Genomic DNA, 57,671 nt, shown 5'->3' on the forward strand with positions numbered 1-57,671 from the left:
TTAATTAATAGACAGTTATTGGAAACCGTCAGGTTTGATGAACACTTAAAAAGATTTCAGGATCACGAGTTTTTTATCCGCTTATTTCGACAAAATTTGAATTTGTGTCTTATTCAAGATAAATTATATTTTCATAGACCAAACAATAATAGTATATCTGCACAGACAATTGCTGCGGATAAAGTAATGATAGATGCACAAGTGGCGATACATAAACAAATGACTTTGTTTTATCAGAATGAACGTCTTGTTATAATGGAGTATCGAAGAAAGGCACGTAAAATGTACAAAGGTCTCGTCAAAAATGGTCATATTAGAAGAGTTCTAGAAAATTTTAAATTTTTTAAAAATAACTTTAACCATACCTACATTGTATTTACTTTATTTTTTTTAGCAAATATTATTTTTAAAAGAGGTTTTGATAGAATGAAATAACATAAGTTAGAATTTGAAATTTTGACATAATTCTGACACTTTTTTTTAATATTTTATCAATATAATGTTAAATGAAAAGAGAACAAATATCCCTTTTCCATCCCTTTACGGCCAAAACAATTGGCCTAGGCGAATTAGATCTTTTCTTTTCGTGCAGCACGTCCCATAAAAAAGCATTGTTAAAATTGCAAGAAAACGGCCAAGATTCCCACCAAGAATATTACTTAGACAAATGGCTTTGGAAAGATGGTAAAATGTTGGAACTTAAAAATAGAGAACCAATAAACGAGGTTATGTATTTGCATTTTATAAACTGGAAACGGACGATGACGTTTAGTGAGGTAAAATATAAGGACAATCCACAGCAGTTTTATATAAGCTACAGTGGAATGCACTACGAACCACATTCTAATTTTGCCCAAATAGTGAATGGAGTTAAGAATGTTTATAGTGGATATTACGTAATATTAAAAAGAAAGGCCATTCTTAAAAGAGTGAAAATATTAAATAAAAAGATTAAAAATTTGTTTAAAGTATAACTCGTGTTTGGAACATTAAGAACTTTATTGGCTATTAACGTAGTATTGCTTCATATTTTTAGCATCCCAACTTTAGGGAATTATTCAGTTTCCTTCTTTTTTCTGCTTTCTGGTTTTTTAATGACCTTGATAATTCACGAAACTTATGGATATTCGTTTATAGGGTTTAGGGTTTTTTGGCTGAATAGGATTTTACGCCTTTATCCTATTTATCTAAGTATTTTGTTTATCACTATTGTATTAGTTTTTATTTTTCCGGAAATAGTATTAAGACATTCTTCCATTAAAATCCCAGATACAATAATTGAATGGTTCGCAAACTTAACCATGATTTTTCCAAATGTTGTGCCCCATAGATTCAACCCAAGATTGGTTCCAACCGCTTGGGCTCTAACCAATGAATTGTTGTTTTATTTATTGATTTCATTTGGGATTTCAAAAACATTAAAAAGAACATTAATATGGTTGGTTTTAAGTATTGCGTATTATATTGGCACTTATATTTTTTATGACATCGCTACTTATAGATACAGTGCTGTATTTGCTTCGTCCTTGCCTTTTGCAATGGGAGCTGTATTATACTGGATTGTAAAATTTAATCCAATAAAAAAAGTTCCCCTTGCAAGCATATTACTAGTGTATTTAATATTTATTCTTAATGCGCATTTCAAATACACATATACAGACCTTTTAAAAGAAATTTCCATCTATATCAACATGCTTGTAGCTTTTATTTTGATTTACTTATTATACCATATTAAAATTTCAAATAAGTGGAAAAAATGGGATCAATATATTGGTATGTATAGTTATCCTATTTATTTATCTCATTATTTGGTGGCAATATTATATGTGGCTTTTATTAACTTCGGGGTACATAAAAATAACTTTAAGATGCATTATGTTGCATTACCATTTTATGGACTCTTTTTATTTATTTTTTGCTTTTTAATAGTTCGTTACATTGATATTAACGTTAACAAATTAAAAACAAAGGTTAAAAAAACCTTATAATAAAATTTATTTTGAACAATTCAGAATACTATATTTCACAAATTAAAGCTGAGATTAAATATTTTCCAAAAACCATCAGCTATTTCTTTTCAAAAAAGAAAAGGGCTATATATATTGGGTGTATCGGGCAGGGAAATCTAGGAGATGAAGCGGTTTATTTGGCTATTCAAAAGCTTTTACAAGAAAAGGTTTACATTTATCCAATTTCCTATACAAAACCAAGTTCAGGTAGATATTTAAGGAATTGGTTATTTAAAAAACCAGACTTGATAATATTGGGAGGGGGGACAATAATTAAAAAGAAAAAGACAGAAAGTTATTTAAGATTGTTTTATGAGTATCATAATAGATTTCCTGATGCTAAATTAGCTGTATATGGGGCTGGAGTAGCTGATCCAGCTCTCGCTGCTGAAATCGGCTTTCCAACAGATGTTTCTAATTGGAGTATTATCTTGAATAAATGCTGTTTTATTGGCGTGCGCGGGAAACTGTCACAATCCATTTTGCAAAACGATTGGAATATTACTTCTGAAATTAATATTTTGCAAGATCCGGCATTGTATTTTAAGAGAAAAAAATTAATATCAAAAAGAAACGAGAAAAGAATAGGTATAAATTTTTGCAACATAATTGGACGTATCTATGGTTTGGATCAAACTGCTGTTGAATTATTTGCGTTAGAATTAGTAAATAAACTTATTGAAGAAGGATGGAATATATTTTTATACCCCACAACACAGAGCGACATGCCTTATATGCAAAAAATTCTTGGACCAAAACTATTATCAAAATTAGAAGTTTATAATGATTTTGAGAATATTGACAAGTCACTTTCATTTTTAGAAAGTTTGGATGTATTTATTGGTCAACGGTTGCATTCTATAATCTTTTCTGCTGTATCTTATACGCCTTTTCATGCAATAGAATACGAATCTAAAACATCAGATTTTTTAGGTAGTTTAGGTATGATGAATGTCTCTACTCGAACTGACAAACTGGACGTTAATGAAGTTATGCTTAAAGTCAATTTCTTATATGGAGATTTGGAAAATAAACAAATGGAACTATTTGAATTAGTGCGAATTGCATACGAAGAACAAATATCAATTTCTAAAAAATTATTGAATAAATTATAGTTTTGAAATCAATCTCACTACTTCATCCCTTCTCCGCCAAAGCAATTGGTCTAAGTGAAAGAGATATTTTCTTTTCGCATAGCAAACCCCATGAAAAGGCATTGCTAAAGTTGCAAAAGGAAGGGTATGAAGTCTCTATAGATTATTTTACAGGCAGTCTTCTTCCTTTTACCAAAAAAATCGGAGATATAAAAAAACGCTTTTGGCCTATAACCAAACCTCTTATAAAAAAAAGACACGGGTGGAGGAAACAACATTCTCTTTTTCATTATTGGAATTCTTTTTTTAACGCTCCAGATTTAACCATCATCAATATGTCTGGCCACGGGAGTCTGTATTGTTTTAAACTTGCAAAAATGTTGTTGAAAAAACAGAAATCCTATATCACTATGATTGGAGGAATTCATGTTTCTGAGGATTTGAGTGGGAAAGAATACTATGAAAATGCTCATCACATTATTGTACATACAGAAGTTCAAAAAAAACAATTGCTGCAAAAAGAGATTTTTAAAAACCTGAATATTCAGGTAATGCCTTTGGGGATTGATACCGCTGTTTTTACGCCCAAGAAGAAAACTTCAAACACGCTTGAACTACTCTTTGTAGGCCGTATTTCGCGATTGAAACAAATAGAGCTTTGCCTTAAAACCTTAGCCTTTCTTATTAAAAACCAAGACAAAGAGGTTTCGCTAACTATTGTTGGTCCTATAAGTGATGAAATTTATTTCGGAGAACTTAAAGCATTGGCAGAACATTTAAAAATAACAGAAAGGATAAAATTTGTAGGATCTATAGAGCAAAAGGAGCTAGTGCCCTATTATCAAAATGCAAATCTTCTATTGTTACCAAGTGCCCATGAATCTTTTGGGATGGTAATGGTAGAAGCGATGGCTTGCGGTACTCCTGTTGCAGCATTATTGGGTTCTGGCGGTCCTGATGAAATTATCGAAAATAGCTTAAATGGAATATTAGTTTCTAAAGAAAATTATGCAGAGAATATTTTGAATTATTTTAAGGATAAGGAAATTGAAGTTCGATTAAGTAAAAATGCAAGAGAAATGGCAGTTCAAAAATGGAGTCTTTCCCAAACAGAAAATGCTCTGCGTAATTCCGTGAACCAAGTTTTTCGTTAATTTGTATGATGAAGCAAATCTGCACTGTCATCATACATACCCCCCAGGAACTCAATCATTCCTCTTACATTCATACAGGCCTTTATGAATTGGAACAGAGGGGGCTTATAGCAGTTAAAGTAAAACTATCCATCAAGAAAAACTTAGGTGTGTTAACAGTTCGTGAAAATGGTGAAATATCAAAATCAATTGGATCCCACCCTAAAACTTCTTTCTATACTTTGGTAGATAATACTACAAATAAAAAAATAAGTTTTGCCACAGATCTATATGATTTTGCGGAGTATTTTTCAGAAGAAGCATTAGAAAATTGCAACTTTTATTTTAAAAGAAATTTTGAAAGTAGGTTTGTAAATCCAATACAATTGAAGACTAAAGCAAAAATCTGCAAGCTGGGTATCACATTTGGTGTTCATTCGGAATATAAACACGACGACTTCAAGTTTTTTTCAGCTCTTTTTTTGGCTAACCTTAGGCTAAATATTAAATGGGATCGAAATTTTTTAAAGCGAATTATTAAGACATTAAAGGCTCAAAAAAGACATTGGGAGTTTATAAATACTTCCAGAAACATAAACCGATTTGAAGATTATAGAAAAGCTATAGTTAACAACATAATGTTCCAAACCCGATGTTTTCTTCACGAAAATGATTTAGATGTAAAGCAAATCCATCAACAGCGTTATCATCTTATAAAACTATTGCAACAAAACTTTCCAGATACATTTCTGGGCGGTTTTGTGCCCTCCAAAATTGCGAATGAAAATTACGGCGATGCCCTAACCAATGTTCCCACCGCCCCTGAGGAATATTTGGATGCCCTGAAAAAGGCAAAAATAGTGATCTATACGCGCGGTTTGGCAAATTCTCCCGCTTGGAAGATGGCGGAGTATCTTTCTCAGGGAAAGGTAATTATAGCAGAACCACTTACCGCTGAACTGCCCTTTTCCCTGATAGAAGGAAAGGAACTGTTGTATTTTAAAAGCGATGCAGAGCTTATTGAAAAAATAAAATTGATTATAGAAGACGAAGCGCTTGCTGCTGCACTTTCAACAAATGCGCGCGCCTATTTTGAAACACATATACATCCTGTTCAAAATACAAAACGTATCTTGGAGCTTATGCTACAAAGACCCTTAGATTAATTATGAATATCTTTTTAATCCATCATCGTTCAAAACACCACGCAGCTAACTCTGGTTACGGCAGATTGGTGGATTATTTGGAAGCCAAAGTGGTATATGGCACTACCAAGTTTCCGTTTCGAATTGCTAAAGTTTTGGCGGGATTTCATTCCCAGAATTTAGGAAATTATAATGTTGGGAGTGTATTAAAGGCAATTGAACTTTATAAACTACTCATAAAACATAAAGCAGAAACAAATGTTGTCCACTTTTTAAATGGTGAACGCGATATTCGGCATTTGGGTTTTTTTAAAAGCAACTTTCCAAACACAAAATTCTGCGCCACTTTTCATAAACCCCCAGAAATATTAAAAAAAACGATTACGGATGTTTCAGCATTGCGAAAACTGGATGCCGCAATAGCTGTTGGTGCAAATCAAGTGGGTTTTTTAAAAGAATGGTTGCAATTGGATAATGTGGTCTATATTCCTCACGGAATTGATACGCTATTCTTTGTGCCAGATACTTCAATTAAAAAAAAGAACACACTGCTATTTGTGGGGCAGCACCTTCGTGATTTTCATACGTTTAACAAAACCGTTCCAAAACTCGCCGCAGAAATAACCGACTTGCAGATTAATGTAGTTGTTCACCCTGCATATAGTAGCAAGATTGAGCCACGTAGTTATATAAATATTTTATCAGAAGTAAATGACGAGCAGCTACGAACACTATATCAACAAGCTAATCTTTTGTATTTGCCTATGCTGGAAAGTACGGCCTGCAATTCTCTTTTGGAAGCAATGGCTTGCGGGCTTCCTGTTATAACGAGCGATGTTGGGGGCAATGCGGAGTATTTTAAAAACACTTCCAATGTTTTGGTTGAAAGTGGAAATATCGATGGCTTTATTGATGAAACAGTAGGTTTATTGCAGGATGAATCTCGCTTGATTAAAATGGGTAAATTATTAAGAGAAAGAGCAATTGTAATGGATTGGATAAAAGTTGCTTCTGAAGTAACTAATTTTTATAAAATGATTATATGAAAAAAGGTTTTTTGTATGTTGCCAATCGACAAAAATTTGTTGATGAGGCTTTAATTTCGTCTCGATCTCTAAGGAGATTTAATAGGGAACCAATTTGTTTGGTTTGCACGAGTGATTTAGTCAGTCCACAAGTTAAAGCTCATTTTGACGAGGTGATCGTTTTTGATGAAATGGAAAAGCATACATATCTTTCAAAAGTTATTGGCTTACAAAACACACCTTTCGATAATACTATTTTTTTAGATTCAGATACGTTTATTACCGATACAATTTCAGAATTGTTTAAGATTTTGGAATTAGTTGATTTTGCAACGACACTTGAACAAAAATTACATACAACAAACATTTCAAATTTACAGTATAAAGAAATTTTTCCTGAGTTTAATAGTGGCGTTATAGTATTTCGAAATAATGAGACAATGAAAAAGGTATTAAAAGATTGGTTTCAGTTTTGTTTAGATAACAAAATGGGTAATGATATGCCAGGGTTACGCGAATCCGTTTTAATAAATTTTGATACTGTTCGATTTTCAATTTTACCAAATCGTTATAATGAACATGGTTTTTCTACAATGCTTATCTTAGATCAAAAGGTTAAAATTATACACGAACGTCTAGGTTATAAAAGAGGTGTTACGACCCCTCATTTTATGGATATGGAATCCATGGATAGATTCGCAAAAAAAATAAATAAAGTAAAATATAAAAGACTCTATATTCCAAAAATCGGGATTATATCTTATAGATGGAGTCCAACAAACTTACTTTTATTTATGAAAAAGAAACTAGGTTATAAACGAGTGTCAAAAAATAGATAATTTGTCTTTAAAAATAATAATCTTCGACGGTAGCTTTAAAACCACGCCATTTATCAATCGTTTGGTAAAAGGCCTAGCAGGAAACCATCAAGTTTATATTCTTGGTTTTAATGAAAAGTTATCGCAACCCATAGCTAGAGTAAATTATGTTTCCTTGGGAAGCAATCAAAACAAGTTGAATTTTGCATTGACCACTTTGAGCACAATTTTGAAATCTAACAAATTCAATTTATTTTTTCCTTCACTTAAAAAATTATTACAAGGCGAGCGCCAAGAATTACAGCAACAAAATTTAGACTTGGTACTTAAAAACATTTCACCAGACGTTATTCATTTACAGTGGCCGTCTGTAATTCCTTGGTTTGAAGAAATCCTGCTGGAACAAAAAATTCCAGTAATATTGAGCCAGCGCGGTTTTCATAACAACGTCCGTCCTTTTGTGGATGATGGGAATTTTGAATATCTAAAGAAATGGTATCCTAAAATAGCTGGGTTTCATTCCGTTTCTAAAGCTATTGCAGTCAAGGGTGACAAGATTTTGAGTTCCCCAAAAAAAGTAGATAGCGTGGTTTATACAGGATTGTCTTTTGATGAAATATCTTTTTCTAAAACCTACAAGATTTCAGATCAATTGAAAATGCTTTCAATAGGTAGGACTCATTGGAAAAAAGGATATGATTATGCCTTGCGTTCTTGTAAATTATTGAAAGAAAGGAATATTGCTTTTAGTTACACCATTATTGGTGGAGCAGGTGATGAGGAGTTGCAATTTTTGATTGATGATCTTGGGTTGCAGGATTGTGTGTTTCTTCAAAAACGCATACCACAGAAAGAAGTTTTTAAGCTAATGCTAGAGACTTCTTTGCTTTTGATGCCAAGTTTGGAAGAAGGGATTCCGAATGTAGTGGTGGAGGCTATGGCTATTGGTCTGCCTGTAATAAGTTCTGATTGTGGAGGTGTTCCTGAATTGATAGAACAGGGAGTAACTGGGTGGATGGTGCCTACTAGAGATGCTGAAGCTATGGCAAACGCAATTATAAATTTTCAGGAATTACCATTAGAAAATATTGAAAGGGTTAGAGTTGAGGCTCGAAGGAAGGTTGAGCGGCAGCATGATGAGAGGCTTATGATTGTTGGGATGGAGGAGTTGTATTATAAAACCCTCCGTCCGCTAGCGGACACCATCCTTTGAAGGAAAGGGAGGAGCCTTTTTTAGCTAAAATCTAGATTTTAACTGAATTATTTTTAAGGTATCCAGCTAAAGCTCCCCTCTTTCCTTCAAAGAGGGGTGTCCCGCTTAGGCGGGACGGGGAGTTTTTTGAACCCCTCATACATCAAATTTCATTTCTTAAAACTCCCTTTAATCTCCGCCAGTACAGAAGGCAATAAATCAAAAACCATTTTGTTTTCAAATCGTATCACTGTGAATCCCAACTCATTTAGTCGTGCAGTTCTAGCTGCGTCATATTCCTGCGCTTCAGGATTGAAATGCACTTGGCCATCCAGTTCAATAATCAACTTTTCTGAAGCACAGTAAAAATCCACAATAAAATTCTCGATGCTGTGCTGGCGAGTGAAGCGTATTCCTTCAAACTGTCGTGCTTTTAATTTGGACCAAAGAAAAGCTTCCGCCGGAGTCATTTTTTCTCTTAATTCCTTACGGAATTGTTTGAGGTATTTTAAGGTGTGGATTTGTTTTTTCATGGTTGGTTACTTATGAAAATGGTTGTTTAAATTTAATGAAATTTGGGATAGGGTGCAAGAAACCCTCTGTCCGCAGGCGGACATCTCCCTTTTTGAAAGGGAGAAGCTTTTGTTTCTTGCTAAAATCAAGATTTTAACGGGATTATATTAATGGTACTAAACAAAAGCTCCCCTCTTGAAAAGAAGAGGGGTGGCAGCTATGCTGACGGGGAGTTTTTTGAACCCCCAGTAAAATTATTTAATTACATTTACGCATCATAAAAAACCTCAATGCCCACAATCAAAACCTCAATAATTCCAACCCATCAACAATTCACAAAGGTCAACGCCCCACACGAACTGGACAGAAAGGCAATCTGCATTTTTGCGGCCACAGGTTTTTTTTTAGAGACTGACACCTATTGGAAAGATAAAAAAGTACTGCCCGCTGCTTCTGAAAATATTATTGATGAAAACGGTTTTTTAGTAGAAAGTAAACCTTGGTTTCAATGGCATTACAGTCCGCGAGATATAAGCTTTGAGACTGCATTGGAGGAATTCACCGCTCTATTTGATCAAATAACATCAGAACAACTTAAAGATTCAAAAGTAATTCTTCCGCTTTCGGGTGGATTGGATAGTCGTACGCAAGCTGTTGTTTTGGCAAAAATGAAAAACCCCGTTATAGCTTATAGTTATTCATTTAAGGGAGGTTTTTCAGAAAGTGGAATCGGTAAGAAAATCGCAAAGGTCTGTGGTTTCGATTTTAAGGAATTTACAATTGACTCTGGGTATCTATGGCCGAAACTGGAGGAGCTTGCAACTATAAATAACTGCTATTCAGATTTTACCCATCCTCGCCAAATGGCGGTGCTGGAAGAATTTAAAAAGATGGAAGGTGTATTTTCGCTGGGGCATTGGGGAGATGTACTTTTTGATAGAGGTGCTCCCGAAGGAGCAAGGGAAGAAGATCTTTTAGAAATTATTATGAAGAAAGTTGTGAAGAAGGGCGGAATGGAGCTCGCCATAGCCCTTTGGCAAGAATGGGATCTTAATGGCGATTTTGAAAGTTACTTACGTGATAGAATAACTGAATTGCTTAATAAGATAACGATTGAGAATCCAAGTGCCAAACTACGCGCCTTTAAAAGCTTGTATTGGGCACCTCGGTGGACGTCGGTAAACCTTTCAGTTTTTGAGGAAGCACACCCAGTCACGTTACCATATTACGACGATAGAATGTGTGCGTTTATTAGTACAGTTCCCGAGGAATATTTAGCGGATAGAAAGCTTCAAATAGCCTATATAAAACAACAAAACCCAGATTTGGCAAAAATAACTTGGCAGGAACATAAACCGTTCAATCTTTACACTTTTGAAAATAACAAATCGCCAAACAATTTGCCTTACAGAATAGGAAATAAGTTGAAAAGGGAAGTAAAGAATAAAATGGGCAAACCTTATATTCAACGGAACTGGGAATTGCAATTTTTAGGAATGGAGAATGATGAAAAATTGCAGGAACATTTGTTTGGAGAAAACATTCATCCTTTTATTTCCAAACCTTTACTAGCAAAATTTTATAACAACTTTAAAACAGTGGATGCTATAAAATATTCGCATCCCTTGAGTATGTTGCTTACTTTGGCGGTGTGGGATAAAAGCAGAAAAAATGCGTAAGCAAATAAAAATTTTATATACTATACCAAATTTTAAAACAGCAGGCAGTCAATATGTGTTGCTTTCCTTATTTAGAAATATTGATAGAACTGTTTTTGATCCCTATATCTGTATAGAGAAATTTCCCGAGACAATACCGAAGGATATTCCAGAAAAAAGACGTCTTCTTTTTAAATGGAAAGGAAGCAAGTTTCAAGATGTTTTAGGCTTTAGAAGATTTTTGAAAGAAAACGAAATCGATATTGTACATTCTTGGGACTATAAATCGAACTATTTGGAAGTCTTGTCTTGTAGGCTCGCTAATGTGAAATATTTGTACACAAAAAAGAACAATGCTTGGTCAAAGCGATGGCAATTGAAAAGTTGGTTGGCAAATTATATTGCATATGACAATCCTGAAATGAAAGATCGTTTTTTTAAAAGCTTACTTTTTCGAAATAAGATTTCTTTTATTCCCCATGGAGTTGATACAAATATTTTTAAACCATTGGGAAAAGTATCCCATCAAAACTTCAATATTGGTTGTATTGGAAATATTGGGGCAAATAAAAATCAACTATTTGTCATTAATGCATTAAAGGGACTTCCAGAAAATATGGAACTGCATTTATATGGGGATGAAGAAGCAAAGTACAGAGAACTTCTAGATGCTTATTTAAAAGATAATGATTTGGCAAATCGTGTGAACTTTCACGGTTTTATTGAAAACAAAAATATTCCGAGTATCTTTCAGAGCTTAGATTTATTTATTCTTCCTTCAATTCAAGAAGGATTACCTGTGTCTATTCTGGAGGCGATGGCCTGTGGTGTTCCTGTTCTCAGTTCAGACTCTGGAGGTGGGGCAAAATATTTGTTAGATGCTAAGAATATTTTCGATTTAAATCGTCCTGCTGAATTAATTCAAAAAATTATGAAAATCTATAAGTTGCAGGAAAGGGAGAGAGCTGTTTTGATAGAAAAAGGTATCCAAAACATAGCTAAGAAACATACTTTGCAGATGGAAGTAGATAATTATGAAAGACTATATAAAACTATAATTTCTATAAACAGTTAAGATGCGCATAGGTCTAGTTCTTTCAAACACTCCCGCCTATTCAGAAACTTTTTTCAATTCCAAGATAAAAGGATTGTTGGAGCACGGAGTGGATGTTCGTCTGTATTGCCAAAGCAAGAAGGAGGACTTTACTATTTGTCCGGTCTTTATAAGTCCAAGAGTAAGTAGAAATCCACTTTTACAGTTTTGGTATTTTATTAAAGAATTTACGTTGTTGTTGCCGCATTTGCCAGCTGTATTTCACTACATAAACTTGGAAAGAAAAGAGAGAACAGGATTTCTACAAATATTAAAAAAGACCTATCTCAACGCCCATCTCTTAAAAGCAAAATTAGACTGGCTTCATTTTGGGTTTGCAACAATGGCTTTGGGCAGTGAAACAGTAGCTAATGCTATCGGCGCAAAAATGGCGGTGAGCTTTCGAGGGTTTGATATTAATGTATATCCCATTAAGCACCCCGATTGCTATAACAATCTTTGGAAACAGATAGTTAAAGTACACAGCATTTCACATTATCTTTATAAAAAAGCCGTTGGATTAGGTCTGTCTTCAGAAATACCATTTACTATTATTACCCCCGCTGTACAGATTGAAACTTTGCCTTCATTTAAAGAAACTGCAAATAATGATACTATAAAAATAGTTACCATCGCCAGACTCTCTTGGATAAAAGGATTGGATGTAGCGATTGCGGCAATGCGAATCTTAAAGGAAAATGATATAAAATTTACCTATAGCATTATTGGGGATGGGGATAAAAACCACACAGAACGTTATAAATTTATGGTTTATGAGCTGGGGTTAAATGATGAAGTTGTTTTCTGCGGAAAATTACCACATAGTGAAACTTTGGAACATTTATCCACTGCCGATATTTATGTGCAACCAAGCCTTAATGAAGGTTTTTGTAATGCTGTACTGGAAGCGCAAGCTATGGGGAAACTTACTATTGCCTCAAATGTGGGAGGTTTGCCGGAAAACATTGTGGATGATAAAACGGGATGGTTGTTTGAAAGTCAATCCTCAGAAGCATTGGCGAAGAAATTAGAAATGGTTATTTCAATGAATGCTGAGGAAAAAAATGAAGTTTCTAAAAATGCAATGGAGAGAGTGAAAAAGGAATTTAATATTGAAAAGCAGATGAAGGAGTTTTTAGAATTTTATAACCTAGAATAGCGTTAACCACAGAGGCACAGAGGACACAGAGAAAAGTTAAACTCTGTGCTCTCTGTGTAAAACTTTGTGACCTCTGTGGTTAAAAAAAGGTTTCTAATAAAAATGAACGAAAGTTGAAACTTTACTACCCAAAACAACATTACAACAAAGCCCATCGCGGCCTGCTCTTTCCTTTATTAAAGCCTTTCATTAAAACTGAAGGTTTTACGGATGTGCAGCGCATGGTTGGTTATGGAGTTTCCGAAAAGGATTTTCAATTTACTGAAGTTTTGGAAGAGGCTGATATGGTAGTTTTGACTATGGCCTGGAATTACTATATAAAAACCAAGCAAGAAGCTTTAGCCATTGCATTCGTAAAAGAATGTGCAGGTTTAAACAAGAAAGTTATAGCCTTTAATGCGGGTGATTTTGGAGTGAAGATTCCCTATTTCAAGAATTTGATAATTCTTCGGCCCAGCGGCTATAAATCGAAATTTACGGATAATGAATATGCTTTTCCTGCGCTTATTTCAGATCCTTTAAAGAAATATTATCAGACCGATAAGATAGTTGAAAGACCTTATAGTCTAAAACCCGTAATTGGTTTCTGCGGACAGGCCAATCCTTCTATTTTTAACGCCGCAAAGGAGGTTTTCAAAACATCCTTGAGAAATTTAAAAAACCGTATTGGACGATCGAAAGATGAAGTTCAGCAAATTTTATCCACATCTTTTTTAAGGGCATCTGTACTTAAAACATTAAAGGAGTCCACAGAAGTTGAAACTAACTTTATACTTCGAAAAAAATATCGCGCTGGAGTAATCAGTAATAAAAATTCCCATAAAACAACCTTGGAGTTTTATAATAATTTACGAGATTCAGATTATGTGGTCTGCATTCGCGGGGCAGGCAATTTCTCGGTTCGTTTTTATGAAGCATTGGCAATGGGTAGGATTCCGATTTTTATAAATACAGATTGTGCGCTGCCTTTCGATAAAGAAATTAACTGGAAAAAACATGTGGTTTGGGTGGAATATAAAGAGCGCAATCAAGTAGCTCAAAAAGTAAAGAAATTTCATGAAGAGTTATCTGGTGAGGATTTTATAGATTTACAGCAGACTAATCGAAATCTCTGGGAAACGAAATTAACTTTATCAGGATTTTTTAATTCGTTTTTATTAAACTAAATGATTTTTCCTTTCCTAAAATTCCTCCAACCTACTTATTATTTTTGACTATTTAGGGATGAAGGAGTTCAGTTTTCAGATATTGGAAAATCTTCCAGATGGGACTGATGTTTAGTTTGGGACAATGTTTAATTTTGAAATGATTTGCATGAATTGTATTTGACTTAGTTTTGGAAGGGTTATAACGCGTGCTACCTAGTGTTCAAAACATTTCGAAGACTCATAAAAGCCGTTTTTAGTTGGAGTTTTATAGATTTACGGCTTGCTATAAGGTGACTTTAAAAAAAAATGTTGACTCTTTGGAGGATTTCTTTTCTACTTCTATGGAAATTTCTGAGAATTAAATATGAACTAATTATATGATGTATTCGAGTATATATTTTAAGCAAGAGGGAAATGATTTTTCTCATAATCTAAAATCTGATTTTGCCTGCTTTGCTTTATGGAAACCTGCTCGACCTTATAGAGATAGAATCCGAAATTTGTTAGCCACAAACTTTGATATATTGTTGGAAACCGAAATAGTTTGGACGGATAAGAATTTAAAACAAAATGCAAAACGATTATATGAAATTCCTATAAGGCTTCACGTTCCAGCAGAAAAATGGCCAGTAGGGCATGAAAAAAAAATTGGAGATAATAAATTTATACTGTTCGTAGTAAAAGACAATAAACCTGATTATACCTATGCTATGTCAGTTTCAAAAAAGATTGAATTATCTAATTTAAATGTTGTAAAAACAAAATATCAGATTAGAGATTGGATTAAAGACGATTTGAAAGTTAATTATGCAGTACATTCTACTAATAATATTTACGAGTTTTTCTTTCAAGCTCCGTTGATATTAGGAGCTGATATTTTTAAAAAACTTATAGGTGGTGAAAAAATCATCAAGGAACTTATAGAAAAGGACTTGGAAGGGGCTGATGGATGGAAAAATTGGCAAGAAGTTTTTGAAATATTAAATCTCACTAATAATTACCTCGTTTTAAGGGGATTCGAAACCCTACCGATTAATAACTCAGAAAAAGATTTAGACATTTTGACTGATAATTATCAGCGCTTTGCTTCGGCATTAGGCGCTGCGCAACTTTCCCACCAACCATATAAAGGTAATTTTAAAGTGAATAATGAAGAAGTGAGTTTGGATATGCGATTTATTGGCGATAAATATTATGATATTGCATGGGCTAAAGAAATACTCCAGACCAAAATGCTACGAAACAATGTTTATATTCCTCGGAAAGATCATTATTTTTATAGTTTACTGTTCCATGCTAAAGTGCAAAAGCCAAAAGTTAAAGCAAAGTATATTGATATTTTAGAAAAGTTAGCTAAAGATTTAAATTTTGAATGGTATAAAACTGAAAAAATTGAGAATGACATCGCAATGGGTCAAATTTTAAATGGTTATTTTAGGTCGCAGGGATATTTTTATGAAAATCCTATTGATCGCGCTGTTTATAAAAATGAAAGCATAATAAAATTTCTTCAAAATAATAAGTTTTCACTTTATAAACTATGGTTAAAGAAAATAGAAACAAGAGTATTGATTTATTTTCCGACAAGAGTTATTTCAAATTTAAAGAGATTAAGAAATAAGTTTTGATGCGAAAAATTAATTTTTTTCGAATTGGAGCGAAATCTTCTTACCTGTTCTAAAATTAAATTTGAAATATAAATTTGCTAACAAAGGTGCAATAAATTATAAAATGAAAGTACGCTTTTATCGAATTTTACAAAAACAGCTTCACCGATTTGGAATATATACGATATATTATCCTTCTGCGAAATCAATCCATTATCACTTAAAAAGTAAACAAATAATTGTTCAAAATTATGGATTAGGTAAGCTAAGTAGTTCTATAAAAGCTTCTAATAATCATTCTTATTATGATTCATTGCTTCAAAAATTTGTGCCCTCATGGAAATTAGACATATCTCGGGCGTTTTTTATCACCGAAAGTGGAGGAGGAGAAAGCAGTCTAAATACTTTTAGAAAGGTTAGAGTTGATAGTCATTGGCTATTTGAAAAAGTATATTTCAATTCTTGCAATGATGTAAAAAGAATTAAATGGTTAGATAAACATTTATCGATAAGGCTTCTAGAATTTGGCATAAAGCTTCCAGAATTACATTGGACTTTTGAAGGAGAAGCTTTCACTATTGCTTATTTTGATTTTTTTGATCTTCATAATCTAACTAGCTTTGAGGTAGAAAATGATTTGCTTGAAATAGTAAAAAGGTTATATCAAGTTTCTGAAGGAACAACTTTAATTAAAAATAAATACGCAGATATAGAATATTTAAATGATTTTATTAATCACTTTGAATATAAGAATAGTATAAAGACTGCGGAAAATAGATTTTTAAAACATGGTATCTTAATAAAAGAGTTTGAGCAAAAAGCTAAAAAATCTAAATTCATAATTACCCATGGTGATTTACACGAAAAGAATGTATATAAAGGTTTCGTAGTTATTGATTGGGATAATGTTGGATTATATCCAATTGGTTTTGAAGTTGCTTTTATTTATTACCGATTATTAAATTCAGGTAGAATAAATAATTTTTCTCCAGAATGGCTTGAAAATAAATTTAAAAATACAATTCAAGTAAATGATTGGTTAGATTTCGAAAGAAATTTTTTTTATTTTCTTTTTATTTTTTATTCAAAAAGTTATAAAATAGATCAATATCAAACAATAGAAGGAATATTGATTAAAAAATTAAAGTCTTATTCTCACCATATAGTTTAATTATCAATTAATGAAAATTCTTTTTTTTTATACGCATAATCAAAGCTTTCTTGCAGCTTTTTTTAAGGAATTGTTACTCACACTTCAAGATAAAGGTTGGGAGGTACAGGTTTTTTCATTTAAAAAAGTAGGTAATACATTTACCGATCCATTACGAATAGATATTAAAAAGAAGCAAAATTATCTAAAAAACACTATTGAAGTCTTCAAAGCAATTAGAAAATACAAACCCGATGTAGTAGTCTCAAATTTTAGTTATGTAAACCAAGCTATTCTAAGTGGAAAATTGTTAGGAGTAAAAAAAAATATAGTGTGGTTTCATACCTTGACGGAACAACTAAGCCCACGGAAAAGTCAAGTTGTAATAAAATCACAGTTCCTAAAATACGCTTCAGAAATAATAGTGAATTCCGACTATCTAAAGACAGATTTAATTGAAAATTATTCTATATCAAAAGATAAGATCTTTTCTATCCCATTTTGGTCTTCTCTTGAAAATTATAATTCGAAAAGAGAGAGAAGTAATAAAGAGCCGCTATTAAAGATTGGTTGTCCAGGAAGAATAGAAGATGTGAAAAATCAGCAATTAATAATAGAAAGTTTGAAGGATTTTAAGTTGCATATTTCTTATGGACTATATATAGCTGGATCCGGTGATAATGAAGAGTTTTTGAAAAGCAAAATTCAAAATTATAATTTGGAGAGTAAAGTTCATTTTTTAGGTGTTCTGAGTATTGAAGAAATGAAGCTTTATTATGAAGAAATGGATATAATTATACTTCCTAGTAAATTCGAAGCTTTTGGGTTGGTGCTAATCGAAGCCCTATCAATGGGTTGTCCCGTTCTTGTGTCTGAAAATTTTGGAGCTTTGACTTATATTAAGGATAGGAAATTCTTAAATAAATATTCTTTTAATCCTAAAAGTTCTAATGATTTGATATCCAAGTTAAATAATATCTTTGCTAATGAAATGGACTCCTCTGATTATTTTATAGATATTTATCTCACCTATTTTCAGAAGAAGGAAATAATAGCACAAGTCGAAAAGGTAATTACTTTATGATATTCCATTTTCTAAAATACCTCCAACCAACTCATTATTTTCAGCTACTTAGAAATGATGGGTCCTCCATTTTCCCATTAGTACTAAAGCTTCCACAAGAAATTATTGTACAATTAGAACCAGAGATTAAGTTTGAAAGTGAAAAAGCTCGCGAATACGATCTTTCGTGGCAGGCTATTCAGAAGGGATACATTGGCAATACAGAAACCTATACTTCTTTTGAAAAACTTCCGATAATTGATGAATACCGTTTTCTTCGGAAATATTTTCACCCAGTTTGGGTTTTTTATGTTTTAATGTTGCGTATTTTTTCTTTTAAAAATCCTTTTCGGGAAATAACTGCTTGGAAAAAAAGTGACGATGCAAAAAGAAACAATTATCTAAAAAATCCTGTACAGCATAATGATTGGGCGTTATTTAAATCTCCATTTGTTGAAGGGAAACCTTTTGTAAGCATTATAATTCCTTCACTTAACCGCTATGAATATTTAAAAGATGTATTGATTGATTTGGAACAGCAGGAGCATAAAAATTTTGAAGTAATTATTGTAGATCAATCCAATCCATTTCGAGAAGATTTTTACAAGAATTTCAATTTGGATATCCAACTTGTCCAGCAAACAGAACGTGCGCTATGGCTTGCGCGAAATCATGCTATTAAAATTTCTAAAGGAGAATATATATTGCTTTTTGATGATGACAGCCGTGTGGAACCCGATTGGATTAGCAATCATTTAAAATGTCTCGACTTTTTTAAAGCTGATATTTCTTCGGGGGTTTCTATTTCAGCTTTGGGAGCAGAGGTGCCACAGAACTATTCCTTTTTCAGAATTTCTGATCAAATAGATACTGGTAATGTAATGCTTAAAAAGCACATATTTAGGGAAATTGGACTATTCGATAGACAGTTTGAAAAACAGCGCATGGGCGATGGAGAATATGGGTTAAGAGCGTATTTAAATGGCTATAAAAACATTTCAAATCCGCAGGCAGGTAGAATCCACCTTAAAGTAGGCTCTGGCGGTCTTCGCGAAATGGGGAGTTGGGATGCGTTCCGACCCAAAAAATTGTTTGCCCCCAGGCCAATACCTAGTGTGCTATATCTTTACAGAAAATATTACGGACGCCACAGAAGCTTACTCGCCATTCTAAAAACTGTTCCCCAATCCATAATCCCATACCGCTACAAGAAAAACAAGCAAATGATGGTCTTGGGTCTATTTATCTCGTTATTTTTGTTTCCGTTTGTGGTGTTGCAGGTCTTTATCTCGTGGCGATTGGCATCAAAGAAGTTAAGAGAAGGGGCGATGATTGGAGAGCTTGATTCTTAAACCACGGAGGCACAGAGGACACAGAGAAAATATTATGCACTCCGTGTCCTCTGTGTCTCTGTGGTGAAAAAATAAATTCATGATTTCTATTATCTAAATTTGACAACCAAAATTCTCATACTAACTTCCGAATTCCCTCCCCAGCCCGGTGGTATTGGCAATCATGCCTATAATCTGGCGAAGGGATTGCAGGGGAATGGTTTTGAAGTGAAGTTGGTCTGCGATACCCGATCAACAAATGGGGATGCTGAGAAGTTGTTTGATAAAAACCTTTCCTTTGAAGTAGTACGGATTCCAAGACAAAAAATCATTTTTATAAGCTATTTAAACCGTATTAAAACCGCTTTTTCCTTGACTTCAAAAAGCGAAATGATAATCTGCTCGGGTAAGTTTTCACTTTGGTTGGGAGCTTTTCTTAGTTTTTTCTTCAAAAGAAAGTTTATCGCTATAATCCACGGTAGTGAGATACAACTTCCCATAACAGTGTTGCGGAAACTCACGGATTTGTCCTTAAAGCGTTTTGATAAAATTATTGCGGTAAGCAATTACACCAAATCTTTAGTTTCCCATCTTAACCTAAATTCTATTGAAGTAATCCCCAATGGTTTTGAGATAAAGCAACCCGAGAGTTTGCCAAGTAAAAGCAATCCTGTCCCGGTTTTGATTACAGTAGGCAATGTTACGCAGCGTAAGGGACAGCACAATGTTATAAACGCGTTACCTATACTGTTGAAAAAATACCCCGATTTAAAATATCATATCGTCGGCATCCCTACGGAAAGGGCGAAGTTAGGACAATTAGCATTACATTTAGGTGTTGAGAAAGCAGTTGTTTTTTTCGGAAAAGTTTCTGAAGAGGAAAAAATGAAATTGCTACAGCAGGCCGATGTTTTTGTGATGCTAAGTGAAACTACAAATACTGGCGACGTTGAAGGTTTTGGAATTGCGATATTAGAGGCGAATGCGTTTGGCGTTCCAGCAATAGGTGCATTAGGTTGCGGAATTGAAGACGCCGTAAATGAAGGAATTTCGGGCAGGTTGATTAATAATAAAGATTCAAAACAGTTTTTAAAATCCTTGGAAGAAATTTTGAATAATTATGAATTTTATTCTAAGAGGGCAAGGGGCTGGTCTGAAGGCTTTACTTGGGAGAAAGTGATGAGTTCTTATTTGAAAGTTTTGAAAGAACCGAGAAACAAGAAAATTTTAACCGCAAAGGACATTAAGAAGGCACAATCTCGATAGCTATTCGGACACACGGAAATTCTTTGTGCCCTTTGTGTAAAACTTTGTGTCCTTTGTGGTTAAACAACAAGTAATAACAATAATAAATAAGCAATAATCAATAAACTTGAAAATAGCAATTATCTCCCATACCGAACATTATAAACAACCCAATGGAACAATCGTAGGTTGGGGGCCTACTGTTAGTGAGCTGAATCATTTGGCACAGGATTTTGAGGAGATATATCATATTGCCTTTTTACATTCTGGACCTCCTCCACCAAGCTCTTTACCTTATACCTCACCAAACATAAAGTTTATTGCCTTGCGGCCTGTTGGGGGGAAAGGAATAGGAGCGAAGCTGAAGGTTATTGCAAACATTCCCAAGATTTTAAACGCCGTGCGAAGAACATTGAAGAAAGTTGATGTATTCCAATTACGAACACCAACGGGGATTGGAGTTTTTTTAATTCCCTATCTAACACTTTTCAGCAATAAAAAAGGTTGGTATAAATATGCTGGCAACTGGAATCAAGAAAACCCACCATTAGGCTATGCTTTACAACGCTTGATGTTAAAGCGTCAAAACCGGAAAGTAACCATCAACGGAAACTGGCCACAGCAACTGAAACAATGTTTAACCTTTGAAAACCCTTGTTTAACTGAAGAAGAACGAGCAGAGGGCTTAGAAATGACAAAAACAAAGTTATTTGAACAGCCTTATACTTTTTGTTTTGTAGGCAGATTGGAAGATGCCAAAGGCGTACAGCGCATTATTGATGCTTTTGGAACTCTTTCTTCTTTAGAAAAGATTGATAAGATTCATTTTATAGGCAATGGTGAAAAAATGAATTTCTATAAAAAACAATGTGAAGTTATGAATATTCCAGCCGTATTTCACGGTTTTTTAGAAAGACGGAAGGTCTTTGAAATTTACAAGGATTCACAGTTCATTTTATTACCAAGTGATTCTGAAGGATTTCCTAAAGTAATAGCTGAAGGGATGAATTATGGCTGTATTCCAATTGTATCGGATGTTTCTAGTATAGGCCAATACATTAATCACAAGAACGGATTTCTTTTAAAGCCTATTACCGTCCCGCGTTTGGCAGAAATATTAAATGAGATTCTTACAGAAACTGCTGTTGAACTAAAAAGAAAAGCTTCGGATTGCTATCTTGTAACTTCAAAATTTACGTTTAAGATTTATAGACAAAGAATTCAACAAGAGATACTAGAAACTTAAAATAATACATATAGTTATCACACCTAAAATATTTCAAAATATAAAGCCATTATATGCCATAATCTTCCATGTGTTGATTGGGTTTTTAGCATCATTTAGTCGATCGTTGATGTTGTTTTATATGCTGATAGTTTTAGGATATTTCTTTTATAATATAATATTTAAGAAAGATAAGCTGAAATATGTTCTTTTAGGCGCCGCATATATTACGGGAGCGGAAGTGTTCTTTAGAATGACGAAAGCATTTATTTTTTATGAGACGGGTAAGTATGCTGTAATTTTGTTCTTTCTTCTGGGAATGCTTTATTATGGTTTTAAGAAGAGCGCGTTTCCCTATTTGCTATATATATTATTTTTATTACCTGGAGTTTTGGTATCCTACGATATGATTAGTTTTGATGCTAATTTTAGGACAACCGTATTGTTTAACTTAAGTGGCCCAATTTGTTTATTCGTTGCTGCTTTATTTTGCTTTGGTAGAACAATTAGCTTTAAAGAATTACTTAAGATACTTGATTACGTATTATATCCAATAATAAGTATGACGGTATATATAACTCTATATAATCCGAATATTCGAGATGTAGTAACTGGAACTGCCTCTAATGCAGAGCTTTCTGGGGGTTATGGACCAAATCAAGTAGCAATAATTTTAGGTTTGGGAGTTTTTATTCTTTTTACCCGTTTTTTGATACCTTATAAGAACGCATTGGTTCATTGGGTAATGATGCTCCTTATGCTATTAATGGCTTATAGAGCTCTACTTACATTTTCTCGAGGTGGAGTTTTGGTTGCCGGTGTTATGTGTTTAGTTTTTTTAATTATGTTCTTTCTTAATACCAACTTAATTTCCAAAACAAAAGTATCTTTCAAAATAATCATAATATTTTTCATTGCGTTATTAGTTTGGTCATACACTATTTTTCAGACAGGGGGGTTAATACAAAACAGATACGCCAATGAAGATGCGTTGGGGCGTGAAAAAGAAGATGTAACCACGGGGCGTGGAGATTTACTTGCTGTTGAATACGAAGCTTTTAGAGATAATCCGTTCATGGGGATTGGAGTCGGCCAAGGTAAATTTCAATTTAAGGAAGAAATAGGAATAACCTCGGCTTCGCACAATGAAATTTCTCGTATGCTTTCGGAACATGGAATGTTTGGAATTTTAGCCTTATTAGTCCTTATTTTAGCACCAATAATTACAAAAATGAATGGTAGAAAAAACATTTATTTCTGGCCGTTTTTGCTATTTTGGGGACTCACTATAGCACATTCATCCATGCGGATTGCCGCGCCTGCCTTTATATATGCTCTTTGTTTATTGAATTTAGATTATGCGCCCAAAGAAAAACCTGCTCTACATAGGAAATAAACTGGCCGTCCACGGAAAATCGCCTGCCGCCATAGATTCCTTATCCATTAAATTGGAAGAGGAAGGTTATTATGTTATAACGGCATCTTCCAAGAAAAACAAGCTGCTTAGAATGTTGGATATGGTTTTTATAACCCTCAGAAACAGAAGAAATGTAGATTTGGTACTCATCGACACTTACAGCACGCAAAACTTCTATTATGCCGTTGTCGTTGCAAGGCTTTGTAGGTTTTTTAAAATTCCTTATATTCCTATTCTTCATGGTGGAAATCTTCCCAGCCGACTTAAAGACAGCAAAAGTCTAAGCAAAAATCTTTTCGGGAAGGCATTGACGAATGTGGCGCCTTCGAAATATATGATGCAACAGTTTAAAGCGGCTGGATTCAATAAGTTAACATATATCCCAAATACGATAGCGATAGTTGATTATCCCTTTCAACCAAGAGAAAGATTAAAACCGAAACTGCTTTGGGTGCGTTCCTTTTCAGAAATATATAATCCATTGCTGGCTTTGGAAATCCTTGAAATTTTAAAGCTGAAAGGAATAGATAGTAGCCTTTGTATGGTTGGCCCAGATAAGGATGGTTCGTTACAACGTTGTAAAAATGTGGCTTCGGAATTAAACTTGCCAGTAACTTTTACTGGAATGTTGCAAAAAAAGAAATGGATTGCACTTTCCAAGGAATATGATATTTTTATAAACACCACTAATTTCGACAATATGCCTGTTAGTGTTATGGAAGCTATGGCGCTTGGATTGCCCGTGATTTCAACCAATGTAGGCGGAATGCCATTTTTAATTGACGATGAAATTGATGGAATATTGCTTCCGCCAAACAACGCGGAGGCTTTTGTGCAAGCAATTGAAGATCTGTGTACTTATCCAATAAAGAGTATAGAAATATCAAAAAAAGCCCGTGAAAAGATCAAGGGTTTTGATTGGGAAAAGATTAAACATAGTTGGATAAAGCTTTTGAACGATTGAAATTTCAGTAAATTTGGGGGGTAGTTCATAGTTCATAGTTCGTAGTTCATAGTTGGTAGTTTGTGGTTCGTAATTTGTTGTGAATTGGTTCGCATTAAATTCTACAAGGCTAATTTAACCACTAAGGACGCTAAGAAGGCACAAACCCTATAGCTATTGGGATTGTGACCTCTGTGGTTAATAGACATAGAAGATAACATCAAAACCAGAAACTTGAAACCAGAAACAACTTTAGCATGTCCAAAAACAATATCCATTTCGATATCTCCGAAAGAAAGATTCTCCTACGAATCTTGGATATTGTCTGTGTATTATTGTTGCTTTATTTGGTTGGAATTGTTTTTAACTTTGATTATTTCAAGATTAATTCTGAACATTGGGTTTGGTCGATTGTTTTAGCTGCCTATTTAACAGTCTTCGCAACTATTTTTGAACTCTACAACCTTCAAAAAGCCAGTAAGTTTGATGTGGTGGTAAAGAACGTAATCATTACTTCTTCGGTAACAGTACTTTTCTATTTATTGACGCCGTTTTACACCCCAATGCTCCCCACAAACCGTTTACAGATTGTCTATTTCTTTGTGGCAATTAACGTGGCAATGCTTGCTTGGCGCTATGCTTATATAGTTCTTGTCTCGGCACCGCGATTTTATAAACGGGTACTATTGGTTGCAAATGCTTGTGATGTGGAAGCTATTATGACTTCGCTTCAAAAATCGGATCCAAATTACCGCGTAATTGGTTATGTAAATACGGGTGTAAATGATGCTTCCATAGTGAATAGCCTTGAAATAGATGCTATAAATATAAATGATATTGCTACATTAACTCAGGAAATGACTATTTCAGAAATTGTAGTAGGCACCCCAATATCTGAAGGAATGACGGTTGAACTTAACAACCAATTGATAAAATTACTCGAAATCGGAATTCCAATTCGCGAATATACGCAGGTGTATGAAGAACTGACCTACCGAATTCCTGTGCAACATGTGGAAAAGGATTTTTATCGCTACTTTCCCTTTAGCCGAAGTAACCAAAACAAGCTATATCTCTTTTTTAATAGGGTTTTAGACTTGATTTTTTCTATTGTTGGTCTTATTGTTGGAATCGTGCTATTTCCTATTTTAATCATCGGAAATGCTTTAGCCAATCGAGGTCCATTTTTCTACAGTCAAACTCGGGTAGGAAAGAATGGGAAACATTTTAAAATATACAAACTGCGAAGCATGATAATAAATGCTGAAAAGGATGGCGCACAATTTGCAAAAACGAAAGATGTACGTGTTACTAAATTTGGCCGTTTCCTAAGAAAATCTCGCTTTGATGAAATACCACAGTTTATAAATGTGATAAAAGGTGAAATGAGCGTGATTGGTCCACGTCCCGAACGCCCAGAATTTGTTGAAGATTTAAAAATAGAAATTCCTTTTTATGAAGTGCGCCACCTAGTAAAACCTGGTGTTACCGGTTGGGCGCAAGTAAACGCCAAATACGGCGCAAGTCAGGAAGATTCCCTTGAAAAGCTTCAATATGATTTGTACTACATCAAGCATCGAAGTCTTTTTTTAGACATTACGATTATTATTAAAACGCTGAGTACAATTATTTTTTTTAGGGGGCAGTAGATTAGTGTTCAGTGTTCAGTCGCAGTGATCAGTAGCAGTTTTCAGTCGTATTAATTAATTGTGGTATTCGGTTATCGGTTATCTGTAGGCGCGCGATTTATCGTGCGCCAATTTATTCCAAAAAACAAATGTTTAATATTCGAAATCCACTTGCACCCCTTCAATCTCAGTCTGAGCGCAGTCGAGGACCTTTCACCTCCGAAAACCATTTATATTTGAAAATCTGAAACTCAATAACCCTCCAATGTCAGTCTGAGCGCAGTCGAAGACCTTTCATCTCCGAAAACCATTTGTATTTGAAAATCTGAAACTCAATAACCCTCCAATGTCAGTCTAAACGCATCCGATAGCTATCGGATTGAAGACTCTTAACTCCCAAATCTATTTTATAATTGGTCTTCTGCAATATGTCTTGCCCTAAAATTTTAACTCACGGATACTCCATAGCAAGGCCATAGCAAAGCCATAGCAAAGTCATTAAAACGTAGGAAAAAAGCCCTTTTTTCCTACAAATTTATATCTTGCTTTAATTCTTACATAAAAACAATGTAAACCCCTTGTTTTAAAGCTAATTTAAACTCCCTCCCTTTGAAGGGAGGGTTGGGGTGGGATGTTATTCCTGCTTTCCAATAAAATATACTAAATAAACATAACGCACCGCCAAGGCAATTAACAACGGTAACAAGCCAATGGCAAAAGTCTGTACGCCGGTAATCCAATGAATACTCAATAGGCTTAAAAGAAGAATTAAAACTATTACATAGCGTTTCAATTTAGGAGAAATATTTCTTTTTGAAATGGCAACAATCAATACAATTGAAATAGGGAAGGCCCATAATAAATTGTAGTTATTTGCCGTAGCACTATGGTCCGTTGCGAACCAAAGCAGTAATAGGAAGATGCCAACCAATCCGGTAAAAAAGAAGATAAAGGTGTCTAGAAAGCGGCTTCTAGTTCTCCGATTAAAATCTCTAAAGGTTATAAAAACAAACAATAATCCCAGTAATCCCAATACAAATAGCGGACTCATCAAGAAATTATTTTCTATTGGAGTTGGACTATTTTCATAAAGATCAGTTGTTTTTTTTACTAGATTTTCCGAAGTGCCATTTCTATTTATAACTGCATTTGCAGCGCCTTCATAAACATAATCAGGGAGAAACTGATATTCTATTGGCTTTGCTTTTCTGTCTATCACGGCGCCAAGAGCAACGTCTATACCTAAGCTTCCCCAAGAGTTTGCTTGTAGGTTTTGTTGAATTAGCTGCCGAAAAGTAAGTTCTTCTTTTATATGATCTTCCTTAAATTCTAGCTTATTGCCTAAAACTTCTTCAACTACATCTCGGATTTTCGTGGCGCAGTTGTCAAAAAAGAAATCGTATTTGTATTTTTTGTTTTCTGGTTTTAAATTATTCCACAGATATTTTGAAACTGCTTGTTTTTCTGAAAGGGTTAAGTTTAACGTCTGCTGCTTCATCCATCGGTTTTGAGCCACATAGCGACCGTAGAAAGAGTCGAAATATTCAGCATCAATTTCATAAAGTAGTTTTCCTTGGGCAAACTTTAAGTAGAAATTTGGCGTATCAAAATCGTATGCCCCGTAATTAAAAACAACGTCAACACCATTCAAACTGTCTTGAACTCGAAATGCGCTATGTCCAAACTTATCATAAAGTTCTGCTCCTGGCCCGATGGTAATTATACTTATTTCTGAAGTTTCGGATAAGGGAACGAACTGTGCTTTCACTGAAACACAGATTAAAAGAAGGAGTAGGAGGAGGTAATTTTTTGCCACGGATTAAAAAGTTTCTGGTTTCTAGTTTCTTGTTTCAACCCTTCGATCCGATAGCTATCGGATGCGCTCAGGGTGACAGGTTAAAATTTAAGATTCAATGTTCAAAATTCAAGGTTAAAATAATATTTTAGTTGTCTTGAGTCCTGTTTCTCTTTCTTCTTGATTCAATATTCAACATTCAAAAGGAGTTCTATTTCAGATCTTAACCGTCTTGAGTCTTGTTTAATTTTTGTCCTGTTTAAAGCTGTCTTGGTTCAAAATTATCTTGATAATCATCTGTCATCCATCATCAAACATCCGTCACCAAACATCCGTCATCTAAAAATCTCCCAATCCAGTTTCAACGAAAATACATTGGAATAAAGCGCTGCACTTTGGTCGCCAATATCTGTTAAAGCGTAATCTACTTGAATGCCTTTATATCTAAATCCAACACCAATATTGGGCTGAAAGCCTACGGAATCGCTACCGTCCAGCTGTCTTATATTTTGAAAATTGCCAACTCCACCACGAACATAAACCATATCTATATATGCAAATTCAAGTCCGAGGGAAGGCGTAATACTCGCAAAGGAAGTGGAAATAACGTCATTGGTTTCCGCAAAACGGAAGTTTAAATCTACTTCAGCTAAGAGTGTAAAGTCATAGTGATAAACAAATTTACGTGCCATTCCCAATTGTAGTTTCGGAATGGTAATTTCAGTAGTTTCAGGCAATTCTTGGTTTTCACCATCTACCGCACCTTGTATTTCAGCAAACTTTTTTTCATCTATACTCCAAGCGTTGAAGGTGGTAGTAATATCTCTTGCCATAACACCAAACATCCATTTTTCTGTTCTAAATTGAACAGCGGCATCCAAGCCAAAACCCCAAGAAGAAGCAAAATCGCCAATAACACGACGAATTACTTTTGCGTTTACACCGTAATTTAAGCCGTCCAGCGGTAGTTTTCTGGCATAAGAAAACGTAAAGCCATAATCTGCTGTTGAGAATTTACTAATACGGTCGTAACGAATATTTCCTTCATCATCAATAAGTTGCGTGGTATTCAAAATATCATCCACCCCAAAACGAATTACCGAAAGTCCGACGGCGCTTTTATCATCAAGCGGCATTGCAAAAGCGGCATAATCATAATTGGCAATATTGGCAAAATAGGAAGCGTGCATTAACGAAATCTGTTTGTCTTCAAGATTTACAAGACCTGCTGGATTCCAATAACCAGAATTAACATCGCCAGAAGAAGCCGTTACTGCGTTGGACATACCGAATGCAGCGGCATCTACGCCAATGTTCATAAATTCGTTGGAATATTTTCGCACGGTCTGCGCACTTAGCGTAGCCGTTAATAATATAAGAAGGAGTAAAATTTTCTCTTTCAAGCTTGAAATTTTGGGCAAATATGACACTATTTTACAAAATACTAAACTATAAATTTATGCACATATTGTGTTTAGATAGCTTTGGACGGAAATACTTTGCTATTTTTACAAAATAGTCTATAATTATTTTTGAAAACAAGCCTAAACCGCTCGATTGAATCGATTTATAACTTGCGGAGTCGGTTCCTAAACGAAGCCGAAGGAACGCAAGCTAAAACACAAACGAAGTATGCTAAAACAAATTCCAAATATTATCACTTCTCTAAATATTCTTTGTGGTTGTGTAGCCATTCTTTTCGCAGTTTCCGGCGATTTGATTTCCGCAGCTTTTTTTGTATTCCTCGGAATTTTCTTTGACTTTTTTGATGGTCTTGCTGCTCGGTTGCTAAAAGCACAAAGTGAAGTTGGGCTTCAATTGGATTCTTTAGCAGACGTTATAACGAGTGGAGTAGCACCGGGAATCGTTATGTATCAACTGTTGAATCTATCCTTTTTTGGGCATATGCAAACTTTAACGGAAACATTTTCATCTGAAGGGTGGAATGTGGGAATCAAGAACTATCTGCCGCTTATAGGATTGATGATTGTAATAGCCTCGGCTTATCGCTTAGCAAAATTTAACGTAGATACACGGCAAACTTCTGGGTTCATAGGCCTTCCGACTCCCGCTAACACATTATTAATATTAAGTTTACCGCTAATTTTGCATTTCCAATATTCTGAACTTGCAGAAAGCATCATTCTCAATAAATGGTTTTTGATTGGAATGACATTGTTAAGCTGTATTCTCCTAAATGCTGAAATATCGCTCTTCGCACTAAAATTTAAAACGTGGGATTTTAAAAGCAATGTCGTTCGCTATGTGTTTTTGATACTTTGCGTGGTGCTTTTAGTACTGCTGAAGTTTTTGGCGATACCTTTTATTATTCTGCTTTACATATTGCTTTCTGTGTTTTGGAAAACGCCGAAATAAATAGTTGATCACGAATACACGAATGTTTTTATACAATAATTCGTGTATTCGTGGTCAAAAAATAAATGCTAATTTCCCGCTTGGAATTAAAATTCCAACTTCTTCTTACGAAGTTCAAAATTTTGTCCTAAATATACTTTTCGAACCATTTCGTCTGCGGCGAGTTCTTCGGGAATTCCGTGTTTTAGGATGCTTCCTTCGAACATTAAATAAGTTCTGTCTGTAATTGCGAGCGTTTCCTGTACGTTGTGGTCGGTAATTAGAATACCGATATTTTTGTTTTTAAGTTGCGCTACAATGCGCTGAATATCTTCAACTGCCACCGGATCTACTCCTGCAAAAGGTTCATCGAGAAGAATAAAATGTGGGTCGGTCGCAAGGGCGCGAGCAATTTCGGTTCTACGTCTTTCACCACCACTTAAAAGATCACCGCGACTTTTGCGAATGTGGCCTAAACCAAATTCCTCAAGAAGTAGTTCCATTTTGTCGCGTTGTTCTTTTTTGGAAAGTTTGGTAAGTTGTAATACGCTCAAAATATTGTCTTCAACACTTAACTTTCTAAAAACAGAGGCTTCCTGTGCTAAATAACCAATACCGTTTTGAGCGCGTTTGTACATTGGGTATTTGGTGATTTCTGTTCCTTCCAAATATATATTCCCGCCGTTGGGTTTAATCAGTCCAACAATCATATAAAAAGAAGTGGTCTTACCAGCACCATTTGGGCCAAGTAAGCCAACGATTTCTCCTTGGTTCACTTCCACGGTAATACCTTTAACAACCTTTCGGCCTTTATATGATTTTATGAGGTTTTCGGCTTTTAGCTTCATATCATTGGGTTGAAATTTTGCCGCGAATACACGAATGCTTTTTGGGCTTTTATGTTTTTTACCATTAATGCACGAATATATTAATTATTCGTTGTAGTCATTTATGTGACAATGCTTTTATAATTTGGAGCGCGCGATAAATCGCGAGCCTACTAATTTCTTGCTGCTTCTTTCTTCTTCCGCTTTTCCTCTTTCAACTGATTTTTGATTACAATTTTTGAGATTCTAATACTCACTTCATAAAGAATAAGAATCGGAACCGCCACGATTATTTGGCTTACTATGTCTGGAGGAGTAATTACTGCAGAAAGAACCAAAACAATTATCAATGCAAATTTTCTATATTTCTTAAGAATTTCTGGCGTTACCACCCCAATTTTTGTGAGAATATACATTAATATAGGTAGTTCAAAAATAATTCCACAGGCTAAAACGGAAGTCCGTACTAAGCCAATATAACTATCTAGGTCAAACTGATTTATAACTTCGTCACTTACCTGATAACTTCCCAAAAAGTTTATAGATAAAGGCGTAATAAGATAATACCCGAACAATACGCCAATAAAGAAAAGAAAAGAAGCGATGATTATAAACCCGCGACTGGAATTGCGTTCTTTATCTTTTAATCCGGGACTGATAAATTTCCAGAATTCATATAAAATATAGGGAAAAGCGACGATAATTCCGGCATAAATGGACGTCCACATGTGCGCCGAGAACTGCCCAGCCATCGTTCTACTCTGAATTTTAAAGGGCATTTCCTGAAAACAGAAGGTATCCAATCCCAAAGAGCGCGAAATATCGCAGAACAGACTATAAGTTATGAAACCTGGTTTTGAAGGTCCAAAAATAAGGACATCAAAAATAAATCTTTTGAAGATAAATGCTATAACAGCAAGTATTAAAACTGCAAGCGTAGAGCGCACAAGATGCCAGCGTAATTCTTCTAAATGGTCCAAAAAGGACATTTCTTTTTCTGGGGAATCGTTTTTCTTTTTCTTCATTAAATTATTCCCTCTTTGGTGAGATTATGAATGTGTACCACGCCACAATATTTACCTTTTTCTTCGGCTAGAATTTGAGTTATACCGTATTTGTCCATCATTTCCATGGCATCAACAGCCATGGCGTTGTTGCCTATTCTTTTGGGATTCTTGGTCATAATGTCTTTTGCGGTTAAGCCTGTAAAGCTATCGGTTCTCGTTAACATACGTCTTAAATCGCCGTCTGTAATTATACCTACAATTTCATCGTTTTCCACAACAGCGGTTACACCGAGCATTTTTTCAGAAATTTCAACAATCACTTTTTTAACGTCTGTGTCTGGGCTTACTTGTGGTTTTTCATTCAAAGATGTAAGATTACTAACGCGTAAATATAACTTTTTTCCCAAAGAACCACCCGGATGAAATTTAGCAAAATCTTTACTTGAAAATCCTCGTAGATCTAAAAGACACATTGCCAGAGCGTCACCAATTACCAACTGTGCTGTAGTACTGGCGGTTGGCGCGAGATTATTGGGGCAGGCTTCTTTTTCAACATAAGCGTTGAGCACAAAATCTGCTTGAAGTCCCAAAAAGGAATCTCGATTTCCGGTTATCGCAATCAATTTATTATCGATGGCTTTTATAAGTGAAACAAGAACCTTTATTTCGGGAGTGTTTCCACTTTTCGAGATGCAGATAACCGTATCGCTTTCTTGAATTGTCCCCAAGTCGCCGTGAATTGCATCTGCGGCGTGCATAAAGATTGCTGGAGTTCCAGTAGAGTTTAAAGTTGCAACGATTTTCGTGGCTATATTGGCACTTTTGCCTATTCCGGTAACTATAACTCTTCCTTTGGAATGAAAAATATATTCCACCGCGCCCGAAAATTCTTGATCTACCAAATGGGCTAGATTTGCAATGGCTTTACTCTCTGTTTCTATGGTGTTTTTGGCTATGGAAATAATCCTGTCTTGCTTGTTCAAAATTTTAATGCTTTTGAATGTTTGTAACTGTTTCAGAAATTAGTATATTTAGAAGTGAATTAAACTTAAATTCAGCTTTATTAAATATAGATTCTATCTTTTAAGATGCAGTCAACTTAATACGGTTGCAAAATTACAACTGTTAATCTGTAAAACAATGTATTGTTGACTAAAACTGAATTGAACATAAAACCCCATATAACGTGGCAGAGACTGACATTTACGCAGCGCTAAAAAAATATTTTGGATTTACTCGCTTTAAAGGCCTGCAAGAAGAAGTAATAAAAAGCATTCTTCAAGGTAACAATACGTTTGTGGTTATGCCCACAGGCGGTGGAAAATCCCTTTGTTACCAACTTCCCGCACTTATGCAGGAAGGTACCGCAATTGTGGTTTCGCCACTTATTGCCTTGATGAAAAACCAAGTGGATGCCTTGAGAGCCCTTTCTTCTGAAGAAGGAATTGCTCATGTTTTAAACTCTTCTCTCAACAAAACAGAGGTTAAAAACGTAAAGGCAGATATTGCCAGCGGCATTACGAAATTACTTTACGTTGCTCCCGAATCCCTCACCAAAGAAGAATACGTTAATTTTCTGCAAACCCAGAAAATATCTTTTATGGCCATAGATGAAGCGCATTGCATCAGCGAATGGGGCCACGACTTTAGACCAGAATACCGAAACTTAAAAAGTATTATTCAGCGTATTGGGGACAATATTCCAATAATCGGACTTACGGCTACTGCAACTCCAAAAGTGCAGGAGGATATACTGAAAAATCTTAATATGCAGGATGCCAATACTTTTAAAGCATCCTTTAACCGTCCTAATCTGTACTATGAAATAAGGCCGAAAACAAAAAATGTAGATTCAGACATTATTCGTTTCGTAAAACAGAACGAAGGTAAAACTGGAATTATTTACTGTTTAAGCAGAAAAAGAGTAGAAGAACTCGCGCAAGCATTGCAAGTGAATGGTATAAAAGCTGTGCCTTATCATGCTGGTCTAGACGGTAAAACCCGCGTAAAACATCAAGATATGTTTTTGATGGAAGACGTAGATGTGGTTGTTGCAACCATAGCTTTTGGGATGGGGATAGACAAACCAGACGTTCGTTTTGTAATTCACAACGATATTCCAAAGAGCATTGAAAGCTATTACCAAGAAACAGGTCGCGGCGGAAGAGACGGTGGCGAAGGGCATTGTCTGGCTTTTTATAGCTATAAAGACATTGAAAAGCTCGAGAAATTTATGAGCGGCAAACCCGTTGCCGAGCAGGAAATTGGACACGCTCTTTTACAGGAAGTGGTTGGTTTTGCTGAAACTTCTATGTCCCGAAGAAAATTTATTCTTCATTATTTTGGGGAAGAATTTGACAATGAAACTGGCGATGGCGGAATGATGGATGATAATATGCGCTATCCAAAAAAGAAACACGAAGCAAAAGATAATGCAAAACTGCTATTAGAAGTAGTTTCCAAAACCAACGAGCAGTATAAAAGTAAAGAGGTTGTAAACGTTTTAGTAGGGAAAGTAAACGCCCTCATAAAGTCCCACAGAACCGATGCCCAACAATACTTTGGTACCGGTGCAAACCAAGATTCCGCCTATTGGATGGCATTGTTACGTCAACTTTTGGTAGCTGGATTTTTAAAGAAGGATATAGAAACCTACGGAGTCATTCATTTAACAGATGCCGGGAAGAAGTTCATAAAATCACCAACTTCGTTTATGATGACGGAAGACCATTCCTTTAAAGACGCCAATGATGACGTGATTGTTTCGGCAAATAAAGGAGGTGAGGTTTTGGACGTAAACCTTTTCAAAATTTTAAAAGCAGAACTTAAAAAGGTAGCACACGATTTAGATTTGCCGCCATTCGTAATTTTTCAGGAGCCTTCTTTGGAAGATATGGCGCTTAAATATCCTGTAACTATGGAGGAGCTTTCCAACGTTCACGGGGTAGGAGAAGGAAAAGCGAAAAAATATGGTAAGTCTTTCTTAAAACTGATTCAAAATTATGTTGAAGAGAATGATATTATCCGCCCAGAAGATTTCGTAGTGAAATCTACAGGAAGTAATAGTTCGCTCAAATTATACATCATTCAAAACGTGGATCGCAAACTTGCCTTACCAGACATTGCTAATGCCAAAGGCCTTGAAATGCGTGAGTTTATAAAGGAAATGGAAGCCATTGTTTACAGCGGCACCAAGTTGAATATAGATTATTGGGTGGAAGAAGTTTTAGACGAAGACCAGCAGGAAGAAATTCACGAATATTTCCTTGAAGCCAAAACTGATAGCATTGAAGAAGCCTTAGAAGAATTTGATGGCGATTATGACGAAGAGGAACTGCGTTTGTACCGTATTAAATTTATCAGCGAAGTTGGGAATTAAACACCATTTGTTTCTATGAATTTTAATTCTATTTTAGGATGTTAGACGCACGGCCGTGCGTCTCTATCGCCGCCGCTCTGAGTTTTTACAATTCTACCAAAACCTCATAAACGCCATTTTCCATATTCTGTGAAAAATCTGCTCCTTCAAGGGTTAATTCATTCAAAACAACATTTGAACAACATTCTCCATCAACCTTTTCAGCATCCACGTGTAAAGCGAAAATTGTAGTTTCTCCTACTTTTAGAAGATAGTTTGCAATATTAGTTCCCCACCCAAAAGGCCCTAGGCCGATTGTATTTCTGTCATTTTCAGCATAGAAAGTAAATTGTACTAAAGAATTATTATTATCCAAATCGAAAACTTTTATATCTGCTGGATTAAAAGTTGTGTTGGTAAAGAGGTTTTCGCCCGTTACCTTGTCCAAAAGTTCAAAATTTAAGCTCAAAGGGCCGGTTGAACAATCATAATCACATTTATCTATATTGCAGGAATTAAATGTGAAAGCTGTGATGAACAAAAAAATAAAACCTATTATTTTCATGATTTATTGATTAGATATGGCGCGCGATAAATCGCGCGCCTACTGAAAACTGCGACTGAATACTGAACACTAACTCTTCTCTTCTTTGTTGAAATACACCAAATAATAATACATCTGCTTTTCTTCATCCCAACCTTTTTCAACAAACTTTTCGGCGCTTTCGGGATTGATGAAATCTAGTTTTATTTGAATGTTTGTATCCAGATTTATTACATTTTTAATTTTCTTTCTTGCTGCGGTAACTGCTGTATTGGCAATAGGAAACGTGGTTAAATCTTCGATGCTATATTTAGGTGCTTTTTCACTTTTATAATGACGGAACTCTGGCAATAAATCAGGGTTATCTATCACATCGTTCATAAAAGCCGTTTCTTCAAAGGTGTCATTTTTAGCGAAATGGTTTACGGCGCGATTCATAAACATTACTTCCTGCTTTTTGTCTTCAGCAGGCAAAACAACATCTTTTGCGAAATCTTGACAGAATTTTAAATATTTTTTAGTGTGAAAATTATCATCCGCAAGCGCTTCAACGCCTAGAAAACTTTCCAGCCAATAACGTGCGTCATAACGGTTACTATCAACAGAAAGAATTTTATATCCTTCCACTTTATTTGAATTGAAAATAAGACAGCCTTTGTCCAATTTGTTTAAACTAACGCCGTGCTGAAGCATTGCATCCAGCTGATTTCCTTCTTCAGAAAATTGAAGAAAATCCTGCTTCAATTCACTTTTAAAAATTCCGATGGCATCCATTTTTATGTTGTCCAATTGTACGCCTTCAAGATATGCAATGTAAACTTCGCCACTTTTGATGTGTGGATGTTCGGATTGATTGTAAAGATAAGTTGCAATTTTGCGGCTCTCGTCGTGAATATTTTCCGGATTGTCAAATATTTTTGTAGTGCTATTGAACAGTTCATGAAACTCTAAATCTGCTTCGTGTGAAAATTTAAAATAGTTTTCTTCTTTATCGCGAAAAGGTTTCAGAAAAAATTCTTTCAACAATGGCGTAAGCTCATCGTTAGTTTTATAAGGTTCCGCAGAAAGAAAAATCGCTTCATTTCTACTTTTGTTACCCACGCGGTGGATGGAAAGGGATTCGATGTGGGTACTAAAGAGGTTTATCATATTTTTAAGTGCCTAAAGACTGTAAAGTGTCTAAAGTTAAAAGTTAATTATTATTGAGTTAGAAAGTAGTGAGACTGCCCACTGATACTGAATACTGAAAACTTTTTTAATTCCAGTTTTCGTCAAAATCTAGATTGTCGTAATCTTCTGGGTCTAGGTCGAATTCTTCGTCAAAATCGTCATCATCATCGCCATCAATTGGTTCTGAAGTGAATTCTTTTTCAGGAGCTTCTTCGGGAATTTCTCCGTGGGAGTACATTAAATTTGGATAAATCTGACCGCTTTCAATTTCGGAAATATCGGCCAGTTCAACCATGAAAGTCCACATATTTAGGAAATCGTACACATATAATAGTCGTGTGTCTTCTTTGTCAACCACATCTTCCAAATAGGTTTCGCCCATAATACGGACGCCACCTGGCTCATCGCTTACGTCAAAAAGGGAAATTTCTTCGTCTTCTTCCCATAATTCGTTGGTGGTATAAAAAGAAGCCATTTCCTGCCCATCAAACCCAAAGGATTGCGTGATGGCATTATGAAAATCTTCCAAAGTGGCTGAAGATTCTATTTCGATGTCGCGGAAAACGTCTTCGTGAGTGTCGAGGATTATTCTGAAACGGTAAATCATTTTTCTAAAATTTTTGGTCTGCAAAGTTATTAAAAAGTGTTCATTATTCAGTTGCAGTTTTCAGTTTAGCTGTTGTTTTATTTTGAAAAACGGTGCAATACAAAAGTCATTGCAGCAAGCAAGAAAAACGCTGTTACTTGGTGCAAAACGCCTAAAATTACTGGTACATGGAGGATAAGGGTGAAAACTCCTAAAGTAAATTGCACTAAAACCAGAATCAATAATATATTTATTCCGTTTTTCTGCGGCAGGGTTAGTTGCAATTTTCGGGTTCTATACCAAATGAAAAATATCATTGCGACTACTGCATAAGCCATATATCGGTGAAAAAATTGAACACCACTTCTGCCTTCAACAAAATTTCTCCAAAGAGGAACTTGTTCTGTGTAAACGGTTTCATGAATCCATTCGCCATCGTTCATCAATGGCCAATGGTTGTGAATTAGTCCAGCATCAAGTCCTGCAACAAAAGCGCCCCAGATAATCTGGATAAGTAGAATTGCTAATCCAAAACGAATTATATTTCGGATGTGTTTATTGATTTCTTTTTTCACAGGATACCACAAATCCATAGCCACCCAAAATGTATAGGCGAAAGTGATAAAAGCAGTAGTTAAATGCATGGCAAGTCGATAATGGCTTACATCCGGTCGGTCCACCAATCCACTTTTCACCATATACCAACCCAGAAATCCTTGGAATCCTCCCAAAAACATCAAAATTATGGCTTTTTTAATGGTGGGTTTGGTGAGTTGCTTTTTCAGAAGAAAATAGAAAAAGGGAATTATGAAAACCACGCCCAAAAGTCTTCCAAGTACGCGATGCAGCCACTCCCAGAAATATATATCCTTAAAATCCTGCATACTGAAGTGATTGTTCAGCTTTTGATATTCGGGGAATTGTTTGTAATGGTCAAATTCCGCAATCCATTGCGCTTCATTTAATGGAGGAAGCGTGCCAGAAATAAGTTTATAACTAGAAATTGAAAGTCCAGAATGTGTGAGGCGTGTTATTCCGCCCACAACTACCATTACAAAAATCAGGAAACATCCTGCTAGGAGCCAGTAGATTACTTTTTTGTTGTCTTTGTTTGCCACTATATATGTTTTTTATTCGTGAATTCGTGGTGGTTTTTTTACCACGAATTCACGAATTATTTTTTAGATCCAATCTTCATTTTCCCCTTTGGGGTTAGGGGGACTAACCCAATCTCTTTCCCTTTTTTCAACATAAACTCTCTTGCCGCTTCATATTCATTGGGAATATCACCTTCAAGAATTGCTTCTTTGATGGCATCTTTTATAAGACCAATTTCGCGGGAAGGTTTTAGATTGAATGTTTCCATAATTTCTTCCCCAGAAACTGGCGGCTGAAAATTTCGAACTTGATCGCGTTCTTCTACTTCCACGATTTTATCACGTACCAACTGAAAGTTAGCGTGATATTTGTTAAACTTCTTAGGGTTTTTCGTCGTGATGTCTGCTTCGCAAAGCGTCATTAAATCTTCTACATATTCGCCTGCATCAAAAATCAAGCGGCGCACGGCACTATCAGTAACTTCACTTGCCAAAACGATAGGGCGGGAGCTCATTAAAACCATTTTTTGGACGAACTTCATCTTATCGTTTAAAGGCATTTTTAAGCGTTTGAAAAGCTTATAAACCATTTTCGCACCCACAAATTCGTGAGTATGAAAGGTCCAACCTAGTTTTTTATCAAATCGTTTGGTTGGTGCTTTGCCTATATCGTGAAGCAATGCCGCCCAGCGAAGCCAAACGTCATCCGTGGCTTTTGAAATATTATCAACCACTTCCAGCGTATGCCAAAAGTTATCTTTATGCGTTTGTCCTTCTTTTTCATCAATGCCTTGCAATGCTACCAATTCTGGCAAAATAAAAGGTAGCAAGCCTGTTTTGTGCAAAAGCGCAAATCCTTTTGAAGGCACTTCTGAAAGCAGAATTTTGTTCAGTTCATCCACAACCCGTTCTTTGGAAATAATTTTTATACGTTCCGCGTTTCGGATAATAGCATCCAACGAATCTTTTTCAATTATGAAATCCAATTGCGTTGCAAACCGAATGGCGCGAAGCATCCGCAATGGGTCGTCGCTATACGTTATGTCTGGATTTAAAGGCGTTCGGATTATTTTTTTCTGAAGATCTTCAACGCCGTTGAACGGATCTAACAATTCGCCAAAATTATCGTTGCTTAAACTTAATGCCAAAGCGTTTATGGTAAAATCCCTTCGGTTTTGATCGTCTTCCAAAGTGCCGTTTTCCACGGCTGGATTTCTACTTTCTTCGGAATAGGATTCCTTTCGGGCACCAACAAATTCAAGTTCTACTCCGCCGCTTTTTAGCATTGCGGTGCCGTAGGTTTTGAAAACGGAGACTTTTGGTTTTCCAGGAAGGAGTTTTGAAACTTCTTCAGCTAAGTCAATTCCGCTTCCAACGGCAACTATATCAATATCTTTTGCCTCGCCACGTTTTAAAAGGAAATCGCGTACGTATCCGCCAATTACATAGCTTTCCAAATTTAAGTTCTGGGATGCTTTGGAGATGGTCTTAAATAATGGATTTTGAAGCGCTGTTGTGTAATGTGACATTTTTTACTTCCGAATAACTTTCACAGAACCATCATTTTTCAACTTTATAATCGCCGATGGTTTTCCTGATTTTTTATCGTGGTGCAAATTTACAACATAGTCCACGCCTTCCAAAATTAAAGGGTCTATTTCGGCATAGCTTTGTGGAGTTTTTTCGCCAGAAAAATTTGCCGAGGTAGAAACGAGTGGTCTTCGAAATCGTTGTATTAGTTTTTTACAGAATTCATCCTTCGTTACGCGAATTGCAAGAGAATTATCTGCTGCAATAATATTTATTGCAACGCGGATTGGATCGTCGTATATGATTGTGGTTGGCTTTTTGGCGTATTTCAAAATATCATAAGCTACTTCTGGCACGTTTTCAACATATTCGTTGAGCATTCTAAAATCGTGCACCAAGCAGATTAACGATTTTTCGTCACTTCTTTTTTTCAACTTAAAAACTTTTTCCACCGCTTCTGGATTGGTGGCATCGCAACCTATTCCCCAAACGGTGTCTGTAGGGTAGAGGATGAGACCGCCTCTTTTTAGGATGGTCAATATTTCTTCTATTTCTTCTTTCGTCATGATACTAATTTTACTTGATTCTTCTCTGATTGATAGGTAGGGTTTTGGGTGTGAAGTGGTTCTCCAGCAATAACTTTTTTATATAGTTTTATATATTTCAAAGTCATTTTTTCGGCGTTGAAATGTTCCTTTGCGTAACTATTACAACGTTTTGGGTCATATTTAAAATTTCGAAGTGCTTCTGCCAATTTATTAGAATCATTGGATGCTAAACCAACTTCTGGAGTTAACAACTCAGGCAGCGAACCATTTGTAGAGCAAAACACGGCGCAACCTGCATAAAGGCTTTCAATAACTACCAAACCAAAAGGTTCGTGCCATTCCACAGGAAAAACTAAGGCTTTGGACTTTTCCATTACCTTCATTTTTTCAGCATCGTCTAACATTCCCAAAAAAGTGATATTTGGATTTAAAATATATTTGAAACCACGTGTAAAATTGCGAGAAGTCCAACGTTCGCCACCCATCACCATTAGTTTTCCTTTCGCTTTTAAAACAATTTTAGCAGCTCCGAATACGTTTTTTACTCTTACGGATACTTTTCCTAAGAAATGGAAATAGGTTCGCGGTTTATCTAAATCTGGCGTACCGTAATCTTTCCAATACAAGCCATTATAAACGAAAACGTCAGAATTATGACGTTCTGCTTGGTTTTTTGAAATAAAAACGGTGTTGGGGTCTATGTGTTCGTCTGGCTTCGGATTGCCGTGCATTGTTATAATGTAGGGCTTATTTATAGACTGTCTCGGTGGGTAATTGAAATGTACAATATCAACATTTTCCGGTATTTGATCGTTGAGACTTTTGGTATGGTCTAGTGCGATGCTGTCGGCAAAATCGCCAGTAAAACCGTCTGGAACTAAGAAAGTTACTTTATGGCCAAGTTCGTTTAAACATTTCCCAAGCCCCCAAATAACACGTTCCGTTCCTCCGTATTTTAGCGCGGGAATTGGGCCAGACCAATCGACTATTAAAATGTGCATTGTAATTTCTTTGGTTGTTAATCTCGAAGTTCGTTTGATAGTTCTGAATTTCAAAATTAAGTTATTGCGAAGGTATTGATTTTGAATTTTGAAAACGAACGGTTGTTTTTATATTTCCTAGTTTTGTTGCCTTAAACCAAACTAAACAATTTTTATTTTGTCCGAAACCATGAATAAGCTACTAAGTGTCATTGTCCGAACAATGGGTAAGGATATGGAATTGCTTAAAAAAGCGATAGATAGTATTTTCCGCAATACTTATCCGAATATTGAGTTAATCGTAGTGTTTCAAGGAACGGACGATGCGTTATTTCAAAAAATTGAAAGTGAAGTTTCAGCAGTTTGGGAATATAGAAAAATTCAATTTATTCAGAACAAAACCGATGAAGATGAACGTTCTAAAAACCTGAACTTGGGTCTTGAAGCTGCTAAAGGATTATATATCGCTTTTTTGGATGATGATGATTATGTTGCGGAGAATCATTATAAAAATTTAATTTTAGCTATTGAAAAAGAGAAAACCGATCTAGCGTTTTGTATTGCAAATGTTGTTGATGAAAAAGGACAACCTAAACCAGGACTTTTTGAGGAAAGATATATAGACAAGTTGTCCTTTTATAAAGACAATTTTATTACAATTCATAGTTTTGTGGTTACAAGAGAAGTGATTGAACGTTTAGATTTAAAATTCGAGGAACGGCTTCAATTGGCGGAAGATTACCTTTTTTTGCTTCCAATTTATATGAAGGAAACTGTTAGTTTTGTTGAAGAACGCAGCTGTTATTACAGAATCGTTTCCAAAGAATCCCAAAGTTTTACGGCTTATGAAGAAAGCGGAAAGCGCGACCAACAATACAAACTTCTCAAAACCTTGAGAAGACAATATAAACCATATTTTTTTCAAAAATGGTTTATGAAAACTAAAAGATTACTTGGATTGGTTTATCAGGTTGCGGAAGATTAAGTTACTTCGCTCTCTTAAATCTTATCAGTTTTCTCAAGCTGTTTTTGACTGTGCCTCAAAGAATGCGACAAACTTTCACCTCGAAAAAGCAGAAAATTCAGTAATACTCGATACTTCGGTTTAAAAGGTGCTTTGTAAAAATAGGTAAACAACAAGAAGTTTTTAATTGTCCAAAATTTAAAATACCCAAGATTTTTTCGAACCACATATAAATAGGAAATCAAATGTTCTTTCTCTAGCAATCTGTTGCCAGCGCTTTTTCCTTCTAAATGAATATAGCTTAGAATTGGCAAAAAGACAGTTTTGTAACCAAGATTTTTTAAACGATAACAAAGGTCGAATTCTTCGTAATATAGAAAAATATTAGGGTCGAAGCCTCCACATTCACGATAAGCATTTGCGTTGAAAAATAAAAAACTGCCAATCACGAAATCCACTTGGGTTGGAGCGTTTAGTTCAGCATTTATTTTAACGATTTTTGAATCTGTTTTATATAAAAGTTTTCTTCCTAATATTTTGTAGCGAACCCCTTCAAAAGGACGATGCGAAATAGTTTTTTTACCTTCGCCATTAAGTATTTGAATTCCGCAAAGGCCAACGTCTGTGCGGCTTTTCATAAATGAAATCATTTCAGAAAAACAGTTTTCTATAAAAAGTACGTCACTATTTATAAAGGCGAAATAATTTCCAGAGGCTTCTTGCGCTCCAAGCAAATTTCCAGCGCCAAAACCAAGGTTTATTTGGCTTCGCACTACTTTGCAATCGTTTGTATTTTGAAATGTATTTTCAAGTGAAACCCCTTCGTTGTTTGCGGATGCATTATCTACAATTATATATTCCACAGAAAAATCGTGAGGCGTATATTTTTTAATCGAAGCCACACAATCCAAGGTTAATTGAAAAGTATTATAATTAAGAATTATGACCGAAACAAGCGGTTTTGCGGAAGTTGTTTTTTCCAAAATTTAATCAGTTTGGTTTGTCAAAGGCTTTAAAAATAGGCTATTTTTGTGAAACATCTAACCATTGCAAAGGTATGTCTAAAAAAATTCACGTTGGCTTTTTGCTTTCTTACGATTATGAAAACCTAAAAAAATCTATTCCGCCAGTCTATAAAGAAGCTGATGCAATTTTTATAGCCGAAGACAAGGAATACAGAACCTGGTCTGGCGAAAAGTTTGAGGTTTCACCATCATTTTACGAGTGGTTGAAAGAGTTTGATACCGAAAATAAAATTCAGATTTACAAAGAGGATTTTTACATTCCTAAACTTTCAGCGATAGAAAACGATACGCGTGAACGCACATTACTTTCAGAAAAAATGGGCGTTGGTAACTGGTTGGTGCAAGTAGATGCGGATGAATATTTTATAGATTTTAAAGGATTTGTAAAAACACTTCGGAAGTATGATAGTTTTCTTAAAAATCCTGAGAAAACGCCAGTTCAGATTGCGGGTTTTCTGATAAATATGTACAAATACACCGATGATGGTTTACTTTATGTAGATAATCCTACAAAGGTTTTGCTCGCCACCAACTATCCAAAATACACATTCGCGCGCCAAAACCGCAAGCGAATAATTTATACAGATAATCTTTTGATGCACGAGTGTATTTCTAGAAGTGAGAAGGATTTAATGACCAAATTAACAAATTGGGGACATTCAAAAGATTTTGATATTGAAAAATATGTTGAAAAATGGCGCTCGGTGAACAAAGATAATTATAAAGAAATGCAAGATTTTTTCTATCTGCAACCCGAAGGTTGGAAAACGCTGGATTATATTGGTTCAAAAGATATGGAGGAAATAAAGCAACGGTTGAACCAAAAACCAGAGTTGCATCCAACGTCATTCTTTTTGTTTAAAAAGAATATTGGACAATATTTTAAACATCTTTTTAAATGAAACATTCATTATAATATTTTTAATATACAGCAAAATAACTATTTGGATGTTCCATATGTCCTTTAAAAAACAAATATTATAGACAGATGAAAACTTCCTTATTAATTTCAACATACAACTGGCCAGAAGCATTGGAATTGGTGCTTTTGAGTTTGCATATTCAAACAGAAAAACCTGACGAAATTCTAATTGCAGATGACGGTTCTTCTGAAGAAACAAAACATTTAATTGAAGGTTTTCAAAAGAAATTAATCGTTCCAATCCATCATTTTTGGCACGAGGATAAAGGTTTTAGGAAAGCAATTATTTTGAACAAAGCCATCGCAGCTGCAAAAGGCGACTACATAATTCAAGTGGATGGCGATTGCATAATGCATAAGGATTTTGTGCGCGACCACAAAGCCTTGGCGCACCCCAATGTGTATCTTTTTGGAAGTCGGGTGAATATTCAAGAGGAATTTCTTCCGAAGTTATTCGCTTCACAAAAGATAAAATTCAACTTTTTTGCTGAAGGCATTAAAAAGCGAACCCGAAATCTACGTGTTCCAGCGTTGAGCAACCTTTACAAAAACACCGATGAAGTTTCAGACAAAATGCGTGGATGCAATGTTTCCTTTTGGAAGAAAGATGTGGTCGCGGTAAATGGTTATAACGAAGAATTTGAAGGCTGGGGGAGAGAGGATTCAGAATTAATCATACGGATGATGCACAATGGTGTTTTGGGTAGAAGACTGCGTTATCGCGGGATTGTTTACCATATTTGGCACAAAGTGAAAGACCAAAGTCGTTTTGAAATTAATGACACTTTGCAGGAGAAAGCACTTGTCGAAAAAAGTAAATGGTGTGAAAAGGGGATTGATAAATACTTGTAAACATCTCTCTATATCTCCCTTCAAAGGGAGACTTTTTTAATCAATCTTCCGATACAAAAGCCACAGATTCACATACCTTTTAAATACCGAGAAAGCACTTACATACGCCAAAACAAAACCTTCCTTGCCATCTAAAATTCCCAATCTAAAAATAAACTGATTTAAAAATCTATAAAAGGGTCGGAACAGAAAATGGTAGTAGTTCGGTTTCTTTCCTTTTTTGTAAAGCATTTGTGCTTGCAATGCGCTATATCGGTGTGCTTTTGCTGTGTAATCGTCAAAAGATTTGTAGGTGTGGTGCGGCAAAGTGTTTTTCAAATTTTCACTTTTGCCTTCAACTTCTAAAGTTTCGTGCACCAAATTTGCGTTGTATTCGCAATGATTTCTATTGAAAAAACGCACTACGTAATCATTCTGTAAACCGCTGTATTTAATGCGTTTCCCCATAAAATAGAAATCGCGCTTTACGAAATAAGCTATTGCTTTTGGGTTTTTGGATGTTTCAATTATTTCGTTTGCTAGCTCGGGAGTTATCTCTTCATCCAAATCAAAAAAAGTAACCCAATCATTTTTAGCTTTTGAAATGGCGAAGTTTTTTTGAACAGAAAAGTTGTCGAAAACACGCTGATAAACTGTAACTTTCTCGTGTTTTGAAGCAATAGCAACAGTTTCATCACTACTGAAAGAATCTACAATAACAATTTCATCCGCAAACCAAAGACTCTTTAAATAGGCCTCAATATTGTGCGCTTCGTTGAGCGTAATTGCGATTGCGGTAATTTTTACAGGGTTTTCCAAAAATGGGTTGTAGTTTGCGTAAAAGTAATAATTTTACAGGGATAAATTTGAAAACTGTTATGGCGAAGCTACCTATTTTAATGTATCATCACATTACCACTGAAAAAGGAAAAGGGCTGACCATTTCCGTTGAAAACCTTGAAAAGCAATTCAAACATTTAGCTGAAAACGGTTACAAAACCTTTCATTTAAAGGAAGTGTTTGAAATGAAGGAGCTGCCGAAGGGAAAAAATATAGTCATAACTTTTGATGATGGTTATGTTAGCCAGAAAGATTTGGCGCTTCCTTTGCTGAAAAAGTACAAGCTAAAAGCCACGTTCTTCGTTCCACTTGATTTTCTTGGAAAAACAGATAGTTGGAATACTTCTTCTTTGGAAATAATGACTTTGGAGCAATTAAAATCACTAGATTCAAAAATAGTGGAGCTTGGTTTTCATTCTTTTTATCATGAAAAATACACAGAGCTTTCTAATGCCGAAATAGAAGCGGACACTCGTCGATGCGTAGAATTTGTTTTTGAAAATAAATTGAATTTTTCAGCTGCTTTGGCCTATCCGTATGGTAAATTTCCAAAGGAAAAAGCGGAACTTGAAATTTTCAAAAGAATACTTCAGCAAAATGGAATTCATTTTGGTTTGCGAATTGGTAACCGAATAAACAGTTTTCCGTTTAAAAAACCTTTCGAAATAGAACGAATTGATGTGAAAGGTGAGTTTTCATTATTAAAGTTTCGGCAGAAAATCAGATTCGGGAAACTTTTCTAATTCAACCCTTCGACTGCGCTCAGGGTGACAGATTTCAGATTCAAAAAATTTAGTCGAGATCCGTCATCCGTCATCCAGCATCCGTCATTTATCATTCAACTTCATCTCATCCCTTTTCGAAGCAACATTAGCTTCACATATCTTTCAAAAACGCCGTAGGCATTTACAGCGGCAACGGTCATTCCTGGAACGCCATCGCGGAAACCACCTTTTAAAATGAAGGAGCGAAAAAAGCGGTAGCTTGGTTTAAAAAGTAAGTAAAACCAAGTTGCTTTTTTATCTTTATCAAATTGCTGTTGCGCCTGAAACCAAGCGTACGATTCTTTTTTTGAAATATAGTTGTCCAAACCTTTGTAGGTAAAATGGAGCATTTTGTTTTTTAGTTTTCCTATGCTTCCCTCACATTGCAATTTCTCGTGAACAGAGCCAGAAAATGCGGCAACTTCCCGTTTTACTAATCGCAAAACATCATCGCTGTGATGATAGAGAAAACGGTTCATATAAAAATGTGGAAAGTTTATTTTATAACCACCGTGTTTTGGGTTTTGGATGGTTTCCTTAATTTCGGCTTCCAGAGAATGTGTCACGCGTTCGTCTGCATCCACAAAGAGAACCCAATCGCCAGTTGCTTCTTTTAAAGCGGAATTTTTCTGGTTTGAGAAATTATCGAATTTTCGTTGAAGGAACTTTGTTGCGTAATTGTTCGCGATTTCAGGTGTGTTGTCTGTGCTGAAAGAATCAATAACGATTATTTCATCGGCAAATGCTACTGAAAAAAGCGCATCTTCAAGATAGGCTTCTTCGTTGAAAGTTGGTATGATTACGGTTAATTTCGGCATTTAGATTTACCACGAATTCACGAATAGCATGTATAAAAACATTCGTGTATTCGTGGTGCTTTGTTTTATTCGAAATTACAACTTTTTGTTTCCTAAGCCAACTTGATAAATAACTTTATCTTTGCACAGATGAAGCAGCTTGACACTTCCATAATTATAAGTACATACAATTCCACCGACTGGTTGAAGAAAGTTTTGTATGGCTATAATAATCAAACATATAGGCAATTTGAAGTGGTAATTGCGGACGACGGTTCCAATGACGAAACGCGGCAATTGCTGAATAGGATGGAAGCGGAGGTTTTTTACCCAATCGTCCATGTTTGGCATGAAGACAACGGTTTTCAGAAATCGCAGATACTTAATAAAGCCATTCAGCAGTGCAATACGGAATATATTATTATGAGCGATGGCGACTGCATTCCGCGGAAAGATTTTGTGGAACAGCACGTTAAGTATCGCGAGGAAGGCTATTTTCTTTCAGGCGGTTATTTTATGTTGCCGATGAATATTTCTGAAGAAATTACCAAGGAAGACATTTATACAGAAAAATGTTTTGATGTTTCTTGGCTTAAGAAAAATGGATTGGCTTCTTCCTTTAAAAATAACAAATTACATTCCGGTCCGCTGAAGGCTTCGTTTTTAAACTCTTTAACGCCTACCAATGCCAGTTGGAACGGTCACAATGCTTCAGGTTGGAAGAAAGATATTTTGGCAATCAACGGCTTTGATGAACGGATGCAATACGGCGGCCAAGACCGTGAACTTGGAGAGCGTTTGATCAACTTGGGCATAAAAAGCAAGCAGATTCGCTACAACGCGGTGGTGCTTCATTTGGATCATCCGCGTGGTTATAAAAACGAAGAGTCCATTAAAAAGAATCTTGCTATTCGCAAACTTACCCGCGACCAAAAAATTAAATGGACGCCTTACGGTATTGTGAAAGGTGCTTCCACAACTCCTTATGTTTCAGTGATTGTGAGCACTTACAATCAGCCGGAATGGCTTCAAAAGGCACTTTGGGGTTTTGAGCAGCAGCTTGAAAAAAATTTTGAAGTTGTGATTGCCGACGACGGTTCTTCGCAAGAAACCAAAAATTTGATTGATTCCTTCAAAGAAAATTCTTCATTAAATATAACTCACGTTTGGCAGGAAGATCACGGTTTTCAGAAAACAAAAATTTTGAATAAGGCCATAATTGCTTCAAACGGGGAATACTTGATTTTTACTGATGGCGACTGTATTCCTCGAAAAGATTTGGTTTCAACACATTTGGGGCTTAGTCGTCCAGGATGTTTTCTTTCGGCTGGATATTTTAAATTGTCGATGAAAATTTCGAAGCAAATCACTAAAAACGATATTGAAACTCATCGCTGTTTCAATGCGAAATGGCTTTTGAAGCACGGCTTAAAAAAGACTTTTAAAATAAATAAACTTACTTCCTACGGTTTGAAGGAAGATATTTTAAACACTTTCACCCCAACAAGCGCCACTTGGGATGGAAATAATGCTTCTGGTTGGCGTAAAGATGTGCTTGCAGTAAACGGTTTTGACGAACGTATGCAATACGGCGGCGAAGACCGTGAAATGGGTGAGCGTTTGATGAACTACGGAATTAAGCCGCAGCAAATTAGATATAGCACCGTAACGCTTCATTTGGATCACGAACGCGGTTATGTAACTAAGGAAATGTTTGTGAAAAATAAAGCAATCCGAAAAGTGACAAAGCAGGAAAAGCTAGTTTGGACAGAACACGGGATTAGTAAATCTGCAAACCCAGAAAGTCTTTCTAAGCAAGAAATTTTAAAGAATTAGGAAGAAAACTTCGAAAGATGATGTTCTAGAAAAGGTTTCAGTTTTGAAAGAATCATTTCTGGAGTTAATTCTTTGTAAAGTGAGTGAGGATCTTCTTCAATATTGCGTCTTTCTTCTAAAGTAAAGCTGCTGAAAAGATCAGGCTTTTCTTCTAATAAGTGAATAGAATCGTGGTGATCTCCATCTTCAAAACTGCACCAATGTTCTTTGTTTACATAAGGCGAATAAATCGTGAAAGTCGGTTTGTCAAGTGCTTTGGTGATGTGAACGCTTCCACCTTCGTTTGAAACTAAGAGATCACATTTGTTCATTAATGTTATAAATCCGCGGATAGAGTCTTCGTAAATGTCGAGGTTTATTTGGTATTTGTTTTCACACATTTCATAAACCTTCTGCGCTTCTTCTTTTTGGTTTGGTGCGTAGTTGAATAGAACCGTACCGTGATAATTTTCGGTTATATAATTGATTATTTCAACCATATATTCATACGGCATGGATTTTTGGGGCGTGCTGCCCAAAATGCCTAGCATAATCACTGGTTTTTGGAGGGAATCAATTCGGTTGTATTGTTTTTCTTCTTCAGTTAGGAAAATTTTTGGAGCGTATTCTGGTTCTTTTAGTTCAAAAACCGAGGCTATCATATTGATTCTGTCTTCAATTGCTTTCCCGCAATTTTTGGAGCGATGTTCTAAATGACTTATTGGATGGGTGTAAAACGGAAGTTTTAATTCTTTGTGGGCGCGTTTCAGTCCGATTCTGTATTCGGCACCAGAAAAGAGACAGATTAACCTGCTTTGTAGTTTGGAATATGGATCAAAAATAATATCATAATCTTCTTTTTTTATTTTTGAAATAGTCTGAAAAAGCTTGGTATAACTCTTTAGTTCTTTTTCTTTTACGGCGATAATTCGGTCAATGTTTGGATTGTTTTCAAGAACGCCAGAAGTATATTCATAAACAAAATAGGTTACTTCGCTTTGCGGAAAAACCTTCTTTATATTATTGGCAATGACGGAGCTGATGAGCACGTCGCCAATTCTTTTGTTTTGTATTACGAGTATTTTCTTCATAAAACTTGCTTTCGCAAAACTTAGGATAACCCCCTGCCCCCTAAAGGGGGAAGATACCCTTGTTCCAAAGGGGGAATATTGCTGTCTTTAAAATTCCTCCCTTTAGGGTTGGGGCAAGAATTTTAATGGATTACCTTCGCAAAATACCTTTTTAGAATATATCTTTTTTATAAATGCACGAGAATTTTGTAATTCATCCAAATTATTCCCACTTAGCAGCAAAGCTAACGGATGTGCTTCATAATTTTTCAAAAAAAGGGGAATATGTTACAAAAGGGGAACGCAATGTTATAAAAAAGGTACAGATTGAGGAAACTTTCTTCAATATTAAAAAATTTAAGACACCGAATGCATTTCAGTCTTTGGTGTATCAATTTCTTAGGAAAAGTAAAGCGAAACGGTCTTTTGAGTATGCTTCAAAGTTGATTGATTTTGGAATAAAAACTCCTTTCCCCGTGGCATATTTAGAAGTCTTTTCAGGTGGTTTGAAAGAAAGTTTCTATGTAAGTGAACACGTGAATTATGATTTTGATTTCCGGGAATTAATACACAATCCGAAGTTTGAAAATAGAAACGAAATCTTACGTCAGTTTACGCAATTCACTTTTAAACTTCATGAAAATGGCGTGAATTTTTTAGATCATTCTCCAGGAAATACGCTGATCGTGGATCGCGGTAACGATACCTACGAATTCTATTTAATTGATTTAAACCGAATGCGTTTTGAACCGATGGATTTTAATGCGCGGATGCACAATTTTAGAAGGTTATGGCTTTCAAAAACAATGATGAAAGTGATGGCGCAGGAATATGCCGAACTTTATAACAAATCTGTTGATGGCACTTATGCGCTGATGTTGCACTATAGTAGGGAGTTTCAGAAGAAGGTTAATAGTAAGAAGTTGCGGAGGAGGCGGTAACATTTAAACTCGTGTTAGCAACAGGCTTTTCTCAGTTTAGTGGTTCGCAATATGTTTTATTAACAACTCTGTCTCTCATCAAGGTTTTGTCATTAAAATTGCGAGATATATTTTTTATTATTTCACTAAAATTATTTTTGCCCTCTCCTTTATCGTGATAGAAAACTTTTATAGATCCACAATTTTCGTTTTCAAATATCGTGTTTAAAAGAGTTCTGTCCGAGATTCCACAAGAATGTCCCATCATAAAAACTTGGTAATTACCACTATTTATAAATTCAAGTAGCTTTTTATAATTGTCTGTATCTAAATATTTTATTGACTTAATGTTTTCTAAATAGTCGTTGTTATCTAGTCTTTCAATGCTTTTGTAATCTTCATCGAGCTCATCTCCAAATCCAAAAATTATAGGGTTGTTATCTTCTTTTCTATTACTTCCGTGAATGTGCAAATATTCAAAAGATTTTCCAAGCCATTTTTCATCTGATGCTGGAAGTTTATATAGTGTATCGGTAAAAGTGTAATTGAAGTTTAAAAACAGTGTATTATCTGGTAGTAAATCGAAAAACCGATTTGCATCTTTTGATAAAATAAATTTTTTCAATTCTTCAATGGATGCGTTATATCTCAAGACTGTCATTAGAGAAGAATTCTTTTCTGATAAATCGTTATGGGTAATGTTTTTTTCTATTAAATTTTTGGAGATGACTTTATAATTTTCATATTCTATATCCAATTTATGTTTTATCGAACTTTCAGAAAAATCTCTTAAATTAAAAATCGAATTTATTATTTCCTGAATTCTATTCCTTGTTCTAAAAACATTTGCTGAAATGTTTTTATCAAAATCAAGTTCCACTTTCAATAAATAAGCTCCTAACAAATCTTTGACTTTTGAAAAATCCGTATTTAATTCTTTTATAGAATAATTATTATTAATTGTATCACTAAAACAGTTTTTTAATAATTGATAGTATTCATTTTCAATATCAACCCAGTTTTGGATATAACTTTTCTCGGAAATTTTGTCTAAAAATATATTTTTAAACTCTATACTAGTATTCCCACCTTGAATACTTCTTTTAAAATCATTATATTTAAAGCCGGGTATCCATACAGAGGGAACATTTTTGATAGAAATAAAATCATCTTCATAAATTTCTTTACCTTCAAATTTCTGTACATTCTTAACGGTTTGTGTCCAAAAATCTTCAAGAAAATTATTGTATGAAGTCGGTAAACCGTGAGCTAAATCAAAACCATTACCAATTAGTATTATTCTATTCATTATTTTTCATTGTAATTTTTTTTCAGCTTGTGGCTAAAATGTGGATATACGCAACAGTTTCATTTATTCCCATTATATAAAGCTATATTATTTTAACTTTATAAAATGCAGTCTTTAAACCGCAACCCCATACTCCCGAAGCGCATCATTCAAAGAAGTCTTTAAATTAGTACTCTCCTTCCGCACCCCAATAATCAACGCACACGGCACTTGGTAATCGCCAGCAGGAAATTTTTTGGTATAGCTTCCAGGTATAACAACGGAACGTTCGGGAACATATCCTTTTACTTCTATAGGTTTTTCACCAGTAACATCAATAATTTTTGTGGAAGCAGTAAGGACCACGTTAGCACCCAAAACAGCTTCTTTACCTACGCGAACGCCTTCAACAACTATACAGCGCGAACCTATAAAAGCGCCATCTTCAATAATAACGGGTGCGGCTTGTAGCGGTTCCAAAACGCCGCCAATACCTACGCCACCACTCAGGTGTACGTTTTTACCAATCTGTGCGCAACTACCCACAGTGGCCCAAGTATCTACCATAGTACCTTCATCTACATAAGCGCCAATGTTTACGTAGCTTGGCATTAAGATTACACCTTTAGAAATGTAGGCACCATGACGTGCAACAGCGTTCGGAACTACGCGAATTCCTTTAGCTTCATAACCAGATTTTAGCGGAATTTTATCGTGATACTCAAAAATACCAGCTTCCAAAGTCTTCATTTTTTGAATAGGGAAGTAGAGCACGATTGCTTTTTTAACCCATTCGTTTACTTGCCAACCGTCTGCAACAGGCTCTGCGCAGCGCAGTTTGCCCTCATCACAAAGGTTTACTACTTCGCGTATGGCGACGATGGTTTCTGGTTCGGAAAGAAGGGAACGGTCTTCCCAAGCTTTTTCTATGGTTTGTTGAAGTTCTGTCATCTGTTGTCGGTTATCTGTTATAGGTTGGGCTTTTGTATCTGTCATCAGTCACCTAGCATCCAACTCGGGCATCTTTTCAACAAATATAAGCTTCATAATTCAAAATTGCGGTTCATAATAGTATAGTAATTCACAAACCCTTATTTTTGCAACCAATATGGGACGGATTTTAGCATTGGATTACGGAAGCAAGCGAACAGGTATCGCTATTACGGACGAATTGAAGTTAATAGCTTCTGGTCTTACAACGGTTTCTACTTCTGAATTGATGGATTTTTTGAAGAAATATATCGCGTCAGAAAAAGTAGAATTAGTTTTAGTAGGTGAACCAAAGCAAAAAGATGGAACCCATTCCAGTATTGAAGAAGAAATTCAGAAGTTTTTGAAGAAATTTTTCAACATTTTTCCAAACTTAGAAGTGAAACGCGTTGATGAGCGTTACACCAGTAAAATGGCGTTCCAAACGATGATTGACAGCGGATTGAAAAAGAAGCAACGACAGAATAAAGCATTGGTTGACGAAATTAGTGCGACGATAATTCTTCAGGAATATCTTTATAATAAATAGAATTGAAAAAGTTTGCAGTCTCAGTTTTCAGTAGGCTCGCGATTTATCGCGCGCACGTGATTTAAAATATTTGAACCGATAATTAATCATTATACATTCAACAATAAACATTAAAAAATGATTTTACCAATAATAGCCTACGGCGACCCAGTTTTACGAAAGGAAACCGAAATAATAACCAAAGACCATCCAAACTTGGAGGCTGTGCTTGAAAATATGTTCGAAACGATGTATGAAGCACGCGGTATTGGTCTTGCGGCACCTCAGGTAAATTTACCCATCCGTCTGTTTATAGTGGATGCCACGCCGTTTGAGGATGATGAAGATCTTTCAGAAGAAGAACAAAAGTTTCTTTCCACCTTCAAAAAGGTATTTATCAACGCTCGAATTGTTAAGGAATCTGGCGATGAATGGGCATTTAATGAGGGATGTTTAAGCATTCCAGATGTGCGTGAGGATGTTTTCCGTCAGCCAGATATAGTTATTGAATATGAAGATGAAAATTTCAAAAAACACAAAGAAACATTCAGCGGGATAGTAGCGCGAATTATTCAACATGAATATGATCATATTGAAGGTATTCTCTTTACTGACAAGCTTTCGTCGTTAAAGAAAAGATTGATAAAAAGTAAGTTGACGAACATTTCAAAAGGGAATATTAGTACGGATTACCGCATGAAATTTCCAAATGCAAAAAAGAAACGTTAACTCGCTTGTATATATTAATCAAACCAAAGATATTTGTATCCGTTAAAAAAATTTAAAAGTATTCTATGAGCTTAGAAAAAGTGCTTTCCATTGCCGGTAAACCCGGTTTGTACAAACTGAAATCCCAAACCCGCGCAGGTTTTCTTGCGGAATCATTACTAGACGGGAAAACCATTAATGTAGGTGGTCGCCAGAACGTGAGTTTACTTTCTGAAATCGCTATCTATACGCTTACTGAAGAAGTGCCGTTGCGTAAAGTATTCGAAAAAATTTCTAAAAAAGAAGATGGAAAAGAGGCAATTAGCCACAAGGTAGCTAAGGAAGAGTTGGAAGAATATTTCTTCTCCGTTATGCCAGATTATGATGAAGACAGAGTTTACGCTAGTGACATCAAAAAAGTTGTGCAGTGGTATAATTTGCTCGTAAAAAACGGACTTACTGATTTTTCTGAAGCAAAAAAAGAAGACATTGAAGAGGATAAAGAAGCGATAACTACAAAATCGACTAAAGTTACTTCTCCAAAAGCAGCAGCTCCAAAGTCCAATACGCCAAAAGCTTCCTCTAGTAAAAAAGGAGGTGCTACTAAGAGTGCAGCTTCTCGTAAAACCTAAATAATAAATTTCGATTCAATAATATAAATCCCGAAAGTTTCAATACTTGCGGGATTTTTTTGTTACTTTTTACTTAAATTCAAAACAAGAAACAAGAAACAAGAAACAAGAAACAAGAAACAAGAAACAAGAAACAAGAAACAAGAAACAAGAAACAAGAAACAAGAAACAAGAAACAAGAAACAAGAAACAAGAAACAAGAAACAAGAAACAAGAAACAAGAAACAAGAAACAAGAAACAAGAAACAAGAAACAAGAAACAAAAATGAACTCCCGAAAAGATCAACTTCAAGCCTTCGATAGATTATTAACCATTATGGATGAACTGCGTGCACAATGCCCGTGGGACCAAAAGCAAACGATGCAAACGCTGCGTCATTTAACTATTGAAGAGACTTACGAGTTGGGCGATGCAATCTTAGAAAATGATCTAGATGAAGTAAAGAAAGAATTAGGAGATGTTTTGCTACATATCGTTTTTTATGCGAAAATAGGCAGCGAAACCAGCGATTTTGACATTGCTGATGTTTGTAACGAGATTTCGGAAAAACTAATTTTCAGACATCCACATATTTATGGCGACGTAGAAGTTGCGGACGAAGAAGAAGTGAAAAGAAATTGGGAAAATTTAAAGCTGAAAGAAGGCAAAAAAAGTGTTTTGGAAGGTGTTCCAAAATCGTTGCCGGCATTGGTGAAAGCCAGTAGAATTCAGGAGAAAGTTGCTGGCGTTGGGTTTGACTGGGAAGAGCCACAGCAAGTTTTTGAAAAATTGCAAGAAGAACTTGGCGAGCTGCAACACGAAATAAACGAAAACAATCTAGAAAAAATTGAAGCCGAATTTGGCGATGTGCTTTTCTCAATGATAAACTACGCTCGCTTCCTAAAAGTGAATCCAGAAAATGCGCTAGAGCGCACCAATAAAAAATTCATAAAACGCTTTCAATATTTGGAAGGCAAAGCCAAGGAAATAGATAAATCTTTAAAAGATATGACTTTGGAAGAGATGGACATTTTTTGGAACGAAGCTAAAACTTCAATCGGATAAAGCGTAAAGGCGCACGGACGTGCGTCTCACACGATCAAACCACTTTAAATAAAAAGGCGCACTGCAAATAAAAAGAGACGCACGAACGTGCGTCTCTACGTTGTGTTATGATATTATTCCCGAACCTCTTTAATCTTCGAAAGCTTCGCTTTCCAAACTTCAAGTTGTTCTTTGTGACGTTCAATGTTATTATGAACTTCCTTCACCATTGGATTATCGTCTGGAACGTGACGGAAAAAGCCTAGATTGTTCTCCAATTGTCTTATTTCATCACGAGTTTCATCAATTTTCTTCGAAATAAAGAAATGCTCGTTTTGTAATTTACGATCGTCGTCTCGGTTTACAAGCGTATTTAATTTATTGTCAAACTTGATAAGTTCAGTTTCCTTTTTGCCCAAATCGAGTTTAGAGAAAAGGCCATCCAACGTTTTGTTGAATTTTTGTTCAATGTTGCGTTTGTTATAAGGTACGCGACCAAGTTCCTTCCAAGCTGAAATATTTTCCTTTATAGTTTTTAAATCGGCTTTGTGGTCGCCGCTTAGTTTAAAAGAGGAAAGCTTTTCGAGCATTTCCTGCTTGGCTTCATAATGAACAACTTCTTCTTTATTGGCTTCATTTTTCTGAGCATGAAGTCTGTCAAAATAATGATTACAGGTCTTTTTGAAGCGTTTCCACAACTTGTCACTGTCCTTTCGCGGCACGTGACCAATGGTTTTCCAATCGCCTTGAATTTTTTTCATCAACGCAGTTGTAACGTCAAAATCCTCACTGTCTTTGTTGTCTTCAGCAATTTTTATGAGCTCACGTTTCTTTTCAAGATTGGCGTACTGTTCCTTTTTCTGGTTTTTATAAAAACTGTTTTTTTCGTGGTTGAAATTTCCAGTTGCGTCCTTAAATAACTTCCAAATTTCTTTGTTGTTATTTCTTGGAACACGCCCAGTATTGAAAAAAGCATCCCGAAGTTCTTGCACTTTTTTAATAGCATTCTGCCAACCTTGGTGACTCGGTTTGGCTTCTTCGGTGGTTTTTATTAACTCTTCAACAAGTTGCTTTTTCTTTTCGTAGTTGGTTTCAAAGTCTTTCTCCATCTCAGCCAATTGTTCTTGGCGTTTGTCGTGGATAATTTTTGTAGCGTCGCTAAACTTGTCCCAAACTTCAT

Annotated in this window: 54 protein-coding genes and 1 pseudogene (2 of these 55 cut by a window edge); 35 read left to right on the plus strand and 20 right to left on the minus strand. The window is 35.4% G+C overall.

Features of this window, described 5'->3' with window-relative positions:
• The 9 genes from AEQSU_RS11040 to AEQSU_RS11080 form a co-directional block, all read left to right on the plus strand.
• Positions 1 to 435 carry the 3' portion of a glycosyltransferase family 2 protein gene (locus tag AEQSU_RS11040; protein WP_169313459.1) on the plus strand. The gene continues 492 nt to the left of window position 1, outside the view, so the window shows 435 of its 927 coding nt (coding positions 493-927); the start codon falls outside the window, past its left edge; the stop codon is at positions 433 to 435.
• A gap of 71 nt (positions 436 to 506) precedes the next feature.
• A complete protein-coding gene (locus AEQSU_RS11045) occupies positions 507 to 974 on the plus strand; it encodes a hypothetical protein (RefSeq protein ID WP_014782948.1) in 468 nt (155 codons plus the stop codon).
• Between the two features lie 3 nt (positions 975 to 977).
• Positions 978 to 1,988, plus strand: coding sequence for an acyltransferase family protein (locus AEQSU_RS11050; protein ID WP_014782949.1), 1,011 nt, complete (start codon positions 978 to 980; stop codon positions 1,986 to 1,988).
• An 11-nt stretch (positions 1,989 to 1,999) separates the two neighbouring features.
• Positions 2,000 to 3,124 (plus strand): polysaccharide pyruvyl transferase family protein, encoded by a 1,125-nt coding sequence (locus tag AEQSU_RS11055; RefSeq protein WP_014782950.1) that lies wholly within the window; start codon positions 2,000 to 2,002, stop codon positions 3,122 to 3,124.
• 2 nt (positions 3,125 to 3,126) lie between these two features.
• The gene (locus AEQSU_RS11060) at positions 3,127 to 4,257 is read left to right on the plus strand and encodes a glycosyltransferase family 4 protein (protein WP_014782951.1); all 1,131 of its coding nucleotides are present in this window, start codon (positions 3,127 to 3,129) and stop codon (positions 4,255 to 4,257) included.
• A gap of 5 nt (positions 4,258 to 4,262) precedes the next feature.
• A complete protein-coding gene (locus AEQSU_RS11065; RefSeq protein ID WP_014782952.1) occupies positions 4,263 to 5,402 on the plus strand; it encodes a glycosyltransferase in 1,140 nt (379 codons plus the stop codon).
• 2 nt (positions 5,403 to 5,404) lie between these two features.
• Complete coding sequence (locus tag AEQSU_RS11070; RefSeq protein ID WP_014782953.1) at positions 5,405 to 6,427, plus strand: glycosyltransferase family 4 protein; 1,023 nt, start codon at positions 5,405 to 5,407, stop codon at positions 6,425 to 6,427.
• Entirely contained in the window at positions 6,424 to 7,245 is an 822-nt protein-coding gene (locus tag AEQSU_RS11075) for a glycosyltransferase family protein (protein ID WP_014782954.1), read from the plus strand. The genes AEQSU_RS11070 and AEQSU_RS11075 overlap by 4 nt, the downstream gene beginning before the upstream one ends.
• A gap of 1 nt (position 7,246) precedes the next feature.
• Complete coding sequence (locus AEQSU_RS11080) at positions 7,247 to 8,437, plus strand: glycosyltransferase family 4 protein (protein ID WP_014782955.1); 1,191 nt, start codon at positions 7,247 to 7,249, stop codon at positions 8,435 to 8,437.
• Between the two features lie 149 nt (positions 8,438 to 8,586).
• Here the strand turns inward: AEQSU_RS11080 and AEQSU_RS11085 are convergent, their stop codons facing one another.
• Positions 8,587 to 8,949 (minus strand): endonuclease domain-containing protein, encoded by a 363-nt coding sequence (locus tag AEQSU_RS11085; protein ID WP_014782956.1) that lies wholly within the window; start codon positions 8,947 to 8,949, stop codon positions 8,587 to 8,589.
• 270 nt (positions 8,950 to 9,219) lie between these two features.
• Between AEQSU_RS11085 and AEQSU_RS11090 the strand changes: the two genes are divergently transcribed.
• From AEQSU_RS11090 to AEQSU_RS11150, 13 genes are all read left to right on the plus strand, one after another.
• Positions 9,220 to 10,608, plus strand: a complete 1,389-nt coding sequence (locus AEQSU_RS11090; RefSeq protein WP_014782957.1) for an asparagine synthase-related protein — start codon at positions 9,220 to 9,222, stop codon at positions 10,606 to 10,608.
• Positions 10,601 to 11,662 (plus strand): glycosyltransferase family 4 protein, encoded by a 1,062-nt coding sequence (locus AEQSU_RS11095; protein WP_014782958.1) that lies wholly within the window; start codon positions 10,601 to 10,603, stop codon positions 11,660 to 11,662. The genes AEQSU_RS11090 and AEQSU_RS11095 overlap by 8 nt, the downstream gene beginning before the upstream one ends.
• Before the next feature lies 1 nt (position 11,663).
• Positions 11,664 to 12,839, plus strand: a complete 1,176-nt coding sequence (locus AEQSU_RS11100; RefSeq protein WP_014782959.1) for a glycosyltransferase family 4 protein — start codon at positions 11,664 to 11,666, stop codon at positions 12,837 to 12,839.
• Between the two features lie 113 nt (positions 12,840 to 12,952).
• Positions 12,953 to 14,005, plus strand: coding sequence for an exostosin domain-containing protein (locus AEQSU_RS11105; protein WP_014782960.1), 1,053 nt, complete (start codon positions 12,953 to 12,955; stop codon positions 14,003 to 14,005).
• A gap of 359 nt (positions 14,006 to 14,364) precedes the next feature.
• Positions 14,365 to 15,615 carry a hypothetical protein gene (locus AEQSU_RS11110; RefSeq protein WP_014782961.1) on the plus strand — a complete coding sequence of 417 codons (1,251 nt, stop codon included), beginning with the start codon at positions 14,365 to 14,367 and terminating at the stop codon, positions 15,613 to 15,615.
• Positions 15,616 to 15,676: 61 nt separating this feature from the next.
• Positions 15,677 to 16,765 carry a phosphotransferase gene (locus AEQSU_RS11115; protein ID WP_042491933.1) on the plus strand — a complete coding sequence of 363 codons (1,089 nt, stop codon included), beginning with the start codon at positions 15,677 to 15,679 and terminating at the stop codon, positions 16,763 to 16,765.
• 10 nt (positions 16,766 to 16,775) lie between these two features.
• Positions 16,776 to 17,828, plus strand: a complete 1,053-nt coding sequence (locus AEQSU_RS11120) for a glycosyltransferase family 4 protein (protein WP_014782963.1) — start codon at positions 16,776 to 16,778, stop codon at positions 17,826 to 17,828.
• The gene (locus AEQSU_RS11125; RefSeq protein WP_014782964.1) at positions 17,825 to 19,159 is read left to right on the plus strand and encodes a glycosyltransferase family 2 protein; all 1,335 of its coding nucleotides are present in this window, start codon (positions 17,825 to 17,827) and stop codon (positions 19,157 to 19,159) included. The genes AEQSU_RS11120 and AEQSU_RS11125 overlap by 4 nt, the downstream gene beginning before the upstream one ends.
• A 99-nt stretch (positions 19,160 to 19,258) precedes the next feature.
• Entirely contained in the window at positions 19,259 to 20,404 is a 1,146-nt protein-coding gene (locus tag AEQSU_RS11130; protein ID WP_014782965.1) for a glycosyltransferase family 4 protein, read from the plus strand.
• 106 nt (positions 20,405 to 20,510) lie between these two features.
• The gene (locus AEQSU_RS11135; RefSeq protein WP_014782966.1) at positions 20,511 to 21,629 is read left to right on the plus strand and encodes a glycosyltransferase; all 1,119 of its coding nucleotides are present in this window, start codon (positions 20,511 to 20,513) and stop codon (positions 21,627 to 21,629) included.
• 121 nt (positions 21,630 to 21,750) lie between these two features.
• Positions 21,751 to 23,004, plus strand: coding sequence for an O-antigen ligase family protein (locus AEQSU_RS16475; RefSeq protein WP_169313460.1), 1,254 nt, complete (start codon positions 21,751 to 21,753; stop codon positions 23,002 to 23,004).
• Positions 22,967 to 23,989 carry a glycosyltransferase family 4 protein gene (locus AEQSU_RS11145; RefSeq protein WP_014782968.1) on the plus strand — a complete coding sequence of 341 codons (1,023 nt, stop codon included), beginning with the start codon at positions 22,967 to 22,969 and terminating at the stop codon, positions 23,987 to 23,989. Before AEQSU_RS16475 ends, AEQSU_RS11145 begins: the two co-directional genes overlap by 38 nt.
• 236 nt (positions 23,990 to 24,225) lie before the next feature.
• Entirely contained in the window at positions 24,226 to 25,617 is a 1,392-nt protein-coding gene (locus AEQSU_RS11150) for a sugar transferase (protein ID WP_014782969.1), read from the plus strand.
• 613 nt (positions 25,618 to 26,230) lie between these two features.
• Here the strand turns inward: AEQSU_RS11150 and AEQSU_RS11155 are convergent.
• Positions 26,231 to 27,364, minus strand: coding sequence for a lipoprotein N-acyltransferase Lnb domain-containing protein (locus AEQSU_RS11155; protein ID WP_014782970.1), 1,134 nt, complete (start codon positions 27,362 to 27,364; stop codon positions 26,231 to 26,233).
• 362 nt (positions 27,365 to 27,726) lie between these two features.
• The gene (locus tag AEQSU_RS11160) at positions 27,727 to 28,794 is read right to left on the minus strand and encodes a putative type IX sorting system protein PorV2 (protein ID WP_042492445.1); all 1,068 of its coding nucleotides are present in this window, start codon (positions 28,792 to 28,794) and stop codon (positions 27,727 to 27,729) included.
• 229 nt (positions 28,795 to 29,023) lie between these two features.
• Between AEQSU_RS11160 and AEQSU_RS11165 the strand changes: the two genes are divergently transcribed.
• Positions 29,024 to 29,767: a CDP-alcohol phosphatidyltransferase family protein gene (locus tag AEQSU_RS11165; protein WP_014782972.1), complete on the plus strand. Its 744-nt coding sequence runs from the start codon at positions 29,024 to 29,026 to the stop codon at positions 29,765 to 29,767.
• Between the two features lie 86 nt (positions 29,768 to 29,853).
• On the opposite strand, the gene lptB is transcribed toward AEQSU_RS11165, so the two are convergent.
• The 3 genes from lptB to AEQSU_RS11180 all read right to left on the minus strand — a co-directional run bounded on the left by lptB (position 29,854) and on the right by AEQSU_RS11180 (position 32,563).
• Entirely contained in the window at positions 29,854 to 30,594 is a 741-nt protein-coding gene (gene lptB / locus AEQSU_RS11170) for an LPS export ABC transporter ATP-binding protein (protein WP_014782973.1), read from the minus strand.
• Positions 30,595 to 30,746: 152 nt separating this feature from the next.
• A complete protein-coding gene (tatC, locus tag AEQSU_RS11175; protein WP_014782974.1) occupies positions 30,747 to 31,598 on the minus strand; it encodes a twin-arginine translocase subunit TatC in 852 nt (283 codons plus the stop codon).
• Positions 31,598 to 32,563: a KpsF/GutQ family sugar-phosphate isomerase gene (locus AEQSU_RS11180; protein WP_014782975.1), complete on the minus strand. Its 966-nt coding sequence runs from the start codon at positions 32,561 to 32,563 to the stop codon at positions 31,598 to 31,600. Before AEQSU_RS11180 ends, tatC begins: the two co-directional genes overlap by 1 nt.
• Before the next feature lie 203 nt (positions 32,564 to 32,766).
• Between AEQSU_RS11180 and AEQSU_RS11185 the strand changes: the two genes are divergently transcribed.
• Entirely contained in the window at positions 32,767 to 34,959 is a 2,193-nt protein-coding gene (locus AEQSU_RS11185; protein WP_014782976.1) for an ATP-dependent DNA helicase RecQ, read from the plus strand.
• 85 nt (positions 34,960 to 35,044) lie between these two features.
• Here the strand turns inward: AEQSU_RS11185 and AEQSU_RS11190 are convergent, their stop codons facing one another.
• The 7 genes from AEQSU_RS11190 to AEQSU_RS11220 form a co-directional block, all read right to left on the minus strand.
• Positions 35,045 to 35,503, minus strand: a complete 459-nt coding sequence (locus AEQSU_RS11190) for a hypothetical protein (RefSeq protein WP_014782977.1) — start codon at positions 35,501 to 35,503, stop codon at positions 35,045 to 35,047.
• A gap of 69 nt (positions 35,504 to 35,572) precedes the next feature.
• On the minus strand, positions 35,573 to 36,631 hold the full coding sequence (locus AEQSU_RS11195; RefSeq protein ID WP_014782978.1) for a nucleoid-associated protein: 1,059 nt from the start codon (positions 36,629 to 36,631) through the stop codon (positions 35,573 to 35,575).
• 106 nt (positions 36,632 to 36,737) lie between these two features.
• Positions 36,738 to 37,259 (minus strand): IS1096 element passenger TnpR family protein, encoded by a 522-nt coding sequence (locus tag AEQSU_RS11200; RefSeq protein ID WP_014782979.1) that lies wholly within the window; start codon positions 37,257 to 37,259, stop codon positions 36,738 to 36,740.
• Positions 37,260 to 37,336: 77 nt separating this feature from the next.
• On the minus strand, positions 37,337 to 38,356 hold the full coding sequence (locus tag AEQSU_RS11205) for a COX15/CtaA family protein (RefSeq protein ID WP_014782980.1): 1,020 nt from the start codon (positions 38,354 to 38,356) through the stop codon (positions 37,337 to 37,339).
• Positions 38,357 to 38,412: 56 nt separating this feature from the next.
• Complete coding sequence (locus tag AEQSU_RS11210) at positions 38,413 to 39,864, minus strand: CCA tRNA nucleotidyltransferase (RefSeq protein WP_014782981.1); 1,452 nt, start codon at positions 39,862 to 39,864, stop codon at positions 38,413 to 38,415.
• Between the two features lie 3 nt (positions 39,865 to 39,867).
• The gene (locus tag AEQSU_RS11215) at positions 39,868 to 40,431 is read right to left on the minus strand and encodes an L-threonylcarbamoyladenylate synthase (RefSeq protein ID WP_014782982.1); all 564 of its coding nucleotides are present in this window, start codon (positions 40,429 to 40,431) and stop codon (positions 39,868 to 39,870) included.
• The gene (locus AEQSU_RS11220) at positions 40,428 to 41,414 is read right to left on the minus strand and encodes a glycosyltransferase (protein ID WP_042491936.1); all 987 of its coding nucleotides are present in this window, start codon (positions 41,412 to 41,414) and stop codon (positions 40,428 to 40,430) included. The genes AEQSU_RS11215 and AEQSU_RS11220 overlap by 4 nt, the downstream gene beginning before the upstream one ends.
• Positions 41,415 to 41,583: 169 nt before the next feature.
• Here AEQSU_RS11220 and AEQSU_RS11225 point away from each other — a divergent pair, with 169 nt between their 5' ends.
• Positions 41,584 to 42,378, plus strand: a complete 795-nt coding sequence (locus AEQSU_RS11225; protein WP_083834445.1) for a glycosyltransferase family 2 protein — start codon at positions 41,584 to 41,586, stop codon at positions 42,376 to 42,378.
• 14 nt (positions 42,379 to 42,392) lie between these two features.
• Here AEQSU_RS11225 and AEQSU_RS11230 read toward each other — a convergent pair whose 3' ends face one another.
• A complete protein-coding gene (locus tag AEQSU_RS11230; protein ID WP_014782985.1) occupies positions 42,393 to 43,340 on the minus strand; it encodes a glycosyltransferase family 2 protein in 948 nt (315 codons plus the stop codon).
• 74 nt (positions 43,341 to 43,414) lie between these two features.
• Here AEQSU_RS11230 and AEQSU_RS11235 point away from each other — a divergent pair, with 74 nt between their 5' ends.
• Positions 43,415 to 44,284, plus strand: coding sequence for a hypothetical protein (locus tag AEQSU_RS11235; protein ID WP_014782986.1), 870 nt, complete (start codon positions 43,415 to 43,417; stop codon positions 44,282 to 44,284).
• A gap of 86 nt (positions 44,285 to 44,370) precedes the next feature.
• Positions 44,371 to 45,156, plus strand: a complete 786-nt coding sequence (locus AEQSU_RS11240) for a glycosyltransferase family 2 protein (RefSeq protein ID WP_014782987.1) — start codon at positions 44,371 to 44,373, stop codon at positions 45,154 to 45,156.
• Between the two features lie 36 nt (positions 45,157 to 45,192).
• Here the strand turns inward: AEQSU_RS11240 and AEQSU_RS11245 are convergent, their stop codons facing one another.
• A complete protein-coding gene (locus AEQSU_RS11245; protein WP_014782988.1) occupies positions 45,193 to 45,954 on the minus strand; it encodes a glycosyltransferase family 2 protein in 762 nt (253 codons plus the stop codon).
• Between the two features lie 59 nt (positions 45,955 to 46,013).
• Here AEQSU_RS11245 and AEQSU_RS11250 point away from each other — a divergent pair, with 59 nt between their 5' ends.
• Positions 46,014 to 46,718, plus strand: a complete 705-nt coding sequence (locus AEQSU_RS11250) for a polysaccharide deacetylase family protein (RefSeq protein ID WP_042492448.1) — start codon at positions 46,014 to 46,016, stop codon at positions 46,716 to 46,718.
• A gap of 101 nt (positions 46,719 to 46,819) precedes the next feature.
• Here the strand turns inward: AEQSU_RS11250 and AEQSU_RS11255 are convergent, their stop codons facing one another.
• Positions 46,820 to 47,557 (minus strand): glycosyltransferase family 2 protein, encoded by a 738-nt coding sequence (locus AEQSU_RS11255; RefSeq protein ID WP_014782990.1) that lies wholly within the window; start codon positions 47,555 to 47,557, stop codon positions 46,820 to 46,822.
• 129 nt (positions 47,558 to 47,686) lie between these two features.
• Here AEQSU_RS11255 and AEQSU_RS16910 point away from each other — a divergent pair.
• Both AEQSU_RS16910 and AEQSU_RS16915 read left to right on the plus strand, forming a co-directional pair.
• Positions 47,687 to 48,502, plus strand: a pseudogene (locus AEQSU_RS16910) (glycosyltransferase family 2 protein); the annotation flags it as partial.
• A gap of 33 nt (positions 48,503 to 48,535) precedes the next feature.
• Positions 48,536 to 49,372: a glycosyltransferase family 2 protein gene (locus AEQSU_RS16915; RefSeq protein ID WP_342626287.1), complete on the plus strand. Its 837-nt coding sequence runs from the start codon at positions 48,536 to 48,538 to the stop codon at positions 49,370 to 49,372.
• Here AEQSU_RS16915 and AEQSU_RS11270 read toward each other — a convergent pair.
• Positions 49,369 to 50,442, minus strand: a complete 1,074-nt coding sequence (locus AEQSU_RS11270) for a glycosyltransferase family 9 protein (protein WP_014782992.1) — start codon at positions 50,440 to 50,442, stop codon at positions 49,369 to 49,371. The two genes, AEQSU_RS16915 and AEQSU_RS11270, sit on opposite strands and share 4 nt — an antisense overlap.
• Before the next feature lie 173 nt (positions 50,443 to 50,615).
• On the opposite strand from AEQSU_RS11270, the gene AEQSU_RS11275 reads away from it, so the two are divergent.
• Positions 50,616 to 51,362, plus strand: a complete 747-nt coding sequence (locus tag AEQSU_RS11275) for a lipopolysaccharide kinase InaA family protein (protein WP_014782993.1) — start codon at positions 50,616 to 50,618, stop codon at positions 51,360 to 51,362.
• Between the two features lie 31 nt (positions 51,363 to 51,393).
• On the opposite strand, the gene AEQSU_RS11280 is transcribed toward AEQSU_RS11275, so the two are convergent.
• Positions 51,394 to 52,650 carry an AbiH family protein gene (locus tag AEQSU_RS11280; protein WP_014782994.1) on the minus strand — a complete coding sequence of 419 codons (1,257 nt, stop codon included), beginning with the start codon at positions 52,648 to 52,650 and terminating at the stop codon, positions 51,394 to 51,396.
• Positions 52,651 to 52,764: 114 nt separating this feature from the next.
• Complete coding sequence (locus tag AEQSU_RS11285; RefSeq protein ID WP_042492454.1) at positions 52,765 to 53,580, minus strand: 2,3,4,5-tetrahydropyridine-2,6-dicarboxylate N-succinyltransferase; 816 nt, start codon at positions 53,578 to 53,580, stop codon at positions 52,765 to 52,767.
• A gap of 157 nt (positions 53,581 to 53,737) precedes the next feature.
• Between AEQSU_RS11285 and ruvX the strand changes: the two genes are divergently transcribed.
• From ruvX to mazG, 4 genes are all read left to right on the plus strand, one after another.
• The gene (ruvX, locus tag AEQSU_RS11290) at positions 53,738 to 54,148 is read left to right on the plus strand and encodes a Holliday junction resolvase RuvX (protein ID WP_014782996.1); all 411 of its coding nucleotides are present in this window, start codon (positions 53,738 to 53,740) and stop codon (positions 54,146 to 54,148) included.
• A 117-nt stretch (positions 54,149 to 54,265) separates the two neighbouring features.
• Positions 54,266 to 54,856: a peptide deformylase gene (gene def, locus AEQSU_RS11295; RefSeq protein ID WP_014782997.1), complete on the plus strand. Its 591-nt coding sequence runs from the start codon at positions 54,266 to 54,268 to the stop codon at positions 54,854 to 54,856.
• 65 nt (positions 54,857 to 54,921) lie between these two features.
• Positions 54,922 to 55,467: a DUF5606 family protein gene (locus AEQSU_RS11300; RefSeq protein ID WP_014782998.1), complete on the plus strand. Its 546-nt coding sequence runs from the start codon at positions 54,922 to 54,924 to the stop codon at positions 55,465 to 55,467.
• Positions 55,468 to 55,732: 265 nt separating this feature from the next.
• Positions 55,733 to 56,512: a nucleoside triphosphate pyrophosphohydrolase gene (gene mazG / locus AEQSU_RS11305; RefSeq protein WP_042492455.1), complete on the plus strand. Its 780-nt coding sequence runs from the start codon at positions 55,733 to 55,735 to the stop codon at positions 56,510 to 56,512.
• A 113-nt stretch (positions 56,513 to 56,625) separates the two neighbouring features.
• Here mazG and AEQSU_RS11310 read toward each other — a convergent pair whose 3' ends face one another.
• On the minus strand, positions 56,626 to 57,671 hold the final stretch of the coding sequence (locus tag AEQSU_RS11310) for a DUF349 domain-containing protein (RefSeq protein WP_014783000.1). It continues 1,087 nt past the right edge of the window; the window shows 1,046 of its 2,133 coding nt (coding positions 1,088-2,133); its start codon lies beyond the right edge, outside the window; its stop codon occupies positions 56,626 to 56,628.

This window comes from Aequorivita sublithincola DSM 14238 (genome assembly GCF_000265385.1).
Classification (GTDB): Bacteria; Bacteroidota; Bacteroidia; order Flavobacteriales; family Flavobacteriaceae; genus Aequorivita; species Aequorivita sublithincola.

What these genes read in the sequence shown, in the direction of transcription:
- AEQSU_RS11045 (WP_014782948.1), top strand. Translation starts at nt 507, where the DNA reads ATGAAAAGAGAACAAATATCCCTTTTCCATCCCTTTACGGCCAAAACA.
- AEQSU_RS11065 (WP_014782952.1), top strand. Translation starts at nt 4,263, where the DNA reads ATGATGAAGCAAATCTGCACTGTCATCATACATACCCCCCAGGAACTC.
- AEQSU_RS11070 (WP_014782953.1), top strand. Translation starts at nt 5,405, where the DNA reads ATGAATATCTTTTTAATCCATCATCGTTCAAAACACCACGCAGCTAAC.
- AEQSU_RS11075 (WP_014782954.1), top strand. Translation starts at nt 6,424, where the DNA reads ATGAAAAAAGGTTTTTTGTATGTTGCCAATCGACAAAAATTTGTTGAT.
- AEQSU_RS11085 (WP_014782956.1), bottom strand. Translation starts at nt 8,949, where the DNA reads ATGAAAAAACAAATCCACACCTTAAAATACCTCAAACAATTCCGTAAG.
- AEQSU_RS11090 (WP_014782957.1), top strand. Translation starts at nt 9,220, where the DNA reads ATGCCCACAATCAAAACCTCAATAATTCCAACCCATCAACAATTCACA.
- AEQSU_RS11095 (WP_014782958.1), top strand. Translation starts at nt 10,601, where the DNA reads ATGCGTAAGCAAATAAAAATTTTATATACTATACCAAATTTTAAAACA.
- AEQSU_RS11100 (WP_014782959.1), top strand. Translation starts at nt 11,664, where the DNA reads ATGCGCATAGGTCTAGTTCTTTCAAACACTCCCGCCTATTCAGAAACT.
- AEQSU_RS11110 (WP_014782961.1), top strand. Translation starts at nt 14,365, where the DNA reads ATGATGTATTCGAGTATATATTTTAAGCAAGAGGGAAATGATTTTTCT.
- AEQSU_RS11120 (WP_014782963.1), top strand. Translation starts at nt 16,776, where the DNA reads ATGAAAATTCTTTTTTTTTATACGCATAATCAAAGCTTTCTTGCAGCT.
- AEQSU_RS11125 (WP_014782964.1), top strand. Translation starts at nt 17,825, where the DNA reads ATGATATTCCATTTTCTAAAATACCTCCAACCAACTCATTATTTTCAG.
- AEQSU_RS16475 (WP_169313460.1), top strand. Translation starts at nt 21,751, where the DNA reads ATGCTGATAGTTTTAGGATATTTCTTTTATAATATAATATTTAAGAAA.
- AEQSU_RS11145 (WP_014782968.1), top strand. Translation starts at nt 22,967, where the DNA reads ATGCGCCCAAAGAAAAACCTGCTCTACATAGGAAATAAACTGGCCGTC.
- AEQSU_RS11150 (WP_014782969.1), top strand. Translation starts at nt 24,226, where the DNA reads ATGTCCAAAAACAATATCCATTTCGATATCTCCGAAAGAAAGATTCTC.
- AEQSU_RS11165 (WP_014782972.1), top strand. Translation starts at nt 29,024, where the DNA reads ATGCTAAAACAAATTCCAAATATTATCACTTCTCTAAATATTCTTTGT.
- lptB (WP_014782973.1), bottom strand. Translation starts at nt 30,594, where the DNA reads ATGAAGCTAAAAGCCGAAAACCTCATAAAATCATATAAAGGCCGAAAG.
- tatC (WP_014782974.1), bottom strand. Translation starts at nt 31,598, where the DNA reads ATGAAGAAAAAGAAAAACGATTCCCCAGAAAAAGAAATGTCCTTTTTG.
- AEQSU_RS11190 (WP_014782977.1), bottom strand. Translation starts at nt 35,503, where the DNA reads ATGAAAATAATAGGTTTTATTTTTTTGTTCATCACAGCTTTCACATTT.
- AEQSU_RS11195 (WP_014782978.1), bottom strand. Translation starts at nt 36,631, where the DNA reads ATGATAAACCTCTTTAGTACCCACATCGAATCCCTTTCCATCCACCGC.
- AEQSU_RS11200 (WP_014782979.1), bottom strand. Translation starts at nt 37,259, where the DNA reads ATGATTTACCGTTTCAGAATAATCCTCGACACTCACGAAGACGTTTTC.
- AEQSU_RS11210 (WP_014782981.1), bottom strand. Translation starts at nt 39,864, where the DNA reads ATGTCACATTACACAACAGCGCTTCAAAATCCATTATTTAAGACCATC.
- AEQSU_RS11215 (WP_014782982.1), bottom strand. Translation starts at nt 40,431, where the DNA reads ATGACGAAAGAAGAAATAGAAGAAATATTGACCATCCTAAAAAGAGGC.
- AEQSU_RS11220 (WP_042491936.1), bottom strand. Translation starts at nt 41,414, where the DNA reads ATGCACATTTTAATAGTCGATTGGTCTGGCCCAATTCCCGCGCTAAAA.
- AEQSU_RS11225 (WP_083834445.1), top strand. Translation starts at nt 41,584, where the DNA reads ATGAATAAGCTACTAAGTGTCATTGTCCGAACAATGGGTAAGGATATG.
- AEQSU_RS11235 (WP_014782986.1), top strand. Translation starts at nt 43,415, where the DNA reads ATGTCTAAAAAAATTCACGTTGGCTTTTTGCTTTCTTACGATTATGAA.
- AEQSU_RS11240 (WP_014782987.1), top strand. Translation starts at nt 44,371, where the DNA reads ATGAAAACTTCCTTATTAATTTCAACATACAACTGGCCAGAAGCATTG.
- AEQSU_RS11250 (WP_042492448.1), top strand. Translation starts at nt 46,014, where the DNA reads ATGGCGAAGCTACCTATTTTAATGTATCATCACATTACCACTGAAAAA.
- AEQSU_RS11255 (WP_014782990.1), bottom strand. Translation starts at nt 47,557, where the DNA reads ATGCCGAAATTAACCGTAATCATACCAACTTTCAACGAAGAAGCCTAT.
- AEQSU_RS11270 (WP_014782992.1), bottom strand. Translation starts at nt 50,442, where the DNA reads ATGAAGAAAATACTCGTAATACAAAACAAAAGAATTGGCGACGTGCTC.
- AEQSU_RS11275 (WP_014782993.1), top strand. Translation starts at nt 50,616, where the DNA reads ATGCACGAGAATTTTGTAATTCATCCAAATTATTCCCACTTAGCAGCA.
- AEQSU_RS11280 (WP_014782994.1), bottom strand. Translation starts at nt 52,650, where the DNA reads ATGAATAGAATAATACTAATTGGTAATGGTTTTGATTTAGCTCACGGT.
- AEQSU_RS11285 (WP_042492454.1), bottom strand. Translation starts at nt 53,580, where the DNA reads ATGACAGAACTTCAACAAACCATAGAAAAAGCTTGGGAAGACCGTTCC.
- ruvX (WP_014782996.1), top strand. Translation starts at nt 53,738, where the DNA reads ATGGGACGGATTTTAGCATTGGATTACGGAAGCAAGCGAACAGGTATC.
- def (WP_014782997.1), top strand. Translation starts at nt 54,266, where the DNA reads ATGATTTTACCAATAATAGCCTACGGCGACCCAGTTTTACGAAAGGAA.
- AEQSU_RS11300 (WP_014782998.1), top strand. Translation starts at nt 54,922, where the DNA reads ATGAGCTTAGAAAAAGTGCTTTCCATTGCCGGTAAACCCGGTTTGTAC.
- mazG (WP_042492455.1), top strand. Translation starts at nt 55,733, where the DNA reads ATGAACTCCCGAAAAGATCAACTTCAAGCCTTCGATAGATTATTAACC.